This window comes from uncultured Fluviicola sp., assembly GCF_902168135.1.
Classification (GTDB): domain Bacteria; phylum Bacteroidota; class Bacteroidia; order Flavobacteriales_D; family Crocinitomicaceae; genus Fluviicola.
Genome location: NZ_CABHOL010000025.1, coordinates 57,672 through 115,342, shown reverse-complemented (window position 1 = coordinate 115,342; position 57,671 = coordinate 57,672). Strand labels below are relative to the sequence as shown.

The following is a 57,671-nucleotide window of genomic DNA, read 5'->3' as shown; positions in this document are numbered from 1 at the left end:
ATCCAACAGAAGGAACCAGTTTAGCAGGTTTCTTGTCTTCCGATTTTGGTTGAGTGTTCTTTTTACCGCTGTTGTTTTGAGCAACCGTATTGGATGTCCCTTCTTTCGTATGATTACTGTTGTTGAAACCCAATTTTAAAAACAGGAGCAGAATGGCAGCAGCTGCGGCAGATCTGGCGATAAATTTCCAGGAAACCAAAGCCACTTCTTTTTCTTTCAGGTCTTCTTTGTTCGGATAAAGAACCGCTGAAGGCTGTAAACGTGTTTCGCGGTAATCGGCAACCAGTTTTTGAGCCTCCGGATGTTTTGCTAAATACCCGTCAAATAGTTTTTCTTCGTTTGCAGTAAGTACATTTTCCACTTTTCCGATCGCAAAATATTCCAGGTTTTCACCGGTTACGATCGAAAGGTCTTCCTTTTTCAACAAGTATTTTTGAAGCGGGTCCATCTTTTCCGGTGTGTCGTCCAGGAAAACCAATTCCTCGTCGATCTGCAATTCCGGATTGGCAGCTAAGAACTCCTCAAAAGCAATTCGCTCCTCTTCGGAAAGAGTTCCTTCCAGGTAATCCAGGTAAAAGGATTCGTAATTGTCGGTATGAATGAGTTTTTTCATGCTACTAATTCTGTTGATTTTAAGTAGTTCTTCAAGGTCTGACGTGCTCTAAAGATATACACTTTTACCTGTGATTCGTTCAGAGCGGTAATTTCTGCTATTTCATTGTAATTGTATCCTTCATAATCTCTCAGCAAAATGACGGTCTTTTGAATTTCCGGCAATTTGTTGACTGCTTCCTGCAGGGTTTTCTGAACATCGAATAAATGGCTCAGCGTATCATCCTGCTTCACATCCTGTCCTTCAAAGCTGGTCGTGCGTTTTTCTTTTTTCAATACATCTACCATCTGATGGTAAGCTGTGGTAAACAAATACGACTTTGCTTTGGATGCATCAATGCTCTCGTGTTTCTCCCAAACTTTCGCGAAAGTTTCCTGGACCACGTCTTCGGACAACATCCGGTTTTGGGTGTGTTTGACTACGAACCGATAAAGATTATCAGCATACAATTCAACTGCCTCATTGTATTCTTTTCTGGTCATGTAGTCGTTTAACAGTCGTAAGACTATTTCGTCCGCATAAAGTTACAGCAATGAAATCATTTTTTTAAAAAAAGTTCCGAATGCCTTGTTTTATAGTAGTTTGGAAAGTGTAATATTGCAGTAAATAAACAAACCTTATGAAATTAATAGCGATTATCCTTTTCACTTTTTCCGGAATTTCAGTTGGCAGAGCTCAATGTGATGTAGATGTGCGCGAAGCATTCGGGGGAGTTTCTTCCATCACGGTTTACAATACTTATATCACCATCGGTGCCATTGCAGATGCTTACGTGAATGAAGTCTATACTTCCGAAAGGGTGAAAGAATTAATGTCGGAGCAGACGAGCATGCTTCAATCGGTAGTTGGAATGCTTGAAAAATGCAAAGTTGCAAAGAGCAACGGATTGAGTGCAGACGATGTGGAGTATATCAAAGAATTGATTGACTGCCTGGAATCTTTGAAAAAAGAAGCTCAGGGATTGAACGATTATGCAGCAGACGGAAGTGCAGATGCTCAAAACCGGTACAATAAAAACCGTGATAAAGCGTGGGGGCAGATTAAGGAGCTGTTGGGGCTGGAATAACTGCCTTTATCGGTTCGATTATTAAAAATGACGGAGGAGAAGAAACCCTTATTCAAACGTTTTTGGTTCCGGGAAATGGTTTCATTGATCATGAAGCTGCATCCGGTTGTTTTATTCTTGCTTGGATGGCTGGATTCAAAAGAAAGTTTCCTGGTCCTGGTATTGGGTTACCTGATCTATGCTTTGCGTATCCAGGCTGAAATGGGAGTTTCCTTTGTTTATGATTACAAATGGCGTGTTTTAAATGCCATTAATCGATCAGCCGGGTCAAAAGTCGGGTCAGCCGTTTCGTATCTCCTTGGATTCGCTTTTGTTTTAGCAGTCTGGTTGTTCGTTTACCTCATTTTCTTCGGGTTGTATTATGATTCGGTTGCAAGGCAATATCCGTATGGCGGGCCTGGTCCATTCGACGGCGAGGCAGGACGCTTGTTAATCCGAACGCTTTGGATCAACGGCATTTATTTCCTGTTTGTTGAAGCCATGCAATTGAGAAGAACGATCAAGAAAATGACTCCGGAAAGACACGACATGATGCGCGCAATTTTTCTGGGTGTTCCTTTTATTAATATGACTAAATGGTCGGCCTTTCCTATGATCTGGCTCATGATCTGTTCGGCAGTATTTATCTTTTTATGTGCGGCAAGAGCATTCGAAGCCGCTATTATCTTCTATTTTATCTTTGATATAGGTTTTACTTTTTTGAAACGATTGGAAAAGAGAAAGAATGGTTCGTTGATACTTTTCACTAAATAAAAGCGACATTTGCGGTTTTCGTGGAAAAATGAAATGGAGAAATAAGTAGTATTAAAGCATTCTAACAATAAACGATTACAGTATGAAATCAATTTTGACCAAATCAATTTTAACCGGTATGTTTTCTGTTTTTGGTGTTGTGATTTTCGCGCAGGAACCGCCGGCTCCTCCAAAACCTGAAATGCACTACGACCTGGTTGACCAGGAGGCTGAATATCCCGGAGGTATGGCAGCACTGAAGAAATTCATTGCGGATAGTCTCAAATACCCGGAAACTGCTAAAGAAAAAGGAATTATGGGGAAATGTTATTTGCAGTTTATTGTTTCGGAAACCGGAGAAGTGACCAACATAAAGGTCAAGAAAGGTGTTGTAGATTGCAAGGAATGTGATTTGGAAGCCATTCGCGTTGTAAAAGCAATGCCGAAATGGACGCCGGCACAAAAGGATGGTAAAAACGTAAATAGTACTTTTAATTTACCGGTTTCCTTTAAACCGTGATCTTTATCCCCATCACACAAACATCATCCGTTTGCTCGTGGTTTCCTTTCCAGTTTTCAAATTCGGTTTTTAAATCTTGTTTCAGTTCCGGACCGCTCTTTTCTTTGTGTGCCTGGATGAAATCCCGGAAAGTGGCGTATTTGTATTTCTTGTTTTTCGGTCCGCCGAACTGGTCCGCATATCCGTCTGAGAACAAAATGATCCAGTCGTTTGCTTCGAGCTGAATTTCATGGGTTGTGAACGGCTTGGCACCGTCAAATTGACCAACAGGCTGTTTATCAGGACCGGTAACCAAAATTTCTTCTTCCCGGAAAATCCACAAGGGATTATTAGCTCCTGTCCATTGGAGGACTTTGGTTTGGTGGTTGAAACAAGCCAGTGAAATGTCCATTCCGTCTTTTACGGAGCGCGCTTCTTTCGTGAGTGTTTGAACAACCAGTTCGCGTACGTGATCTAATAACTGTCCGGTGGGCTGCTCCGGATTCAATGCCAATGATTGATAGAGGGCGTTGATACACAAAACACTGACCATTGCTCCCGGAACACCGTGTCCGGTGCAGTCTGCAACCGCAAACCAGCTTAAATGACCGCGTTTCTCGAACCAGAAAAAGTCACCGGCAATAATGTCTTTCGGGGCATAATAGACAAATGCGTTTTCGTTGAAGCTTGCCTGGATCTCGCTTTCCAATGGAAGCAGGGCCTGCTGTATGAACCGCGCATATTGGATACTCTCTACGATTTCGTGGTTCTTTGCCTCTACAATGAGTTTTTGTTCCTGCAATTCCTGCGTCCGTTCTACCACTTTTTCCTCCAGGTTTTCATACGAATGACGCAGTTTCTGCATCATCGAATTAAAGTTCTTCGAAAGCAGGTCCAGTTCCAGGCTTCCGGTGATCTCAATGGTTTGGTCGAGGTTGTCCGTAGAAATGGTTTCTGTCTTTAAAGCCAGCTCCTGGATCGGTTTGGTGAGTTTGCGCGAACGGAAATAGACAATGACTGTGAGTATGGCAAGTGTCAGCAGGAAAATAACTCCGAAGCGCCATAACAGGTCAGTTACGAGGTTTTGATAAGGCAAATCGTTTGTACCCAATTCAAGTACATAACCGGAATACAATTTCGACTCTAATACCGGGAGAAAAATGAATTCGGTAAATTCTTCACCCCTTGAAGCCGGATTGTCTGTATCAACCAAAATATGCTTCTTAGATTCCAGGCACTGAAGGTATGCTTTTTGAAGTTTGGGGTTTTTGATATGGACATCTACCACGTTTTTTACGCCCAGGTATAATTCTACCTGGTTGATCGCTTCAAAACGTTTATCCAGGCTCCGGATTTTGGAAAGCAGCAATTGTTTGAACTCATCGGCCGATTTGGAATAAAAGCCCAGTTCGATGATGTGTTTCCCATCTAAAGAAGTTTGGTAGCTGTATTTCTTGATCTTTCCGGTCTTGATTTCCAGCCCGAAACGGTCTTCCTTGAATGTTTTGGATTGGAAGATCTGATTGAAGAAGGGGATGAAGGTTTGGTTCAGTTTTTTGAAATCCAGTCCCAAATCCGGTGCGAAAGTCGTATTGACAATTTTCAGTTCCCGGTTGATCAGGTAAATGTCTTCCCGCTTGGGATCCATTTCAAGAAAAGATCGTAAGGCATTCAAATCAACTGAACGGGCATTTTGTTTTGACAGAACGAGTTGAATTTCGGTGGAAATGTGTTCCATACGCTCAATCAATGACTGCTCGTGCGTGCGCATGGAAAAATCGTAGTATTCGATTAAATTTCGCGTTTCTTCTACGATATTTTTCTTTTGCTGCTGAATATCACTTTCAACCTTATCGAGGTTGTATTGATAGGTGAGGTAGAAAACAATGGAAAAAATAAGCAGTACGGGAACCAAAATGTTCACCAGCAGCTGTCGTAGGATACTTCGTTTCGTTTTCACACAGTGAATGTAGGGAAATTCGTTTAAGTGAAATCATTTTGAGGCAATTGACAGGAAGAAATACGGCAGATGCGGTATGGTTGTTCATTGATTCAGGGCAATTGTTCATTTGTAAAATCGGATTCAGGAACGAATGTTAGTATTGCGAAAAAAATGCATGAAAACCTTTCTAAATCTTACCCTTTTTGCTTTAATTCATTTTACTTCGCAAAGCCAGAATTTGTATGTTAGAGCCTCAACCGGATACAACTTTCCTGCTGCCAGAAGCAATATGGAGAATTACCTGATGAATAAGTGGGTGGCTGTTGTTTATCCATATAACGTGGACAGGTTTCAGTATTCATTGGGAAAAGGTCAGAATATAAATGTTGAATTAGGATATACAACAAAACATAACATTGGGTTCGAACTGAATTTCTCTTATTTGAGGGGTATGAAAAATATACATGAGGGTATATACTTTGAAAACGATATCTTCCGAAGAGAGCTGTGGGGGCAGTTTTATGCTGTAAATCCGGGTGCTCACTTTTTGTGTCCGTTGGGGAAAGCATCTTTAAAGATGCATGTTTCAGGTGTTTTTGGAATGGGAAATATGTATTTCAACCTAATTGGGATATTCAATGGTGAAGAATGGATGCGTTATGAAAATAAATTTTCCGGGGGGTATTACCTGGGATTTAAGGCAGGAGTTGATTTTATATATCCTATTAGTAATCGCTGGAGTTTGTTTCTGAATGTAAATTGGGTAAATGCGAATTATTCGCCTGCCAGGGCGAAAACCAAGTATATGGAAAGCTCAATTGACAAAACACATTTGCTAAGTGTTGGGGAAAGGGAGACCATTTTTACCAATTCAATTGAAAAAGGGCAATATAATCCGGATGTTCCGTCTCAACGACTAAGAGAAAACTTCGCTGCAAGCAGTATTGGATTGCAGGTTGGGATTCAATGGAATTTGTGGACGAAAAAGCAGGAAGAGGACAAAAAGGATTAAACAAGTAGGGTCGGAATATTTTCCGACCCTACAGTATTATTTATGATTTAATCCTTAAAACTCAAACGTTTCCATGAACTTCGTAGTGAAGTTCCCTTCGTTGAATTGTGGATCTTCCATCAGTTTTTGGTGGAAAGGGATCGTTGTTTTGATTCCTTCGATGATGTATTCGTCCAAAGCACGTTTCATTTTCAAAATTGCTTCTTCGCGCGTTTGAGCAACTACGATCAATTTCCCGATCATGGAGTCATAGTTCGGCGGGATCGTGTAACCTGCGTAAGCATGGGTATCGATTCGCACACCGTGTCCTCCCGGAGAATGGTAGCTGGTAATTTTACCCGGAGACGGGCGGAAATCAGCATACGGGTCCTCTGCATTGATACGACACTGGATCGAGTGCATTTGCGGGTAGTAGTTCTTTCCTGAAATCTTTTCTCCGAAAGCAATCTTGATTTGCTCCTTGATTAGATCGTAATTGATTACTTCCTCCGTGATCGTGTGTTCTACCTGGATACGTGTGTTCATTTCCATGAAGTAGAAATCACGGTTTTTGTCAACCAGGAATTCTACTGTCCCAACACCTTCGTAATTTACAGCCTTCGCAGCTTTAATTGCCGCCTGACCCATTCTTTCACGCAATTCGTCAGTCATGAACGGAGAAGGTGTTTCTTCTACCAATTTCTGGTGACGACGCTGGATGGAGCAATCACGCTCAGATAGGTGACAAGCATTTCCGAACTGGTCACCTGCGATTTGGATCTCAATGTGACGTGGTTCTTCGATGTATTTCTCCATGTAGATCCCGTCGTTCCCGAAAGCAGCAGCTGCTTCCTGGCGCGCTGAGTCCCACGCAGCTTCCAAATCTTCTTCTTTCCAAACGATGCGCATTCCTTTTCCACCACCACCGGCAGTAGCTTTCAAAATGATTGGGTAAACCACTTTTTTAGCAGTTTCGCGAGCATCGTCCAAATCTTTTAACAATCCTTCTGATCCCGGAATACAAGGTACTCCTGCAGCGATCATGGTTGCTTTAGCTGTTGCTTTATCCCCCATTCCGGCAATCTGCTCAGGCAATGCCCCGATGAATTTGATATTGTGCTCCTGGCAAACGCGGGAGAATTTCTCATTTTCAGAAAGGAATCCGTATCCCGGGTGAATGGCATCTGCATTGGTGATTTCTGCAGCTGCAATGATGTTTGCTATTGATAAGTAAGATTTGTTACTCGGAGCCGGGCCGATACATACTGCTTCATCAGCAAAACGAACCGGTAAGCTTTCTTTATCGGCAGTAGAATATACTGCAACCGTTTTGATTCCCATCTCTTTACAAGTACGAATGATACGTAAAGCGATCTCACCACGATTGGCAATTAATATTTTTTTGAACATAAAATCTTGTTTAATGAATAACTAGTTGTCGTACAACTTGTCGATTAAGCAGGATCTACCAGGAATAAAGGTTGATCGTATTCTACCGGTGAAGCATCGTCAACTAAAACTTTAACGATCTTACCAGTAAATTCAGCTTCAATTTCATTGAATAATTTCATCGCTTCGATGATACAAACAGTATCTCCTTTGTTGATGGATTGTCCAACGCTTACGAAAGGCTCTTTATCCGGTCCGGAAGAACGGTAGAAAGTGCCGATCATCGGAGATTTAACAGTAATGTATTTTGAATCTTCTGATGCTGCCGGAGCCGCTGGTGCTGGCGCTGCCGGGGCTGGAGCCGCCGCAGCTGCAGGAGCTGCTGCAATTTGAGGAACAACCGGAGCTGCTGCTTGCACGATGATTTGAGACTCTGCTTTCTTTGTCTCTGATTTAATCGTGATTTTAAAGTCTTTTTGCTCAATTTCTACTTCCGTAACACCTGATTTTGCTACAAACTTAATTAAGTCTTGGATTTCGTTCAGATTCATATCAGTATAATTTAATAGTTGTTTTTTCGATTATATTAAGAATTATAAGCCCATTTTATATACACGGCTCCCCATGTAAATCCACCACCAAAAGCGGATAGAATTAAATTGTCGCCTTTTTTCAATTGCTTTTCCCAGTCCCACAAACAAAGTGGCAATGTGCCTGCAGTGGTATTTCCGTAACGTTGAATGTTGATCATTACTTTTTCTTTCGGAACACCCATTCTGTCTGCAGTTGCATCAATGATTCGGAGGTTTGCCTGGTGTGGTACCAACCAATCCACGTCTTCGGCAGTAAGGTTGTTGCGCTGCATGATCTCGGCAGATACTTCAGCCATATTTGTTACCGCAAATTTGAAAACCTGTTTTCCTTCCTGCTTCACAAAATGCAAACGCTGTTCAACAGTTTCATGAGTAGGAGGATTTACTGATCCGCCTGCCGGCTGGTACAGGTATTGTCTTCCCGCTCCGTCAGATCTTAGGATCGCATCCTGGATTCCTAAACCTTCTGTATTCGGTTCCAACAAAACAGCACCGCCACCGTCGCCAAAAATGACGCAAGTCGTGCGGTCTTCATAATCCAAAATAGCGCTCATTTTATCAACGCCGATTACGATTACTTTTTTGTGTTTACCGGATTCGATGAAACTTGCACCTGTTTGCAAACCGTAAATGAAACCTGAACAAGCTGCGATCAAATCATAGCCCCAGGCATTTTTCATTCCGATTTTGTCGCAAACAACATTTGCGGTGGAAGGGAAAGGGTAATCCGGAGTGACAGTTGCCAAAATCACCAGCTCAATGTCTAATGGATCGGTATTTGTCTTTTCCAATAATCCTTTTACGGCTGCTGCGGCAATATCCGAACAGGCGCCTTCACGGAGAATGCGTCGCTCCTTAATCCCGGTTCTTGTTGTAATCCATTCATCAGAAGTATCAACAATTTTAGCTAAGTCGTCATTTGTTACTACTTCCTCAGGAAGATAACCACAAATGCCTGTTATTGCTGCGGTGATTTTACTCATTTTATTGATTAAAAGCTTCGTTAATGTTTTTTGTAAGATCTGATTTTGCCACTTCGTAGGAGTGCAGTAGCATACTTCTTACAGCCTTGTCGTTAGAGATTCCGTGACCGATAATGACATTACCCTTCACTCCAAGAATCGGAGTTCCGCCGTAATTCTCATAATTGAAACGATCAAAGTATTCATCACGCAGGCCTCTTTTACGCATGAGCGTGTAGATTCCTTCGGCTTGTTTTAAAGCAATGTTGCCGGTGAACCCATCACAAACAACAACGTCTGCCACACCGGTGAACAGATCACGGCCTTCGATGTTACCAATGAAATTAATCTCATCCGATTCAGCCATCAATTTGTGGGCTGCGATCGTGAGCAGGTTTCCTTTGGTTTCTTCTTCACCAATGTTTAATAAACCGATACGCGGATTTTCTACACCATAAACAGATTTGGCATAGAGACTTCCCAGAACGGCAAATTGATAAAGAACATCCGGTTTACAATCTGCATTGGCGCCAACATCCAACAGAATGGAGTTTTTACCATCAACTGTGGGCAATACGGATGTAATACACGGGCGAATAATACCGGCAATGGTGTTGACCTTGTAGATCGCACCAACCAGCATTGCACCTGTATTTCCTGTACTGGCAAAGATGTCTATTTCCTTTTTAGCGAGCAGGTCAAAACCCACGGCAATACTGCTGTGAGGTTTTGTCGGGATTGCCCGTGTCGGATGGTCATGCATCGTAATGACGTCAGGGGCATGAACAATATCATACCCTGCCGGATCTTCATTCAACGCGTTAAGGCCACTCAAGATTTGCTCTTGGTCGCCGATCAACACGAGACGCACGTCCTGAGGAAGTTCTTTTCTAGCAAGTACAGCACCGGCTATATTGGCCTCTGGTGCGAAATCACCGCCCAAAATATCTATTCCTATCTTCATCAGGAGGAATGTTTACTACTAAACAGCGCGAATTAAATCGCTACTTCTTTCTCAGCTACTACTCTTCCTTTGTAGTACAATTTGCCTTCATGCCAGTGTGCATGGTGGAACAAATGCGGTTGACCTGTTGTAGGGCAAGTTGCAATGTTCTTAGCAATTGCTTTGTCGTGAGTTCTTCTCTTGTCACGGCGTGTTGTCGAGGTTCTTCTCTTTGGATGTGCCATTTTACTTATTTATTTCAATCGTTAATTCAAATTTTTCAATGCGGACCATCGCGGGTCTATCGGTTTGTCATCGTCCGGATCATCCGAATCATCGTCATCTCCTTCATCATCCCAGTCTTCTCCACTGTCCTCATCATCGTCCCAATCTTCATCTTCATCCCATTCGTCGTCTTCATCCGGCTGATTTGCATTTACAATGTACTTGTTATACAAATCCATTACTTCCTCGTTACATTCCCCTTCCGGATGAATTCTTCGGGCCGGTAATGAAATGACCAACAACTCATAGATCGGTGCCGAAACATTTAGTTCATAAGACTCCGGGTGAAGAATAACTAAATTCTCGTCTTCGGAAACTTCTGTTCCAAACTTGTAAACAATGCGGTAATCACCGTGGATCTGTACTTCCATCGGATCATTGCAGCGATCACATGGAGTGGTAACAGTTCCTGAAAGCGAAAATTCGGCAATCATCATTGTTTCCTTCTTTTCAAATGCAAGTTCTACCAGAACATTAGCATCATCAATCAGCGTGTTTTCAACACCTTCAAAGAACGTTTTGTCTATGTTGAACTCATAGCGATGCGTCCCTGTTTTTAATCCTGCAAATTGGATTATGAACTCATTCGTAGATTTCTTCACTACACAAAAATTGGAGGGCAAAGGTAGAAAAAAATAAACGAAATGATACTTATTCTCAATTTTATTCGTCTAAATTTTATTTTCTTACTCAATTTCATGTTGTCTGTCTCCTCTTTTTCGGTGAGGTGCCGACTCCTGAACCTGCAATGGATTCGCCGCGATCTCTTTCAAAAATTTGCGGGTATTGAAAATATCAATTGCCAGGTAAATAGCGCTTCTCATGGATTGCGGATTCGCTTCATTTTTCCCGGCAATGTCAAACGCTGTCCCGTGATCCGGTGATGTTCTTACGATCGGTAATCCTGCAGTGTAGTTTACACCGTCCTCAAAAGCCAATGCTTTGAAAGCTGCCAATCCCTGGTCGTGGTACATGGCCAGCACGGCATCGTATTGACTGCGATTCGGGCTTCCAAAGAATCCGTCGGCAGGAAATGGTCCGAGTGCAAAAATGTCTTCATTTCTGGCCATATTGATTGCCGGAGTAATGATTTCTGCTTCTTCAGCCCCCATTTTTCCGTTTTCCCCGGCGTGCGGATTTACTCCAAAAACGGCAATTTTCGGACGCTGGATCCCGAAGTCTTTTTTCAGACTATTGTCCAGTGCTTTGATCTTTGCCAGGATCTTTTCGCGCGTCAAAGTGCCTGAAACGTCTTTTAAAGGAACGTGTGTTGTAACCAGAGCTACACGAAGTGAGCCACTGACCATCATCATCAATGCTTCGTCCATTCCTGCCAAGTGTGCCAGGTACTCCGTATGTCCCGGGAATTGAAATCCTGCTTTCCCGATTGCTTCTTTGGAAATCGGGGCTGTCACCAATACATCAATTTTTCCGGCAGCTAAATCTTCTGTTGCTTTTTCCAGGGAAAGAAAGGCATATTTCCCGCTTGCTTCGGTTCCTTTTCCTAATTCGAACTGAACTTCTTCATTCCAGACATTAATGATATTGATTTTGCGGTTAACAGCTTCATTAGCCGTCTTGCAGGTCTGGTAATTGAATTCAGGTTCGTTCAACGCTTTTTTATGAAAGGAAATGGTTTTGGACGATGCGTAAATGATCGGTGTACAATCCAGCAACATGCGGTTGTCTGCTAATGATTTGATCACTACTTCCGGCCCGATCCCGTTGATATCTCCGATTGAAATTCCTACACGAATAGGAACTGCACGGCCTTCTTCTTTGATTTTTTCTTTCTCTTTTTCCATCTTATGCCAGGCGTTTTAAAAAGTTGATCATTAAGCGAATTCCTGTTCCTGTTCCTCCAACACCACGGTAATCCTGAGGTCTGTCCAGGAAAGCCGGTCCTGCGATATCCATATGGATATAGGGCGCTTTTACGAAATGCTCCAGGAATTTTCCTGCTGTGATCATTCCTGCATATCCGTTCCCGATGTTGTTCAAATCGGCAATTTTGGATTTCATATCGTCGTAGTAGTCGTCCCAGAATGGAAATTCAACCATGCGTTCGTAGGTTTCCATTCCTGCATCATTCAGCATGGTGAAGTATTTTCTATCGGCATTCCCCATCATAATGGAAGCACGTGTTCCGATTGCGCGCGCAGCTGCTCCTGTTAAGGTTGCTGCATCGATCACCAATTCCGGTTTGAATTTCTCGGAGTAAGCCAATGCATCTGCAAGGATCATGCGCCCTTCGGCATCTGTATTTAATACCTCTACGGTTGTTCCGTCATACATGGTAATGATGTCACCCGGGGTATAAGCATTTAATCCCGGACGGTTGTCTGTAGCCGGGATGAGCCCGATCAAATGGATAGGAAGCTCCATCATAGCTGCAGCATAGATGGTTCCGGCCATCATCGCGGCTCCTGCCATGTCTGATTTCATGGCATCCATGGAACCGGCAGTTGGTTTCAGGCTCAAACCTCCGGTATCGTAAACAACTCCTTTTCCGACCAAAACAATCGGTTTTTTGTTGCTGGCTTTTTTCGGTTTGTATTCGATAATAGTAAATGTCGGGGGATCAACAGAACCTTTATTAACGGCCAATAATCCACCCATTTTCAATGCTTCAATCTTGGATTTTTCCAGGATCGTTACCGAAAATTTGGCTTCTTTTCCCTTTTCTTCGATGGCTTCTGCCAATTGGGTGGCATTTAAGCCGGAAACCGGTTCATTAACCAGGTCGCGCGCCCAGAATACGGCTTTCAAAGTTGCACTTAGTTCTTCAATAGCTGAAGCAGTGATCTTTGCTGAAAAATCGATCGTTTCCAATGCATATTTTTCTTTTTTCGCTTCTTTCCGGTATCTCAGGTATTGGTAATTGGAAAGTGCAAAACCTTCTGCGAGCAAAAGACTGTTTGATTTTCCTCCGTCGATGAAAATACTTTGCACTTCTTTGGGTAAAACCCCGCGGAGTTTGTGTCCCATAATACGTTGTTTTTCATCGGTTTCCTGGTCTTTAATAAACACAAAGTGCTTTCCTTTTAAAGGCAGATGCAGGAATTGCTGGTCGGCATTTTTGTGGAACAATTCCAGTTCTTCAGCTACCACTTTTGGTAGTTTTGTTTGCGTTTCCATTTTTTTTCCAACAAGGACAACGAGGCCTTCTTGCTGGTCGAACGCAGCGGATGTATTCAAATTCATCATCTTCGAAATTACGTGAATCGTAAAGATACTATTCGAATTACGAATTACGAATTACCAATGGCGAATTAATTTGATTTCTTTGGATTTTTTAGTTTCCTGTAGCCATAGATTCCGGCCGGAACAAGAATCAGCAGAAGCGGCCAGATGGAAAGAAGTCCCAGGAAAAGAACAACTACCCCGGACCATCCGTTTGCAATGGATTTTTTCGCGTTTTCCCAGAAACCCGGTTCTTCTGTTGTACTATCCGGACGGCTGATGGTTTTGTATAATTCGATGTCTAATGTACTGTAACCGACCTGGTCGTCCAGGAATTGAAGTCTGCCTTCCTGGCTTTCAATTTCTTCGATCAAGGCCCTGATTTTCTCCTGGATCTGTAAAAGCTCGTCCATGCTTTTTGCCCTGGAAAGGAAGTCTTCATAACGCTGCAGATAAGCTCTTTTACTTTTTAAACGCGTTTCTATGTCCACATATTCCGTACTAACATCGCGGGTTTTGATGTTTTTGGAAATAATCTCATCGTCTCCGTGATGGATTACCTGCAATATCCGGTCGAAGTTTTTTGCCGGTACACGTACTGTGAGTGAATAACGAAACTCGTAATCCGATTTACTGAATTGCTCGTTGTCGTAATACCCGTCGAGTGATTTGAGTGCTACATCCAGGTTTGACTTGCTCTTTTCGATGTGTTTGGATTCGATGGTGAGGTTTCCCGTTTTAATCAATTTCTTTTTGGATTGAGTAGTGTGGTCTTTTTCTTCTTTATACGCAGCAGAAGATCTCAGTCCGGCACTTTGCTCCGAATCCTTGCCTGAATAGGAGCTTTCCAGGTTAACCGGACTTTTGGATTCCCCGTTTTGGGAACAGGAAAAAACAAGCACCGGAATACTGAACAGTCCGATGAAGAGATAGGGATTGATGGTTCTTTTCATGCTTTAGGTTTTTAGTAAACTATTTGCAGTACAAACGTTTACTAATAAGGTTCAGGTTGGGAGAATAGAATTTTTTGCTACTTTAATCCAATAATTGTGTCTTTCATATGAGCTGTGTTAAGTATATCAATAGGTGAAAAATAGACACATCTTTTTCCCTCAAAGACCAGAATGCTTCCATTGGCATTTAATAGACCGTGCTGATCTAATTCCTTTCTATCCAAAGAAATAGTTTTGGACTTTTTAATGATCGAAGAAATTTTAATGTCCTTTGGAATAACCGTAATTGATTTAAAATTCGGATAAATTGAGTTAACAAAACTAGTTACTTCTGCTTCACAGGATCCACATTCTGAAGGATTTAAAACTACAACTAATGTTTTTTCGGATCCTTCCTTCATTAAATGGTCTAAATGGTTCTCGCTAAACTTTAAAACCAAGTCAGGAACATTTTTAGTTTCATTATTATTACATGAAGCCAAAAAAAGAATGGATATTAAAGGTAATAGTTTCATCGAGGGGAGTGAGTTATTTTAAGAAAGGCAAATTTGCTGTTTTTACTTGTTTGAATGTTTAAGTCCGGGAGACAAACTTCTATTCCTGATTTTATAGGTCGGAGCTGAAATGCCTGAGCTGCTTTTAGAGGTAAAATTACTTCGTCGATTAATGAGAAGTTCTGATCAAGAATCATTAGAACGCAGGGTTTATCATAGCTTGTATTCAATAGACCGTTTGAATTATACTTGTCAATTGCAGGGTGGAAAATACGGTAATAGTATTTGGTGTATGGGTTGTAATAAATGGCTTCGTATAACGGCGACTCGAGGAAATGCTGCAATTTTAATGTTTTTGCATTTTCCCTGCTTTTTGGAATTACGAATTCTTTAATTGGGGTAGTATCGTATCTACTTTTAACAGTTATAGTTTTTGTCTTGTTTTGCAGCGTGTTGATTATTTTTATTTGGGCATTAGCTCCTTCGCTGACAATGATAGAGTCTCCTATATACAAATCATAAATTTCACTGCAGAGTCCATACCAGCTTCTTTCAACTGAGAGGGGCTTTTTTCCGAAAAAACGTTTTTCTCCGGTGACTAAATTGTATCTGCAAAAAATGGGAAAATCTGAATTTTCTTTTGAATAAACTCCTTTATCAGTATCAAAACTTTTCATGACTCTGAAATAGAATATACTGTCAGGGATATTGTACAGCATTCCTGATCCGGGTTTATACTGTTCAATATCTAATCCCAATTTCCATAGTAAAGAATCAGATTTTAGATTCGTAAGCACTTTACCCTGAATTCCTGAAGTGTTCAATTTCAGTGCATTTGGGATCTTGCTTTCATCTGACTGATCAAATGTTAGTAGTTCTCCATCACGCTTTAACACGTAATAACCGGTTTTTGTTTGTTTCGTAAAAACTTTCAGGCATCCGCTTTCCAGGTTTAAAACGGAGTAATCATCGTTTAATGGATTTAAGCAAACGATTTGATTGTTTCCACAATAATTATATGTTAGAATTAGGGATGTATCTGAAACATGAAGGTCAGTTCCTCCAGTAATTTGCTTTGTCAGGTCAATGGAGTAGTCATGATAAATTGTATCAAAATTAAAGCTCAATTTGCCTTCATAGGATCCTATATCCTTATTACTCGCACAACCTTGAATGATTATAGCACTAACTATACTGAGATAGAATAAAACCTTCATGTTTGGTGTTTGGGATTAAATTAACAGCAATTAATACAAGGTGCACATGCGCTTTCTTTAATGCAATCGTCCGGATCACTAACCTGAACACATTCTAAGCTGCATCTTGAGTTTTCAAGAACACATGACTTACTTCCATAGTATTTAATGGGAGCGAACTTATCCTGTTCCAAATTCTGTTTTAAATAATCTTTCCAATTGTTCTTTTCAGAGTATGGAATCAGATATCCATTGGGTGTTCTCCAATACGCTTCCTGCGCAGTTTCGGATCGTTGTGTTTTAATAACATCTTGCTTGTTGCATGAATTCATCGCACCAATAGAAATTGCTATCCCACAAATCAAAAATAATTTTTTCATGATTAAATAGTGTTAAGTGTTTATTCGGGCCTTTCCCAACAAGGTTAAATAATTAGTGGTTACAAAAATGTGAATTATTTGATTCTATCCTGCATTTTCATTTGTACTTTATAAGCGGTATTTGTGACTTTGGTTACATGAAAATATCCGGATTATAAGAGAAAACCGGATATACAGCCGGAATTATGCTACCTCCGGGACCGGAAGTTACATAACAAGCTTATTCAAATACAACTCAAATGAAGGTAGTAACAGACAAATCGGAGAATGAGATTTACGAAAGATTGATTTCCGAATTGAAGGACGAAATTATTTTTCTGAGAGGATTAACAAAAACGAAAAATTAGTCCAGGCTAATTAATCTATACTGGAAACCTGCTGCCCGATTTTGCGGAGCATACTAATGGTTTTATCCAGGTTTTGGATGTCTACATCATTTAGAAAACCGGCATAGAATTCTTCGAACATGGCGTCGTAAGTGGTGCACAGCTTTTTGCCTTTCTCGGTTAAAGAAATGATGTTGTTCCTTCTGTCTTTGGGATCTTCTTTTCGAAGCAGCAAGCCTTTCAGGGAAAGTTTGTGAATGATGGGAGTGAGGTTGGCTTTATTCTTTCGAACGCGGTCTGCAATTTCTTTCTGATTGATTTTATTTCCCCGCGATAATACCATTAATACTTCCAGCATTTCAACGGTAATTCCCAGGTCATTGTTTTTCAAACGTTTCTTAAAATAGGCCTGGATAATATAACGCATGTCCTTGATCGAATCAATTAGTTCAATCAATTTTGCCATGTTAGTATTTTCTATTTCAATCATACTTTTTTGATTTCAGGTTTTCAGCTAAATTCAAAGTTACGACCAAAACAGTTATTCAAAGTAACTAATAATGTGGGATTTATGTAAAGTGTATGACTTGTTTAGCGAACGGTTCCAAAAGGTCGGAGAAAACCCCTTTGAAATCCGGTTACACCTGTAAACGAAGCTATTCCCCGTAATTCATGTACATGTCTTCTTCTCCATAATAACCTTCCGGGGCATCCCCGTTGTTCATGTTAATTCCGTAATATTTTCGCTTCAGTTCCTTCCCGAGCTGATAGGTGATGACGCTCACATCCAGTAGTTTCTCCTGGTAGCTCAAAATAGCATCCAGGTTTTCCAGGTTCGGGTTCAGACAGATTTCGCTCATGTTCTTCACACTTCCCAAATCACCTTTAAGCCATCTTCCGTTGCGTTTACCCATGACGTATTCACCCACCTGGTTCAGATTCCCGTTAACGTCGTAAAGTTTCCAGATTCCGGTCGGCAATCCGTCTTTCACCCAGCCTTCGTTTTGAATGGAGCCATTGTCGTAATAGTTTTTAACGTAGCCGTTCTTCCGGTGCTGGGTACTGTCTTTTTCCCAGAAGCAATACAGCATACGTTCTTCATTATGATCTGTATGGGAACAATCGTACTTCTCGAATTTTTCAATGATCCAGTTTTTGCTCAAAGGATTATCGTGTTCATCCAGGTAGTAAACAATACCTTTTGATTTGAATTTAATGCTGTCGTTTACGGTAATAATACTGTCAAAGTATTCCACTTCCATCAATTTTTTTCCGAAGTAATTGAAATACTTCCAGCAGCCTGTTTTTACTCCTTTTGAAATCATACCGGTCCGTGCAACGGTGTCATTCGGATAGTATTTGGTAATGTGGTAGTCAATTCCCGATTTATTGACCAAACTAGGTCTTCCGTAGTAAGGTTCGTATAACCCGTAATCCGAATATCCCGCCTGGTAAATCAGCTGATCGATACTGGAACTGTTGGTGATATCCGCGAAATTGAACGGAATGGAATCTCTCCAGTCAAATTCGTAACGCACACTCAATTCATTCTCTTCCCAGATCTTTTCCTCAACCGGCTGGTTGTATTGGAATTTGACGTACTGGTATTTGAAACCAAGGGTATCGAAAGCTTCGTAATCATCGATGGGCTGACCGCTCAGGAAAAAACCTTTTTTAGCCAGTTTGCCATTTGAATGGTAGGCAACAGATTCACCTTGCAGTGCTCCGTTCTTGAATCCCAGGTCAAAGATCAGTACGGAATCTTTTTCCGGGTTGGTAAAATAAGTTTTTACATTCCCATCGAGATAACCGTTTCTATAATAAGATTGACTGAAGAATAGTTTGTTTCTTTTGAATTCCAGTCCTTCTTTGGCGCCGTCCACAAAATTTGAATAGGTCAGTGTGTCGCCTTTCCAGTTCATAGTGGTATACGGACCTTGTAAGTTGCCGTTTCTATAGGTGCTTTTCGATTCCAGGTAATAGGTCTTTTTCAGCGGGTATTCTTCGTATTTTTCAATGGGATCCTCGTAACCGTAGTATTCCTCTTCCAGTTCTTTTTGAGGTTTTGGTTTCGGGAATGCTACTCCATAATCGAAACTGTCGCCGTGTGGTTCGCCGTTTTTGTAGCCGATGGTAGATCTTACTTTTCCGGCTTGGTCTTTGTAAATCCAGACACCTTCTGCTTTTCCGTTCAGGTATTTTCCTGCTGCCTGAGTAAGGCGGGATGATTGTTCGGAGGTGACGCTTCTGCTGTAAAGTTCTTCTTCGGAGTGAGATTGTCCGTCAAGTTTATAGGCAGGCCGTTCATAAAGTGCAGAAAAAGTTCCGTAAAGTTCAGGGAAAAAGCCTGCAATTACATGTGAAAGCTGTCCGGAACCGCCAAACTCAGAAACATACCCCAAAAGCAGGTCATTTCTCTTTTTGGATTTCAAATACGATTTTACGGCTGATTGATAAAGTTTCAGGTCCGTTTTCATAGTTGGAAGGGATAGCTGGATCGATTTGTCAGTAGCTTTTACACTAAAGCCGCCCGTTTTGTCCGTCAATTTGAATGTTCCCGTGAATGGTTTGCCATTCACCAATAACTCGTTGTCTTTCTCGACAGCATATTTGTATTCCCAATAGAAGGCCAGTTTTTCGATTGGAACGGTGTCTGACAGACTCGCTTTCCAATACTCATCCAGTGTTCCGTTTTGAATGGTTCTCAGGGTCAGATTTTTGTACTGGCGGGTTTTGATCGCATTTACATTCATGTAATCTTCTGAGAAAACAACTTCCTGTGTTGAAACGGTATCACCCATCAGGTTCATTTCGAATACGTTGAGCGTTCGGATTTTCGGATAGAAATAAACGGCTTTTGCAACCGAGGAATCGACTTTGAACAATTCTTCGATCAGCAACATCTTTTCAGGCATTGCATCCTTTTTAATTTCTTTGTCTTCCGAGTAAATGATCGTCGGATTGCCGTAGTTGCGGTCGTAATCTTTGTTGTCGATAGTCATTATATCCGGTTTCAGGCCGGATGGGTTATTCAGGATATTTCCCTTCGAATCATGCCATGTCTCGTGATATTTCACTCCGTTGTAATCGTAGAAGCGCTGCACATATTGATTGGAATCGGCAATGAAAATCACTTCGTTTGCTATCGTGCCGTTGTCCCAGTAAACCGGTTCTTCTTTCAGCAGTTTTCCGTCCTTTACTTCGAATCGGTATTGCAGTTGTCCGTTTTCATAATAATGCTCTACTATTCCTTCATAAGCATATAAATAACCCATGGAATCAATCAGGTCATTGAGTTTGTAGCGTTTTTTGTTGACAAACTCATAGAACTCGTTTGGATTATAGTTTGGATCTGCATCCGGGTCATATTCCAATTCCGGGGCATAATCGTAATATTCATCTTCGTAAGCTTCTTCGCCTTCGTAACTGGTAAGCTCTTCTTCCGGCAATTCCAGGTTCTCTTCTTCTTTTTCGTTTATGCTCAGGAAATTGATAAAATCCGGGAAGTCGGTTTCATATCCGGGATCATAATCGTCAAATGTCGGTGATGCCTGGGAACTGTTTACCAGGACTAACGAGTCTCCCCGGTTAGAACCCATAAATTCATATGGGATAATGCCATGGCGGATAATCGGTGATTTTCCTCTTTTCTTATCACTTCGAAGCGTATAGCGATCAATCAGGATTTTGTCCTTTCCCCGGGTAATGATTAATTTTCCTTTTTTGTCAAAGCTTACTGTTGTTTTGTAAGTGTAAACTTCCCAGGCTCCGGAGGCCTGATCAGCCAGGAAATTGCCCGAGGTCATTAATTCCTGGTTTCGGTGCATGGTATAAGGACCGTTTTTCAATCCGTCCAGGAAGGTGATGGTTGTTTTTGTGGTATCGTAAACTAATTTTTGAAAACGGCTTTCTAAGGATTCCTTCGGGTTGTAAGTATAAGTCTCATCCATTTTTTGAGTATACTCAAACCATTTCCAGGTTCCTGTTTTTTCACTACTCAGGTAATTACCGATTTTCACCACTTTCCCATCGGGGGTATACCAGGTACTGTTTCCTTCAATCAGATTGTTTTTGATAGAAAAATAAGCTGCAACGATGTCGTTTTTGTAGCGCAGAACTCGTTTTGAAATGTAAGGTATATCGCGGTAAAACATCACATAATCGCCATCCGGCAGACTAACAAGCGACGGTGTAGGATCAATGGTGATGCTATAGTCTGTCGAAACCATAAAGTATGGGTATTTCTCCAGGATTTCTTCGAACTCTTTGATATATTTTTTATAGGATTTCGGGAATTTGATCGCCTTTTTTTTCTCCGTTTCCGTAATAGGTTCTTCGGTCACCGAAATTATTTTTTCATTGCGGTCGTCTCTTTGAATGACTTCTTTCCTGTCAGCGAAGTTCAGATAATAATCCTGTATTCCGACAACTGCCTGCTGATGCGGATAGACATAATAGCTTTTACCTTCGATAGTTACCTTGTCTGTTTGCGAATGAACGAACAGGGAAGAAAGGGAAAGAACAATCATCGAAATGAAATTTCTTTCTAAGGCGTTGTTGATCATGGAATTAATTTTATGCGAAATTACGGGAATTTATGGATAGTAAGTATATGTAAATAATTCGTGTGTTTGGTAATTATTTACTCCTTCTAAATGTTCTTTTTGATGAATAATTTTTGTAGGCAATCGTTTATTGTCATAATAAATCAACGATCTTACAGAAGTTACAAATGTTTCATCGATAAATGTTGAATCGATGTAACCGTTGAAATGGCCTTTTTGATAATTGAAACAACGTTTTCGAAAGAACGGATAATCTTCGCTGGTAATCATTTTCGGGAAGTTCGATTGGTAATACTCGTAGTTTGAGATCGAAGTTTCCTTGACTTTATTTCTCACTTTGTAGCGTTTGACCGGTTTGTCCGGGTATCCAAGAACGATCCAGTCATTTGGGAGCGGGCTTGCAAGCGAATCCACTGAAAGCGGTCCAAAGAACTTTTTATTCAGCACAAAATGGAGCAGGTCCAGGTCATTGGATGCCACAAAAGAAGCATAATCGGGAGAAAGCTTGTTGGGATCATAGGTGAAGGTATTGTTCTCAACACCATAAAGATTATCCTTTTGAACGGCCTCACAGTAATTCAGCGGACCGGATTTACTGAATCGGAACGATTGATTTGAAATGACGATTCCCTCGGAAAAATCGGTGATTTGAAGCTGAACCAGCCTTCCGGATTGATTGAAAGTGTAGATGAGTGTCCGCTTTGGGAAGGTCTCATCTTCGGACTCCGGATTGTAGACACTCGTATCGGAAATAACTCCTTTGAAAGATGTCACCGTCAACTGCTGGATTTTATGTTGAGCAATAAGACTGTCATTGAACCAGAATGGGAAATTGATCAGGGACGAAATTTCTTCCTGGAAATACAGCGGGTGAATTAAATCGGCAACAATTGCTGTTTTCCGGACTGGAACTTTCTTTTTTTGCGTGCAATTCGAAAGTGAAAATCCGGTTAAAATCAACAGGTAAACAAGGGCTCGTTTCATCGGATTAAAGATAATGTGTTTTGTTTCGTGCTAAAACAAAGTCGGTTTGAAGTTTTTAGTTCTTAATTGTTCAAATGTTCAAATGTTCAAATGTTCAAATGTTCAAATTTCTCGTAAACAACATTTCATTTTGAACCTTTTCGAACTTTTCAACCTGCTTCAGTTCCGTTAATGTAATACAAAACCTTCATTTATAGGGCTTAGACAGCTCTTTTTCCGTAACTTTGCATCATGGAAATCGAAAGGCCGATAACAGACTGGTTGCCACTGACAAAGAAGGAGGTTGAAAAAAGGGGATGGGATGAACTGGATGTGATCCTGGTATCCGGTGATGCGTATGTAGATCACCCGGCTTTCGGGACGGCGGTTATCGGGCGGATTATCGAAAGTGAAGGATTTAAAATCGGTGTCATAGCACAGCCAAACTGGAGAGATGACTTGCGGGATTTCAAAAAGCTTGGAAAACCAAAGTATTTCTTCGGGGTGACTGCGGGATGTATGGATTCGATGGTGAACCATTACACTGCCGGAAAGCGTCTCCGTTCTACGGATGCTTACACTCCGGGCGGGGTTTCCGGCTTCAGACCGGATTATGCCACGACGGTCTACACCAAAATCCTCAAAGAATTGTATCCCGATGTTCCGGTCCTGATCGGTGGAATTGAAGCTTCTTTGCGAAGGGTAACCCATTACGATTACTGGAAAAATGAATTGATGCCTTCCATTTTGGTAGATTCCGGAGCGGACCTGCTGGTTTACGGAATGGGAGAACAACCCCTGAGGGATGTACTTCGACTGCTGAAAAAAGGTGTTCCGTTCGGTTCACTTACGACGGTGAACCAGGTTGCATTTCTCCAGGATGCTTCCAAAGAACTTCCCAAGAATAAACAATGGGAAACGGTTGAGCTGGCGAGCCATGAGGTTTGTAAAAAAGACAAATTGGCTTATGCGGCTAATTTCAAAATTGTGGAGGTCGAATCCAATAAATTGAAAGCCAATCGAATCATACAGCAAGTCGGTTCTAAAACCCTGGTGATCAATCCACCTTACCGAACTATGACAGAAGTGGAAATGGACCAGTCGTTCGACATGCCTTATACACGTTTACCGCATCCGAAATACAAGAAGCGGGGAACGATTCCTGCTTATGAAATGATCAAGTTCTCGATCAATATGCACCGCGGCTGTTTTGGAGGCTGCAGTTTTTGTACGATTTCGGCGCACCAGGGAAAATTCATTGCTTCGCGCTCTGAAAAAAGCATCCTTAACGAGATCGATGAGGTGGTAAAACACCCCGAGTTCAAAGGTTATTTGTCGGATATCGGCGGGCCTTCTGCGAATATGTACCGCATGAAAGGAAAGGTCGAAGCGATTTGCGAGCGCTGTTCAAGCCCAAGCTGCATCCACCCGGTTATTTGCAATAACCTGGATACGTCACACAAGGCAATGACGGATTTGTACCGCAAAATAGATGCGCATCCGAAAATTAAAAAGGCATTTGTGGGTTCAGGAGTGCGCTACGATTTGCTGGTGGATGATTTCAATAAGAACAACGAAGACGGAAACCACGACGAATATATTGAACAGTTGATCACGCGCCATGTGAGTGGTCGCTTGAAAGTAGCGCCGGAGCACACTTCAGATGCGACTTTGCGGGTGATGCGAAAACCATCGTTCAAGTATTTCCATAAATTCAAAGAGAAGTACGACCGCATTTCGGAGAAAAACAAGCTGAATCAGCCCTTGATCCCTTACTTTATATCCTCTCATCCGGGCTGTGAAGAGGCCGATATGGCCAACCTGGCTGCAGAAACCAAAGACATGGGGTTCCAATTGGAACAGGTACAGGATTTCACTCCAACACCCATGACGGTTTCGGAAGTAATCTATTATACCGGAGTTCATCCCTATACCCTGAAACCGATTTACACGGCAAAAGGTACGGATGAGAAGAAAAACCAAAATCGTTTCTTCTTTTGGTACAAGCGGGAAAACAGGGATTGGATCAAGGATCGGTTGACGAAAGCAAAAAGACCTGAGCTAATCTCCCGGCTTTTGGGAGATCAACACGGTCAAGCTATGAATAGTGGTAAAAGAAATAGCAGCGGTAATTCGGCTAAATCCAACGCTAACGTACCAAATTGGCTGAGTGAGCGCAGGAAGAAAAAATAAGCAACAGGTCGCGAAAATTCAGTGAAAGTGGAAGTGGTAATTTCTTAACGACCTGTTGCTGTAATATGTTGCTTATCAGCCTGCCATGTTGCGCGATGACCAAACCTGAAGCAATGACTTGTTCATGTGTAAGTAACTTTCGATAGCATTGATCGAAGAACCAACCTTCGATATACAATAAAGCAACTCTTCTTCGGAACACTTCAATTCACCGCTCCAATAGGCAATATTCACTTTGCTGTGAACATCTACTCTCGGTTTATTTATTAGTTCGTGTAACATCTTAAACAGTGATTAATTTCATTTTGTTGAAACAAATGTAGGTGCTCATTTTGTACCAAACAACCGTATTTTTACGGAAAATGCATTGCGGAAAACCACATTTTTTTGATTTTGTGAAAATTTTAAAGTCATTAAAATCAGGGGACTGGTTGATTTCGCCGTTTTGGCGGTTTGGAAGTTCAATTTATTCCAGTTATAATTGACCTCGTATAACTTAAACTATATTATTATGGCATTTAACGGAAATGAAGGGGCACCAATTACACCAGAGGAGGCTGCTGTATTAACTAAAAGATATCGCGATGCGAACGCACCTGGAGCAATCACTGGTGAATTCGTGGGGAAAGAAAATCTTTTAAAATTGTTGGAACAGCCTGGTTGCATGGGTATAAGGTTTTATTATGGTTTGGATGCAGAAGGAAATCCAGAGATGGTATTGGTTGGCGCTGATGCAAACCAAAATGATATGCTATCTATTATTATGGAGAACACCTATAGATGTCCCCCTTTCTGTTCACAATCAAATGTTTTGAATTCAAACAGATAAATGTTAGAAAAAGGGATTGTTTATGGCATTGCTTTATCATGTTTAATTCCTTTTTTAATAGGAGGCGTTCTTTGGTTTCAAGGACGCCTCTTGTTTGTGGCCAAAATTTTAGTGGTTCACACCTTTGTTGCTTTTTTGTTTGAACTGATTGGGATTATTCTTGCAAGTAAAGGAATTCATAATTTATGGCTCTATCGAATTTACCTTTACATTGAAGTTGTTTTTCCGGCTCTCTTTTTTGGTTTATACTATAAGAGTAATTTGCGCAAGATGCTTGCTTTTTTTGGTTGCATAATAGTTATTATATTAACTACTGTCCTTAATTCTTATGATGACTGGGGGTATCACGCCTCTTTCCAAACAGGGATAACTTTTATTTACATTCTATTCTTAATACTGAACTATTTTATTGAAATGTTTCAGGAAGAGAAAGTTATTAATCCATTTAAGGAACTTGCTTTTTTAGTAGGATCAATTATTTTATTATCCCAATCAAGTAGTTTTTTTTATAATTTGCTCTATAATCAGTTGTTAGATGGGTATTTTGGCACTTCATTACATATGACTATGGAGTATGTAAGTATCTTCCTGACAATATTGTACAATCTGTTATATTCTTACGCAATATGGGTGAGCAGGGCACGTCTAACTTAGGTCTTTTACTGGTAATTGCATCTTTAGTCATGTTTATTCTGGCCTTGAGTATCATCGTGTTTGCGGTACTCTACCAGCAGAAAATGCGCCGCAAAAAACAGGAAATGATCCAAATGGAACTCAATTACAAGCATGAAATGGTTCAGGCCACTTTGGATGCCAAGGAACTGGAGCAGCGCCGGATCGCCATTGAACTGCATGACGATATCGGGTCTTCGCTTACGGCACTGAAGCTTTCGTTTGCAAGTTTGCCCATCGATGAAGAAGAACGAAGGTTATTGAATGAAGGTGTCCAGAATACCATCAACAAAGTGCGAAGCTTATCCAATCGGTTATTGCCTACGATCCTGGAAGAACTGGGGTTGATACCGGCTGCCAAAAGCCTGGTAAATACATTGTCTAACCAGATTCCGAACGTACAATTTTCCATTATCGCGGTAAATGACCCCAGTCACGATTCTCAAACAAGAGAGGTTAGCTTGGCTGTTTATCGTATCTTGCAGGAATTATTAAACAATATCCTGAAGTATGCAGAGGCGACAATCATAGAAATTGTGCTGGAACAAAACGAAGAAGGGATTCAACTGAGCGTAGTAGATAACGGAAAAGGCTTTGTTCCTACTAAAGAAGATAAACGCAAATCACAAAGTTTGGGGTTGAAGAATATTGAAAGCAGGAGCCAGCAGATCGGTGCGGAAATAACGTACCACTTACTGGAACCCGGAACTAAAGTTATTTTGTTATGGGAGGCGAAGGAACTATAAAAATTGCAATTGCAGAAGACCAGTCCATTTTTAGAAACGGATTGGCGAAATTATTGAATGACATAGAAGGTTTTGAAGTGGTATTGGCTGTTGAGAACGGTCAGTTACTGGTAGATGCAATCGAAACAACACCTGTTGACCTGGCACTGATTGATTTCAGGATGCCGGTAAAGAATGGTATTGAAGCTACCAAGGAAATCCGGGAGAAATTTCCGGAAGTAAAGGTTTTGCTGCTTTCCATGTATGACGATGTCGAATTTGTGGAATTGGCTATCGAGAACGGAGCAAACGGTTATTTGTCGAAAGACGATGATGCGGAGGAAATCCAGTTGGCGATCCGTTCGGCAGTAGAAACGGGTTATTACCTGAACGACCGGACCTCCAAGATGTTTATTGCCAAAATGGTACATGCAGGGAAGATATTACCGGTTTTTCAGGCGACTTCGGGAATTTTTAATGAAAATGAAATGGTGATCCTGGAATTGATCTGCAACGAAATGACAACCCAGGAAATCGCGGATAAATTGTTCAAAAGCCGCCGCACCATTGAAAGTGCCCGAACCATGATGATGAACAAAGTAGGCGCAAGAAATGTGGTGGGATTGGTCATGTATGCGATCCAAAATGGAATTGTGAAACAGAAGTGATTATCAATTATGAATTATCAAGAGTTCTGAATAAAAAGCTCCTTGATAATTAACTCATTAATAATTGATAATTCTTGTTACAATCCCATAATAAAGCTCTTTCCCGCTGGTAGTTTTGAACCACAGTTCGGAATTGCTTACCTGCTGATTTGGAATCTTAAGTTCCCGGGTGATTTTTTGAATAAAAGCAACATCAACCTTGGGAGAATACGTATTTAAGATCAATACTCCTGATTGTGTTAACAGCTGTAAAGCTTCACCGATCAGTGTCCCCAACAATTCTTCCAGTTTCCACTTTTCGCCTTTTGCTCCCAATCCCCAGGCTGGCGGGTCCAGTTGCACGATATCGTATTTGTTTCCGCGCTTTACTTCCCGCCGGATAAATTTCAAAGCATCCTCATGCACCCATTTAATCCCTTCCAGGTTTGATTCTACCTGGTTTTGGTATCCCCAATCCAGCATGGGTTTAATGCTGTCACAATGGATTACTTCAGCACCGGTTCTCCTTCCGAAAACGGAAGCTGCTCCTGTGTAAGCAAAAGCATTTAGAAATCGTTTGGAAGAATCCAGTTTTTCCGAAAGGAATGTCCAGTTGACCTGTTGTTCAGGGAAAATCCCAATATGTTTGTTGGTTGTAATGCGTAAATGGAATGTAAGTCCGGAAGTCGTAAACAGCCACGAATCCGGAGCTTTCGGATTTAATTTTTTCCAGGTTCCCTGCAAAGATCCCTCTGATTTCGGGATAAATTCCCAGTCGGCCAAATGATTCCATTCTTTCCTGGAAAGAACAGCTCCGAAATAAGCCTGGTGCTCCGGACGAATAGTTGTTACGGTTCCCCAGCGTTCTAATTTCCTTCCGCCTCCGGCATCGATGAGTTCGTAGTTTTCCGGAAAATCAGCCATTAATTTCATCCGTTGGATTAACGCATTTTAGGCATTTTCTTACGACCGCCCATCATTTGCGCCATACGCATTTGATTTTTGGAAGGAGCGTTCTGTAGTTGGCCCTGCATCATTTTGATCTGGTCCTTCAACATGCCGCTGTCGTCCATTTTCTTAGCTTCAGCCAATAAGGTAACAGCTTCTTGTCTGCGGCCCGTTTGAACACAGATTCCTGCCAGGTGCATGCGCGCCATAGCCTTGTCATGACCTCTTTTCAGTCCTAACTGGATAGCCTGGCGAAGCATTCCCTCTACTTTTGCGTGAGGAAGCGACTGTGCATTCAAAAGTGCCTGCATATAGATTACGTAAGCTCTCTGGCGTTTTGAAAGAATGTATTGTGGTGCGGCGATGCGATTGATAGCGCGTTGTGCTTTATCCTGGTTTCCGGTACGCATGTGGTTTAGCGTAAAAGCCAGGTTTTCATTGTAAATGAAAGAAAGAATAACCAGTGCCAGCGGAATGATCAGGGAAATTCCCCATCCCCAGTAACCGGTGTAAAAAGAGTAAACAGTTAAGAATAACATTCCTGCAGCGATGATACTGCGAATAACAAATCCGATCATAATTATTTAGTCAATTGTTGCGATACATTTTAATTCGATAGCGATAGGAGTGGGAAGCGAGTTGATTTCAACGGTTGTTCTACAAGGTAGATTGTCTTTGAAATACTCCGCATAAACACGGTTGTAGACGTGGAAGTCGCGTTTCATGTTTACTAAGAAAACAGTTACGTCAACCAACTGGTCCCAGCTTGACCCCGATTCTTCCAGGATGATGCGCACGTTATCAAATACACTGCGGCATTGTGCCTCAAAATCAAACTCGATGAAATTCCCGTTCTTATCCAGCTTCAATCCCGGAACAGCTGAGTCAATATCATCAGATCCCGCAACTCTTGGCCCAACTCCCGATAAAAAAAGAAGGTTGCCAACTTTGCGTGCATGAGGATACAATCCAACCGGTTTCGGTGCTTTGTTTGTGGAAATACGTGAAACTTCTGCCATAAAATTTTTTAGCAAAGATAGTGCTTATTTTCCAATTCCGAATTCACAATATCGAGTGGCGAAAATGATGAATGTGAGAAAGATTTATGGGATTGTCCTTCGAAGAGAAGTTCTGTAAATTTACTTACTCGATCAAGCATTAAGGAAGCAAGTTGCACACCCAACAATTCGTAATTCAGCATTCGGCATGTGCCGTCGCTGGAGCTTTAGCGCAAGCGTTTCGGAATTATGTGTACATTTGTCGAGACTATGAATAAGCGCATGAAAACCGTTGGTGTCATTGGAGGAGGTAGCTGGGCTACCGCTTTGGTGAAGATATTGTGCAATAATTTTGCGCAGGTAAATTGGTTTGTTCGACGGGAAGACCAGGTGGCTCATATCATGAGGTATAAGCACAATCCTACTTATTTACAGTCAGTTGAATTTGATCTGAACCAGATCCACGTTTCCAATGACCTGGAAGAAATTATCAAGCGCTGTGATGTATTGATCGTTGCAACACCTTCGGCTTTTTTGGTGGAATTGTTCAAAGACACAACTCCGGAACTTTTCAAAGGGAAAATTGTTTTTTCTGCTGTAAAAGGGATTGTTCCGGAATACAATGCAATTCCAGCTCGTTTTTTTCACAAGACTTTCGGAACACCTTACAAAGATATCGGGATCATTTGCGGACCTTGTCATGCAGAAGAAGTAGCCCTGGAGCGCCTGTCCTACCTGACTGTTGCTTGTCAGCATGAAGGAATTGCTGCAGAAATGGCTCGTATGCTGGCTTGCCGTTATATCAAAACCACTACTTCGGACGATTTATTCGGAACGGAGCTTTCAGCGGTTTTGAAGAACGTTTATGCCCTTGCTTCCGGGATTTGTTCCGGTTTGGGTTATGGCGATAATTTCCAGGCCGTTTTGATTGCAAACGCTATCCAGGAGATCGAGAATTTTATTGATGAAGTAAGTCCGATCCACCGGGATGTGAAATCATCTGCTTACCTGGGAGACTTATTGGTTACGGCTTATTCCAAATTCTCGCGCAACCGGACTTTCGGTTTCATGATCGGGAAAGGATATTCTGTAAAAACAGCACAGCTGGAAATGGATATGATCGCTGAAGGCTATTACGCAACCAAATGCGTGAAAGAGATCAACAAGAAATTCCAGGTTGAAATGCCTATTCTGGAGGCTGTTTACAATATTCTGTACGAGAAGATCTCGCCGGTTATTGAGATGAAGATTCTTACTGATAAACTTACGTGATAATTATCAATTATGAATGATTGAATTATCAAGAATCAACTTTGATAATTCATTATTTAATCATTCAAAATTCAATTTCGTTCCCTAAACTGCTTTGGTGTTTCTCCGGCATGTTTCTTAAAGAACAAATGAAAGTACGGGTAATTATCAAACCCCAGTTCATCGGCAATTTCCTGGATACTTTTTGAATCACTGACTAATTTTCGTTTGATCTCCAGGATTAATCTTTCGGCAATTAACTGCGAGGTACTTTTTCCGGTACAGGACAAACAGATCCGGTGCAGATGCTTGGTTGTCATTGCCAGTTCCGAAGCATAGAAAGAAGCATTTTTCTGCTCGATATAATGTTCGTCCAGCAGCTTTACGAAGCGGTGGAAATGATCCTGGTACAGGCTGTTTTTTGAATTGTCGGAGGGAGTTTGTTCCCCATAAATCCGGGCAAGGTCTGCATAGATCAATTGGCTCAGGCCGGCGATCTTTAAAAAAGAATGCCTGGTGTTTTCTTTGTATTCCGACATGATCTCTTCGAAGCGCTGTTTTAATACCAACGCTGTCTCTTCGGTGATTTCTAATTTCGGATTGGAATCCCGCGACTGGAAGAAGGGCCATCTGTAAAGCTCAAAGTGCGTCACATACAATTTGTAAAAATCTTCCGAATGGAAAAAGATCCAGCCTTCGGCTTCTTCCTCAAACTCCCAATGATGAATTTGTTCCGGCTGCAAAAAAAATACACTGTTCGGATGAATGGAATAGGAGTTGAAATCAATATCGTGTCTTCCATTACCTTTTTCAAAAAAGACTGTTAAGTAAAAATCATGCTTGTGCGGATGATTAATGTCCGAATGATATTTGTGTAGGTGTTCCGAGAAGCGATTCACATAAAAAGCTTGTAGCAGACCGTTTTCATCAAATTTTTCTATGGGAAGTCTTGGTAAATCCATTCTTAAAGATATTAAAAATGTCTGAATAGTGTAATTCTTTGAGATAAAGAATTAAGAACAAAACGGATCGTTACCGGTAACTTTGTAAAAAAAAGCCATGTCAGATTTTAAATGGGTGCTCAATGGAACTTGTCCGATCTGCGGAAAAGGGAAAGTTTTCGAAACAAAAGGGTCTTTACTGCATTTGAAGGCTCCGAAGATGTACGAGCGCTGTTCGGAATGTAATTATAAGTTTGATAAAGAACCGGGTTACTTCTTCGGGGCGATGTATATCAGTTACGGAATGGCCATTGCAGAATTAATTGCCGTTTTCTTACTGATTACCTGGTTTGTTCCACTTGGAGTACTTTTCGGAATTATGTTCGCGGTACTGATGTTGACCATGTTTTTCAACTACCGGGTATCGCGGATCCTTTGGATCCATATTTTTCATGAGTAAAGTCCATGCGATTTAACAAGGTTTTTGATAGATTGGTTTCGGTAAATAGAATCGGAGTCTTATTGAATAGTCTTAGAACAGCGATCTGAAACCCAATCGCCAAGCCAGATCTTAAGTTAGAAGTAAAAAATGGTTATTTAATTCACAATTTTCTTGTCGAAGATGAAGGCCTTTCATTTCGGAAACCAATTCCGAAAAGTGCTTGTCATTTGGGATCCTGATCCCCCCTTTTCGTGAATTGGTCCGAAATGGAGGGCTGGTTAAACGAATGCAATTGGGAAAGGCTACCTCGTGTTACGTTTCAATGAAACTACACTTCGTCTTCAATCCACTTTGTGGCTTTCTTTTGCTTACTTTTTTTGCCTTGGAAGAAGCTGCGCAGCAGGTGAAGACGCACAGCGACAAACGTTGCGCCTTCGCTGACCGCATGTCGCCAAAGCTTTAGCGGCGGCACAAGCTACTGCGTAAGCGTTAGTGCGAAAGCTGTAGGTAAAGTAAGAGAACGAACCAATAATAGTAAGTTGAAAACGCATAAGTATTAAATTTAGACTACTAAATCCATTTTCGTTCATATTGATTTTCAGTTGTATATAGAATTAGATATATTAGTTCCACGCTACAAAATGAAAACAAATGAAAAGAATCCTACTATTCACAAGTTGTTTATTCAGCTTGGGGTCAATGGCCCAAACCAGCCAGGCAGACTTTGAAAATTATTGTCAGCAGGCTTATGCCGCTTATCCCGCGGTTCCGAAAGGAATCCTGGAGGCTGTTTCTTTTACCCAAACCAGGATCTCTTATTTGACGGCTTCGGAATTGGAATCTTGTTCCGGACTTCCCAAGTCTTATGGGTTTTTGGGAATGGTTACCAAAGGGAAGGGCTATTTCAAAGAAAATATGAAACTGGTTTCCCAACTTTCGGGGGTTCCATTGGTTCAGATAAAGCAGGATCCGGCCGCGGAGATTCACGCTTTTGCAAATGTCGTGAATGAGTACATGTCTGAATTGAAAGGCAATTCGCTGCAAAATACCCTGAAGGAAATTTTCGGAAGATTGTCTTATTTATCGGATTCAGGCAGGGTCAATAGTTATGCCAGAGATGCCGAACTGTATGAACTATTCCGATTCCTGAACAAGGACGAAAATTCCGCTCAGTATCATTTTCCAAACTACAATTTTGATTTGGTAAGCCTGTTCGGTGCAGAGAATTTTGCGGTATTAAGTGCTCCAAAAGTCATTTTTTCCGAAACCGGTATCCAAACTCCTTCAGGTCAGAAGTACATGGTGAAGAAGACGGGAAATAGCTTAAAGTCCACGGAATACGGACCGGCAATCTGGAACCCTGCACCAAGTTGTAATTTCAGTTCCAGGAGCGGAACGGCAATTTCAGCTATTACCATCCACACCATTCAGGGGACATATGCCGGGGCAATTTCCTGGTCGCAGAATTGTTCTTCCAGTGTTTCATATCATTACGTAGTTCGTTCATCAGACGGACAGGTAACCCAAATGGTCCTGGAGGCGAATAAAGCCTGGCATGTTGGATCTGAGAATCCCTATACCATCGGGTATGAACATGAAGGTTATGTGAGCCAGGCGCAATGGTATACCAGTGCTTTATACAATGCTTCTGCCGGAATCACAAGAGACATCTGCCAAAGCGGATATGGGATTAATCCGCTCAGGACCTTCTCCGGCGCGGCAACAACCGGCACAAATGTATTGGGAGGCTGCACCAAGATCAAAGGCCACCAGCATTTCCCGAATCAAACTCACACCGATCCCGGCATTTACTGGGATTGGGCACTTTACTATCGATTAGTGAATAACAATCCGACACAAAATACTTTGAGTGCGGGAAGCGGAACATTTACCGATACCGGCGGAAGCGGAGCCAATTACAGCAATGATCAACGTTATTTTACCTTGATCCAGCCGGCAAATGCAAGTTCCGTAACTTTGAATTTCTCCGGCTTTTCCCTGGAAGCTAATTGGGATTACCTCTACATTTACGATGGAGCGACCAACAGTGCTCCTTTGATCGGAATTTATACCGGAACAACGTCTCCCGGAACCATTACTTCATCCAGTGGAGCTTTGCTGATAGAATTTAGAAGTGATTGCGCAACAACTGCTGCAGGCTGGGTTGCAAACTGGAGCAGTGTAATTACCAATCCGGCTTTGGGTGACGCAGTTCCGCCCATGACAACTATAAGCGTTCCTGTAACATGGATCACACAGAATTTCACTGCAAGCTATACCGATACGGATAATTCCGGTGGAAGCGGAATCGATAAGTCGTTCTACCAGGTTACGGATCTGAATGGCAGTGACTGGCGCTCAAACGGAACAAAAGGATTTTTCAATGATAACTTTGATCAGGCTGCGATCCATTCAAGCTGGACATCTCAATCCGGGGTATGGGGATTGAACGCAGGTAACCTTGTTCACAGTGATGAGTCCAATGGAAATTCGAATCTTTGGGCCGGTGTTACCAGTAATCTGAGTAACCGCTACCTGTATCATTGGTCCGGAGCCATGTCGGGGACCGGAACGAACCGCAGGGCGGGATTGCATTATTTCTGCAGCGACCCTACTTTGCCGAACAGGGGAAATTCCTATTTTGTATTTTTCCGCCTGGACAGTGATAAGATCCAGATTTACGAGGTTACCAATGACGTTTACAGTTTGGTAGATGAGACAACTTATGACTTTAACGTAGATCAATGGTATGATTACAAAGTGGCTTATGACCGGATTACCGGAAAGCACCAGGTATATATCAATAATGTATTGTCCAGGACCTGGACAGATCCGACACCTTTGACAACGGGGAACTATATTTCCTTCCGTACCGGGAATTGTGTTTACAAAGTAAATGATCTGAGGGTTTACCGTTCCCGGAGTTCAAGCACTGCAATTACCGTCGGTGCATCAGGTGATATGCGTTATGAAAGCCCGAATTCATCTACAGCGGCCGGTCGTATAAAATCAATTGTTCAGGACGTTGCAGGAAATTTATCGGCAGTTGCAGCCCAGGATGTAAAAATCGACTGGACGAGTCCTTCTGCAATCCAGGTAGTCAATGACGGTTTGTTTGCCGATGCCTCAACTACGACCAGTAATTCGATGCTGGAAGCGAATTGGACGGCTTCTTCCGATACAAATTCGGATATTGCAAACTATTGGGTATCGATCGGCACGTCTCCCGGAGCTGAGGATATTGTTCAGTGGACCAATAACTATTGGAATACCACTGTCAGTATCGGTGGGCTGAATCTTACAGCGGGAACTACTTATTATGTTTCTGTCAAGGCTGAAAACGGTGCAGGTGCATTCTCTCCAACCGTTTCTTCAAACGGGCAAACGGTTGTTCCGCCGACAAACCCTCCTTCCGCTTCATTCCAGCTTCAGAATACCTATGTTTGTTCAACAGATTCGCTCATGTTCCAGAATACTTCTGTAGACGGGACCAGTTATTCCTGGTTCTTCCAGGGTGGGTCTCCGGCAACAAGTAATCAGGTAAATCCATGGGTACATTTTCCGGTATCCGGATCTTACCAGGTGCAATTGATTGCTTTCGGGCCAATTACTTCTGATACTGTTCAGCAAGTGGTCGATGTGGTGGTGAATTTACCTTCAAGCGCTCAATTCAGTATCAATGCGGATACGCTTTATCTGCCGAATGCGGTGTTGAATTGTACGAATGCATCGGTGAATGCAAACGGGTACAATTGGGATTTTGGCGATGGAACACAAAGTCAGGACGAAAATCCATGGCACAGTTATCAAAGTGCCGGAATCTATGAATTGAAACTAACTGCTGTGAATGATGCCTGTCCGGATGATGTTATGAGCCGTTTTATTCAGGTGATAGACGTAGCTGGTATTACAGACCAGGATGAATTTAAATTGATGGTATATCCGAATCCTGCTTCAGACCATTTGATCATTGAATCGGAGAAAGCGGAAGGTACCGTTTATTTAACCGATTATTTGGGAAGAATAGTTCTAAGGAGACAAATCAATTCAAACATGACTGAGTTGCAGGTAGCAGATCTGTCAGGCGGAATGTACCAATTGATCTACCAGGTTGAAGGGAAGACCCGTGTTAGATCCGTTGTTAAACGCTAAAATCCGGAGATTAAAAAAACGATTTTGTTTAAAATAGACGTTTAAAAAACCGAAAACTGCTTTAGAGAAAAACGGGAAGGTGAAAACCGAAGTTGCATAGTAAATTTGGTTTAGCCTAAGTAGGTAACGATATTAGAACCTACTCCTAAATCTAATAGTTAGTTATTGCCATCTTGCATAAAAGTTAAGATGGCTTTTTTATAGCGTATAATGTTGAAAATAAAAAAACCCTGACGTTCTTATCGAAGTCAGGGTTTTTTGATATCAGAAATTTTTATTCCTCATCCTCATCATCAGCCTCAGCAGCTTTAGAAGCTCCACGAGCCATTTTAACCGCTACTACAACTGCATTTTTCGCTTCGGAAATAGCTAAACCATCGTTTTCTAAATCTTTCACACGAATAGATTGTCCGATACGTAATTTAGTAATGTCAATTACGATAGCCTCTGGCAAATCTGCCGGAAGACCAACTACACGTAAACGACGGAAAACCTGCATCAAACGACCTCCCGCTAATACACCGCGAGATGCTCCTGTCAAACGAACCGGCAATGCCACTTTAACTGGTTTCTTAGGATCAAGTTCCAGAAAATCAATGTGCATTACTTTATCCGTGATAGGATTTTGTTGGATCTCCTGGATAATCGCATCAGTCTTTTTACCATCGATATCCAATTCGATTTTAAAAACATCAGGGTTAAAAACCAATTTCTCAACTTTAATGTCCGGAAGAGAAAAATGTGTTTGAGTTCCTTGTCCGTAAAGAACACATGGAACCTGCCCTGAGTCTCTCAAAGCTTTAGCATCTTTCTTCCCTACGTTCGCGCGTGGCGAACCGCTCAATTGTGCTACTTTCATGTTTGTTTTTATTTACTATTTATATTATCCGCTGTGGCGGATGGCTATCAGAAGCAGTGCTTCTTCTTGTTTACGAAATTATAAAATGTGTGCTGATAGATTCGTTCTTCACCAGGCGATCGATGACATCTGCAAACAGATCAGCCACTGTAATTACACGGATCTTATCACTTTTTTCTTTCAACGGAATCGTATCTGTTACGATCAGCTCCGTTAATTTTGAATTATTGATGCGCTCGTAAGCGGGTCCCGACAACACAGCGTGTGTACAGAATGCGCGAACACTATTTGCTCCTTTCTCTATGAATAATTCAGCAGCTTTTGTCAAAGTTCCTGCTGTATCACACATGTCATCTACCAAAATCACGTCTTTTCCTGCAACGTCACCGATTACAGTCATTTCCGCAACTTCATTTGCTTTTTTACGGTGCTTGTGGCAGATTGCAAGTCCGGTATCCAATTTCTTAGCATAAGCATTGGCACGTTTTGCTCCACCGGCATCGGGAGCAGCCATAATCAGGTTCCCGTTGTCCAAAGCCTTCATTTCATTGAAGAACAAAGTGGATGCGAATAAGTGGTCAACCGGAACTTCAAAGAATCCCTGAATCTGGTCTGCGTGTAAATCCATGGTCATCACACGATCAACACCTGCAGCCATCAACATGTTTGCGATCAATTTCGCACCGATAGCTACTCTTGGTTTGTCCTTGCGGTCCTGGCGTGCAAATCCGAAGTAAGGAATTACCGCAATGATCTTGCGCGCAGAAGCACGTTTTGCCGCATCAACCATCAACAGCATTTCGAATAAATTCTCTGTCGGAGGCATGGTAGACTGAACGATAAATACATCCTGGCCACGAACGGTCTCTTCAAATGAAGGCTGAAATTCACCATCACTGAATTCAGTAACTTTTACATCACCCAAACTAGCACCGAACTTGGTTGCTATTTGTTCTGCAAGCGATTTGGACGCTCTTCCCGCAAAAATTTTGACGCCGTAAGACATGGTTTTTACCGTTTTAAGAGCGCAAAGATAGGAATAATATCCGAAACGGCATTATTTTTTTGTACCGGTTCAAAACGATTTAGTCCCTGCTTTTTTTCTGCCGGGATAACCACCTCGGAAGGATGATCGAACCGATGATCAAATAGGGGAAATAAGAGATCAAACGCCACAACACAGCCATGGTTCCCAAAAGCACAATACTCGTACTGAACTCGGACAGCAATTCACCGAATGCCCACTCTGCAACCCCGCTTCCACCCGGAGTAGGGGAAATGCGAAGGAACATCCACAAAACAAACTGCTTGGTGAAGATTTGTGCCTGCTGCAGGAATCCCAGATTCAGAAAAGCCTGCATGATGAAATTGATTACCAGGAACCTGGACGACCAGGAGAACACAGTGGCCCCAAATGCTTTCAGCCAAAAGGAGAAAGGTTCTTTCTTCATTTCCGCAGCTGTTGCAATGACGTCGTTACCTGTTTTTGCCGCTCCTTCCCGGAATCGTTTTAAAAACGGAATGCGTGTAATGAATGTGAGCAGATGGAACACCAGTTTCGGGTAAAGTACAATGCTTGAAAAAAGGACCACGCAAAGAAGTGCAAAAACGGAAAAACCGGCCCAGAATACAGCCATCATCGATTCATTTCCGGTGCTTGGAAATAATTTTCCGGCAGGGATGAAGAGGAATAAAAGTGGTATGATGACCACGTAGAACAAGTTGTCCAGGAAAGCCGTCAATATGACAATTGCGGTTGCTCTTCCCAAGGCAATTTTTTCCCGGTTCAGGATGAACATGGCAACGGTTGCTCCGCTCATAACACCAGGGGCAAGAGCTGAAGCAAATTCCCAAATCATAATTACATGAAAAGATTGAGTCCAGGTCAATTGGTTTTTGGTCAGGATCCGTATACGCAGCATGTATCCCAGATCACGTCCGACCATTCCGAGAAGCGCTAAAAAGAGCCAGAAAAACGTACTGCTGTCCCAGGAAATATCGGAAAGGACATCATAAGCTGATTTTTTTTGGAAATCTCCCCTGGGAACGGCTATGAATTCTTCCGGGGTTGAATAATCGATCTTTTTATTGCCGTTAGTGTCTTTCCAGGTGTAATCGCCTTTTCCTTTTTCTACCCGGTGAAATTCTGAGCGTGTAAAACTGTAAATGAGTATCCCTCCCGAAATTGAAATCCCAATCAGCAAAGCGAGATAGATTCTCCATTTACTAAAGGTTTTTTCGAAAGAATCACTCATTCGGTTTCAGTTCAAGCGTTTCTTCGATATCCCAGTTTGGTCTGAGTTTGGATTTGATATCAAAACGAACCACCTCTTCAGGCTGTGTTTTTTGTTCCCAATTACCGGCATCCCATTTTCCGTTGCCATTCACGTCGCGGATACATCGGATCTGGTAAACGGCAGGGATCAGGTTCACCCAGTCGATTATGGTATCCGAGTCTGTTTTTTGGAAAGTCCGGATTGCAGTTGCTCCGTCCATTAACTGGACAACCCAGCGGCCTTTCAGACTTTCAACATTCAATTTTAGGTTCGACAGATCGGAAGTCCGGAACGTTTTCAATTCCACTTTAACGGAATCATTCTGATTGGTCAATCCTTTTAAGGCTCCCATTTTAAAATTTACAAGCAGTTCGAAAGCAGTCGCTGTTTTGGGAATAATTCGTACCTGGTTCCCGGAAAATGCATAATCGTAGGCAATTTTGATCTTTGTTTTGTCTTCTACAACAATGAGGGAAGTATCTACTTCGTTAATGGATTCATTGGTTTCAAAAAGAAGCGTATCTCCGAGCAACCAGGAATTTTTATAAATTTTAGCGGCAATAGAAAAATTCTTGCTGCGATCCTTTAACGGGATGATCTTGGTAATGGTGTCCGTGCCGGCAATAAAGGTGTAGATATCATTCTGAACACTTGGCAGTTCTGCCAGTACCGAATCCGGTGCATAGCGATTTATAATTCGGATCGGCTGCGAATTAATGGTCGGGTTTGACTCATCAATCTCTTTTCCATAAGCGTAAAAAGTTCCCGGATTGAGAATTTTAACCTGTAGTTGTTTCAGCGGACTTTTCGGTTTGTATGCCAGGATGTGCGCAAATGTGCTGTCGCCGCTGGAAATAAGCTTGGAGGTATACGCAATTTCTTCCCCGATAGAAGGAAGTCGGTCTTTGTTGGAGTCGAGAAAAGCAAATAACTGGTATTCGCCTTCTTTCAGGTAAGTGAATTCAAATTCTCCCTTGGTATTGCTTTTACAAATGTAGCTTGGGGCCTCTTTGTAAGGATCTTTCACCGAATCATACAGACCGATCGTAAAAGCATTGGATGGTTTATTGGAAAAACCGTCCGTAATGATTCCGTTGATCTTCAAGGAATCGATTTGGTCACCGGTCGAAAATACGAATTGGTGAATGGTATCGTTCTTTTCATTCAGGTCTTTGATAGTTCCATTCAACTGGATAATGTAGGTTGTATTCGGTTTAAGAGCTCCGTCCCATTTGATGGTCAAATCTCTTTTGCTTGAAGTAATATCCAGTTTTCCGGCATTTGGGTTCATCACTGCCGTGTTTGCCGGATCGTTTAAAGTGAAAAACTCGTTGAATTTTACCGTTAGCTCATTTTGGTTCACATGCAGTGCACCCTGTTCGGGGTTTTGAGTTCCTTCTACCGGAACCGCAGCACGTTCATCAGCAGGACCACCCGTTAATGGAATGACTTCAGCACAACCGGCCAAAAAAAATAAAAGCCCTAGAAACAGTGAGTACCTACCCATTCGCAAAGTTCATTTAAATAGCGTGCATCAATAGTGTCAAAATCATTGAGCACATTACTGTCGACGTCCAGGATAGCAATAACCTGACCGTTTTTTCGAATCGGAACAACGATCTCGCTTTTACTTTCGCTCGAGCATGCGATGTGTCCCGGAAAAGCTTCCACATCCGGAACAAGCAGTGTCTCATTTTGTTTCCAGGAAGCCCCGCAAACTCCTTTTCCGTATGCAATGCGCGTGCAGGCAATTGGTCCCTGGAAGGGCCCGAGCACTAATTGGTCATTTTCAACCAGGTAAAAGCCTACCCAAAAAAAGTCAAAAGTCATTTTAAGAGCAGAAGCAATATTGGCCAAATTAGCAACCAAATTTGGTTCACCTGCACAAAGTGCTTTGGCCTGAGGAAGCAATGTCTGGTATTTTTCCTCTTTGGAAGTTTGAGCTATGATTAATTCTTCTGCCATAATGCACAAAAATAAAGAATACTATTCTTTAAGTCGAAAAAATGGATTTATTTGGGAAAAAAATTGAAAAAACGCGTTCTCGTAAATGATATTTTTACATAACTTAAATGGAAAACGAAAATTAGTATGCTTGATTTGAGCCAATTAGACAAAATTCTATTCTTAGACATTGAGACAGTACCGGAAGTTTATAACTACGCAGACTTAGACTTAGAAACAACCAAATTATTTGATGCGAAAAACGCCCGATACCTGACCGAAGACAAAACCAAAGCAGATGTTTACAACGAGAAGGCGGGTATTTATGCAGAATTCGGTAAGATTGTCTGTATTTCTGTCGGGTTTGTACATCACTCCGCAACCGGGAGATCTATCCGGATGACCTCTTTTGCACATGAAGACGAAGAAACACTCCTGAAGCAGTTTGTGCGCCTGTTGGAAAATAATTACAACACACCGAAACACGTTTTGTGCGGACACAATTCTAAGGAGTTTGACATCCCTTTTATTTGCCGCCGCTTATTAATTCACGGGATCGGTTTGCCGAATGTATTGAACCTCGCGGGTAAGAAACCGTGGGAGATTCAGCACCTGGATACCATGGAGCTTTGGAAGTTTGGTGATTATAAAGCTTATACAAGTTTGGCGCTGCTTTGTCACATTTTCAAGATCCCTACTCCGAAAGATGATATTTCGGGAGCTGATGTAGCTCGTGTTTATTATGAAGAAAATGACCTCAACCGCATACGTATTTATTGCGAAAAGGATGTGGTTGCATTAATTCAATTATTTTTGAGAATGAATGGAGAACCTTTAGTAGATGAAGGGGAAATTTATATTAAGTAATTACTACAACAAACAACTACATTTATGATTCTTACCAAAAAAGTGATGCTTGCCGGCATCTTTCTAATGAGCCTGAGCTGTCTGAATGCCCAGGAGGTGATCAAGTACAACAACAAATCCATTACAATCCAGGGACCGAAGTGCTTCATGATGGATATCAACGGAACAGTCCTGGAATACCATCAAAAAGTGGTAGGTGATGATCTCTATGCTACGGTTTTGACAAAAAGCGCAGCAGGAACTATCCGTGAGCTGACGGTACGTAAAGTTTCCGTGAAGGTGATTATGGACAATGCATTTAAAATTGAGCATTTTGATAAATACGGAGAGATGTATACGTGTAATATTCTGACAGATTTAGATAAAGTAGAAGCCAGTGTTTATGAAAAGGCAGGATCGAAAATTTTTCACGAAACAAATGTGGCGGTTTATTTTGCAGATAAAAAACAGCTCACAGATTTCATTGCGGAGATCAAAAAACAACGAGGTTTTTAATCCCTGAAAATTTGGATATAAAGTAAAACCCCGACATCAGTCAGTTGACTGATCGTCGGGGTTTTTTATTTGGTTTCAGTTTAAAGCGACAGCCTTAAAAGCCTGTTCTCTTATTTCTTAACAAAGTTCAAAGTTCTCTGACCGTTTGCATCAATCATTTGGATTAAATAAGTTCCTGCAGAAAGATTTTCAGTTGCTATCATAACCAGGTTGTTTCCTTCATTAGCATTAATTGTATGCTGCTGAAGACGCTTTCCTGTTAAATCAGTTACGAAGAACTTGATCTGGTTGTTTCCTGTTTGAGAGTTGAATGAGATTTGAACCTCATTATCAGCAGGGTTCGGGAACAAGTTGATATTCGCAACAGTTCCAAGATCAGCTAAACCTGCAGTAACAGGGGTTTCTGAAGGAGCTCCCGAATAGATATTGATATCATCGATGTAGAAGTTATTTCCACCTCCTGAAGTTGTTTGGAATTTACAACGGAAATTATCATTCCAGTATACAGAAGTAATATTCGTTACGTGAACAGTTAACCAATCAGCTGTTCCCGGAGTCCATGCCGAAGCAACAGTAGTTGATCCGGACATTGTTGCTGCAGTTAGTGTTCTTTTAAGATCCCAAACCTCACCGCAATTCGAAGTAGCGAATACTTTCAGGATATCCGTATTTGAAGCAGTTTTCTTTCTGTATGCACACTTGAAAGTCAAAGTAACTCCTGTTCCTGCATTAATACTTGAAAGATCGATCGGTCCTGAGATCAATTCATCAATTTGTCCTGTGCTTGACTGACTGAAGTTATCCAGTTTTACTGAATTTGTGCCGGTTTTAGCAGCAGTATTAGTCACAGCCCATGCACTTCCGCTTGAATTGTAAAGAAACCAGTTTGGACTGTTTAAGTTCATAGAACCTTCGAAGCTTTCATAGAACGGAAGGCCTCCGCCTGCAGGTAACACGGTAATGTAAGAAGCAACATTTGCCGTATTGCTGTTTGTTCCGTCTGTAGCTTGCAGCTGAACTGCGTAAGTTCCCGGAGTATTGTAAGTAACGGAAGGGTTTTGCTGCGTTGAAGTTGCCGGAGATCCTCCGGTGAAAGACCAGTTCCAGCCAGTTGCAATGTTAAAGGATTCATCGTTAAATGTAATCGTTTCACCTGCGCAGATTACTCTTCTTTCAGTGCTGAACTTAGCCGTACAAAGTGTCAGAGGCGTACCGGCTCCTACTGCAGCCAGGTTGGAAGCGGAAACCACATTAGCTCTTCCTGTAGAACTTATTGTAAGAGCAGTTCTCATGCGGTTAACTTGTCCTGTCGTAAACATTTTTGAACAGTAGGAATAATCCATATAGTTCTCTACGTTGTCAATTTGGTCGAAGCCCCAATAAGCGTTGTCAGTTGAACACGTATTTGCGGTAAGGTTACAAGTGGTGGAACCCTGGGTAGCCGGAGTATCCTGAACGTTATCCGTACCTCCGCAGCCAGCAGATCCCGGGTTGTTATTTCCGCCCCAAACATGATCCAGGTTTAACCAGTGGCCCACTTCGTGTGTTAAAGCACGGCTGGAGTATTCGGATGAAGTTCCGATGTTCCCGAAAAAATTGTGAAGGATGAAGATCCCGTTTTGCATGCTGTTTGCAGACCATCCTGCCGGCAGCATCGTGTAACCTGCAGCACCACCGATGTCTTCACAAACATAAATATTCAGGTATTTATTTCCCGGCCATTGACCATTGTAAACATCATTTCCTGCAACAATTGCATTGATTTGTGCACTACCATTTGATCCGTCATTTGTAATGGCGTTCTGGGTGCGGGTAATTCCCGTGAAGCAAGCTCCGTTTGGTGCTTTCGTAGCAAGAACGAACTGGACGTCGACTTTACTTCTCAAGGATTGGAAAGGAGCCTGTACAGATGCGGTATCCGGATTCAACATCGCGTAATCGCGATTCAAAATGTTTAAAGCAGACATAATCTGGTCTTTGGAAACATTTTCAGGTCCGTTATTATGTAAGATGTGGAAAACTACCGGAATCGTATAAACAGTAGCCTTTGTAGTACTGTTATCTCCTTTTTTAGCCAGCATCAGACTTTCAAATGCTGCCTGTTCCTTGGCATATTCTTTAGCAAATTGAGGATTTGCTTTTAGTTCATTCATTTTTTTGTGCGTGATGCAGTATTCTACATCTTCGCCGTCGCGCATGTTGCTTTTATCTAAAATGCGCCCTTGCTGTTGAGCAAAACTCCATGTGGTAAAAAGCAGAGAGATACCTAGGAGCGAGTAAAATTGTTTTTTCATTTTTATCTAGCTAGTTTATTACTTCAATGATTTAAATGATGGGAAGAAGTTGGAAACAGAATACAGTTCAGAACACGAAATTTAAGAACTTTTTGAATCGCGTGTAGGGATTTTTGTTTTAAGTGTCCGAATTGTTGATTAAACAGAAAAAGATAAGGTTGGGAATAAATCCCAACCTTATTGTTCTGAGTTACTTTTTATTACTTCTTTACGAAGGTCAATGTTTTTTCTTCCGAGGAACTGATCATCTTTATCAAATAAGTTCCTGCTGAAAGATCCGTTGTTTCGATAAATACCAGGTTGGACCCTTCGTGTGCATTTACAGGGATCGTTCGGATGGTTTTTCCAGCCAAATCAGTAATCGCAAATTCCAACGGATTATTTCCGATCGGGGAACTGAAGCTGATCTGTACTTCATGATCTGCAGGGTTCGGATAAAGATTGATGTCCTGGAACGATCCAAGGTCATTTACTCCTAAAACAATGTTGTCAGAAGGATCTCCCGAGTAAATATTAATATCGTCAATATAGAGGTTGTTTCCTCCACCTGCAGTGAACTGGAATTTGAAACGGAAGTTTTCATTCCAGTAGGCACTTGTAATATTTGTTACGTGAGCTGTAATCCAGTCTGCTGGTGCAGGTGTCCATGCAGCCGCAGCCAGGTTGGACCCGGACATGGTTGAAGCCGTGAAAGTTCTGCGGATGTCCCAAACCTCACCACAATCTTTTGAAGCTAGTAATTTTAGAACATCATTGCTTGTAGAAGTTCTTTTACGGTAAGCATATCTAAAGGAAAGGGTTACGTTTGTTGCAGAGGTAATCCCTGAAAGGTCTATGGAACGTGATTCCAGCTCATCCACTTGATGCTGGGTCTGGTCGAAGTTTTCCAGTTTCGCGGAATGTGTGCCCGTTTTACCTACGGTTGTTGAAACGGTCCATGGATTTTCACCGGTGTTTAAGACAAACCAGTCGGGGCTTGTGAAATTTGAGAATGTTTCAAAGCTTTCGTAATAAGGGATTCCGGTTGCAGCAGGTAATACGGTAATGTAACCTGCGATAGTTGCTGTGTTTGAAGCAGATCCGTCTGTAGCTTCAAGCTGTACGGCATAAGTTCCCGGCGTATTGTAGGTAATTGTAGGATTTTGAGCTGTTGAAGTTGCAGGTGAACCACCGGCAAATGACCAGTTCCATCCGTTCGCAGCATTGAAAGACTCGTCAATAAACTGAAGGGATTCTCCGGCGCAAATGACACGTCTCGGTGTGCTGAATTTTGCGGCACAAAGGGTTGGGGCACCTGTTGCTCCTACAGCTGCCAAATTAGCTGCGGAAACTACATTTGCTCTTCCGGTCGAACTAATTGTGAGAGCAGTTCGCATGCGGCTGACCTGACCCTCTGTGAACATTTTGGAACAATAAGAATAATCCATGTAATTTTCTACGTTGTCTACCTGGTCAAATCCCCAATATGCGTTATCACTGCTGCATGTATTGGAATTTAAGGAACAAGAAGTTGAGCCTATACAAGCAGGAGTGTCTGCTACAGCGTCATTTCCACAGCTTACTCCGGGATTGTTGGTTCCTCCCCACACGTGGGACAGGTTCAACCAGTGTCCTACTTCGTGCGTCAATGTGCGGCTGGTGTTTAGGGATGAAGTTCCCATGTCTCCGACATAAGTGCTCAAAACCCAGATTCCGTTCCCCATGGAGGAAGCGGACCATCCGCCCGGGTTGAATGTGTAACCTGCTGCTCCGCCGATATCCTTGCAGATAAAAATATTCAGGTATTTGTTCCCGGGCCATGTACCGTTGTAAACATCATTCCCGGAAACGATTGCGCTGACTTGTGCACTTCCGTCTTCACCATTAAATGTTTCGACGCTCTGTGTTCTGGTGATTCCGGAAAAACAAGCTCCGTTCGGAGCCTTGGTAGCCAAAACAAATTTAATATCAGCCTTGCTGCGGATACTCTGAAATTGAGGCTGTATAGAAAGGGTGTCCTGATTCAGCATGGCGAAATCCCGGTTCAGGATATTCAAAGCTGATAGAATCTGTTCTTTCGAAATATTTTCAGGTCCACCATTATGCAGAACGTGGAAAACTACCGGAATAGTATATTCCGTAGCTTTGGTAGTACTGTTGTCTCCTTTTTTGAGCAAGAGAGCATTGTTGAATTCCTGCTGCTCCTTATCAAATTGTTTTGCTCGTGCCGGATCTGACAAAAGCTGGTTCATTTTTTTATGAGTGATACAGTATTCGACCTGTTCTCCGGGGCGCATGTTCTCCTTGTCCAGAGTCCTTTTATGTGTTTGCGAAAAGGCAGAAAAGGAGAGGCATAGGGTTAGTGTTAAGAGTGTAGAGAGTTCTTTTTTCATTATCTAAAATTCTAGCTAGTTTTACTAAAGTATCCTAATTTGAGTGCAACAAGTTACAACATTTGTTTAAGAAATGATTCGAACTTCAACAACTTTATAAAGATTTGAATAACAATGATTTAATTTTTTCTTTACAAATCGATATCGCGAAGTGAATAAATCATTGGTTTCGACAGATAATAGGGCATTGTAAAAGACTCCTGATAACTAGTCGTTCAGGGAGTTGCTTTTTAGAGGTCACTAATCGTTTCTCGCTCAAAAATTTTAGGATAGATTCAAATCCCAATTACCCGACAGCTAAAGGCGTAACTTTGAAAACAGATCATCATCCGTTCTTATAATCTCTCGGTTGTAAATGAAGGCCTCTCTTTTCGGTAAACTGCTCCGAAAAGTGATAAATCTAAAGCGTTTGTAAAACGACTTTAGATTTTCATTTTGGATCCTGATCCCTCCTTTTCGTTCAGCAGTCCGGAAAGAGAGGATTTCTGAAGGTTGTAATTGGGAAGGGCATTTTTGCCTACTTTTTATGCCCTGGCAAAAAGTAGGAGGAAAGAGAGTTTTTTAGTTTGGACTATAATTCTACCTCACGAAGTGAATAAACAACCTGTTCCAAAGGCATTTCATGAACCAGTTTAAAAAGCTTTCCGGCAACGAGTTCGGGTGAGTAAAGCTGGTTCGAATTCTTGTATTCTTTGAAACGGTCCACTTCCGAAAAGGAAGTTTGCTGCGTGTTCCGTATGTTAGCCTGCATATCTGTATCCACCACTCCGGGTGCAACCGAAAGACAGTGAAAATTTGTTCTTCCTAATTGCTGTTCTTCCAATTGAATGGTTTGGCAGAACAAATCGACCGCAGCCTTGGACGCACAATACGATGCCCAGGATGCAATGGGAGTTTTTCCGGCACCCGAACTGATGAAAATACATTTAAAAGAAGTTGTTTTGGGAAGCTGCCGCAATAATTTCTGCAAAATAGCTGCTCCGGCAAAAAGGTTTACCTGCATCACTTTTGCGATTTCCTGTGGATCCAGTTTCTCGAAATAATCTACTTTCCCAAGTATTCCGGCGTTATGTATAAAAATTACTTTTTCATTATCCATATCCGGAAAAGAAATCTGTTCTACTGACCCGGGATCACTCAGGTCGCAATGGATAGATGAATAACCCGGGTGTGAGATCGTGTGGTTCCGGCCGATTCCAATTACCTTTTCTCCAAGGCTTAAATAGTTTTCGGCAATTGCTTTTCCGATTCCCCTGGAAGTTCCTGTTATGATTACCATGTCATTAAATTCAAAATGATGAATACAAAATTCAAAAACTAATTGAAAAGAAAAAGCGCCTCTTCAATTATTCAAAGAAACGCTTTATTATGTAATGAATTTAAATTCTTGATAATCGTAGAATTTTAGAATGGATATTCCTTTTCAATTACCCCAGTGCCTGTTTCAAATCTGCAATCAGATCATCTACGTGCTCAACACCTACGCTCAAGCGAAGCAAGTTGTCTACAACACCTGCTTTTTCTCTTTCTTCTTTCGGAATAGAGGCGTGTGTCATGGTTGCCGGGTGATTGATCAATGATTCAACTCCTCCTAATGATTCTGCTAAAGAGAATACCTGGAATGAAGAAGCAACACGGTAGGTGTTCTCAATACTTTTGTCTTTCAAAACGATGGAAATCATTCCGCCGAAATCGCGCATCTGCTTTTTTGCAATTTCGTGGTTCGGATGCTCCGGGAAGCCTGGCCAGTAAACTTTTTCAATTGCCGGATGGTCTTTCAGGAAATGTGCGATTTGTTTTCCGTTCTCACAATGACGCTGCATGCGCAGGTGAAGGGTTTTGATTCCTCTCAATACCAAAAATGAGTCCATCGGTCCGGGATTTGCCCCCGAACTGTTCAGGATAAAGTACAATTGTTCATGGATAGCAGTATCGTTAGTGATCAAAGCTCCCATAACCACATCCGAATGGCCGCCCAAATATTTTGTTACGGAGTGCATGACGATGGTCGCTCCCAAATCCAGCGGATTTTGCAAATAAGGAGAAGCGAAGGTATTATCGGCAACCAAAATGATGTTGTTGGCCTTTGCGATTTTTGCCACCGCTTCAATATCAATGATCTGCATGGTTGGATTGGTCGGTGTTTCTGCCCAGATCAATTTGGTGTTTGCGTTGATGTAGTTGTTTACATTTTCCGCATTGGTCAAATCGATGAAATGGAACTTAATACCGAATTTCTCATAGATCTTTGTAAACAAGCGGTATGTTCCGCCATACAAATCATCACCTGTAATCACTTCGTCGCCCGGCTGCAATAATTTCAGAACAGCATCCGTTGCCGCAACACCACTACTAAAACAAACACAATGCTTTCCATTTTCCAACGCAGCGATATTCGCCTGAAGTGCTTCACGTGTCGGGTTTTTTCCTCTTGCATATCCGTAACCTTTATTTACTCCCGGTGATTCCTGGACGTAAGTGGAAGTTTGAAAAATCGGAGTCATGATTGCCCCGGTAGTCGGATCAGGCTGTACACCCGCATGAATTGCTTTGGTACCGAATTTCATATCTTGTTCTTTCATAGAAAATGGATTCAATTTTATCGAAAGACAAATTTAATAATTCTGTAGTAGGGGCGAAAAATTTTTCGCCCCTACTACTTTTCATTATTTTCGCTTTTCAAATTCAATGAGTTATTCAACAGGAAATATCAGCGATTTTATGCATGCCTTATCGGACATGCCGAAAACGGACATGCTGGTAAACCTGGGAGAATCGGTCCATTCGCTGATAAAACTAGAGAAACTGCCGACAGCTAAATTCCAGGTTCCGTTAGACAGTAAGTGGAAATCCCTTTGGCAGACAGCGAATAAGTTCCGCCTGGAATCCGATGTAAACTCGCTGTGCCTGGTTTTTGGTACAGTTTCTTCAAACATCCAATCCGGAAGTATTCAGTCTCCTTTGTTAATCATTCCGTTGAATTGGGAATATACACGCTTAACCAATACGCTTCAACTGGAATTACTGGAAGAGGCTGCGGAAATCAATCCGTATATCCGGTTCCTTTATGCTGAGCTGAATAAAACAGCATTGAATGATTTGCCGGAGGAATTAAACTTGTCGGAAAAACTGGAATGGATGATTGATCAGTTTAAGGATTTGCATTTGGAAGTGGAAATCTCAAACGATATTTATGCCGGCAATTTCCATTACCACCGGTTTCATCTTTTGCGCGAATTGGAAGGTATCGAACGATCAGAAACCAAAAGTGCACTTGTGGAGCAATTGTTGGGCAATGATTTTGAACCTGCGGAGGAATTGGACTTACCGGCAGATCTGATCTATCCGGCGGATGTAGACCAAAAGCGGGTTTTTACCACTTTGAACACAAACAATGTGTTGCTGCAAGGGCCTCCGGGAACAGGTAAATCGCAGGTTTTAATCAATATTCTCGGAAAGTCACTCAAAAGCAAGTTGAGGACTTTGGTTGTTTCGGAAAAGAAAGCTGCCCTGGATGTACTGGTAAAAAAGCTTTCCGAACTCGAATTGCACCGGCATGCATTTGTGGTGCACAGCCAAACCAAATCGAAGGATTTATTGGCACAATTGAAAGAAACCTGGAATTTGCTGGAGAGCAAGGAAATAAAGCCTGTTCAAAATTTGAGACTTTCGGAACAGCTCCATGCAAACCTGCAACTGCTGCTCGACCGTTTAAACACACCGGATTATTTTGCCGGAGTTTCCTATAAAGAATTACAGGAGCTGCTTTGTGAAACCCCCATTCAAACGGAAAAATTTTCCAGTTTGGTTCCTGCCATCGACGAATGGTTGAAGTACAAACCCATCATTCAACAGGTAGATCAGCACTTGAACGGTTTCTCCAGGCTACAGGGGCTCAAACCGGTATTTTTTGAGAAGTGGAATGGCGATCAACTGGTCAAAGATTCCCTGATCCGATTAAATGCACTACAGGCCAAATTGGATTCACTGACCACATTCGGTGACCTGGAAAAGATAATTGCTGTTTTGGGAAGGTGTCAATTGGTAGAAAACGAACAATACACCCCATACAGCCGGCTTATTTCGAAGCCTAAAGAGTGGAAAAAATTCCAAAAGCAGGTCCGGCTGCTGAAAGATCTGACTGAACATCTTGCTTCGATCGAATCAGAAAACCGGATTTGGAAACAGGAACCTTCGAAAAGTCAGCTGGAATCCTGGGAACAGGCCCGAACATGGCTGCAGCTTCGAAAACGAAAGAAAGCAATCGCCAGATTATTGAACGATCCGTCGGTTTTACCGGAAATTGCGCTTCAAAACCGGAAGACCTACCAGGCAGAAGTACAGAAATTGAAAGAACTGGAATCGTATTTTCATGAATTGGGTCTTGATGCAAGTTTGCATGCCCTCGAAATGGGGATCTTGTATGCTTCCGGCCTGGAGAAAGAAAGCGGTTCGTTATTGAGTGAAATTGCTTCCTGGAGCAGGGAAAAACGCCTTGCTATCCTCGAATCTGCTTCGGATCTTACTCAATTGAGATCGGACCTGGTGCGTTATTTCGAACTAAAAGATGAGGTCGTTTTGTCTGACTTTTTAAACCGGAAACAAACAGACTTTGTTGCTTTGAGCGCCATATATGAAAGCCTCAAACTACTTCCGCGCTTTTTCTTTCAGTTGGTGGACGATGTCGGTTCATGGGAAGCTCTTCAGTCCTTGATCCTGTTTAGTTCTCTTCGAAAAATAGAATCTTTGAACCCGGAGATTGTCAGGTTTTCCGGAGAAGCATTAAAGGAACGGTTGGATACACTGATCGAAACCGAAAACAAAGAATTTGCAGACTTTGCCCATTCATTGCGGGTTCAGGTACAAAAACAATTTGCGGATTACGAAGAACTATTGAGAACTCCGGGACAGAAGCTTTCTGCCGGTCAGAAGGAACTCAAGGCGCGTTTAAAAAAAGGAAAATCACTACTGGTCAAAGAATTCGGAAAAACCAGGAATACGATCACCATCCGGAAATTACTTGCCAGTGACGCCAAAGAGTGGGTGCAGTTGCTGATTCCGGTCTGGCTGGCAACTCCCAACCAGGTGGCGGACCATTTTCCGCTTGAAACAGAGTTGTTTGACCTCGTCCTTTTTGATGAAGCCAGTCAGCTTCCTTTGCCGGGAGCACTGGGTTCTTTATTCCGCTCAAAACGGGCACTGGTTGCCGGTGATGAACAGCAGATGGCGCCTTCGTCCTATTTCGGGAAGAATTTTGGCTTCCACGATTTGTTGCACCAGGCCTCTTACTATTTTGAACGCGTGCCGCTGAGACATCATTACCGCTCGGAATACCCGGAGCTGATCCGTTTTTCAAACACCCATTTTTACAGGGATGAGTTGATCGCTTATCCGTCACCGGAACAAAAACAGGTGCTTTTTCACCACTACGTTGAAAACGGGATTTTTGAAGAGCGCAGGAACCTGCAGGAAGCAGAAGAAGTAGCCGGCTACCTGGAAACATTCGGTAACTGGGACAAACAATCCGTCGGAATTGTGGCTTTTTCGGAAGAACAGCTGAAAACGATTTGGAGAGCTTGTTCGGCACGTGTGCAGGAACAGATTACCCTCAAACAGGAAGAAAACACCGGTTTTTTCAAAGCTTTGGAAAATGTGCAGGGAGATGAAGCCGACTGCCTGATCATCAGTTTGGGTTATGCCCGAAACCCGGATCGCATGTCGCCAACAGCTTCAGCGATGGTACAAGGTTCCTTCCAAATGCGTTTTGGTCCGCTGAACCAGACCAACGGCCACAAACGTCTGAATGTACTTTTGACCCGTGCCAAACAGGAAATGCACTTTTTTTCCTCGGTGAAAGCAGCAGATTTCGAACTATCCGAAAACGAATCGGTAAACCTGCTCAGAAGATTTTTGCAGGAACTGGAAGAAATGCAGGTTTCCCGGCAGGAATTTATTTTCCCCCACAATCTGGAAACGGAAACCATTGAGGGCCCGAATGTGCATTTCAGGAACAGCTATTCCCAAATCCCTGATGGACAAGACCTGGTGACTTTTCACCGGGTGATGCAGCAAAGAGGCTGGAAGTTGGGGTATTAGAAACTGATGGTTATGATTTCACTCACTCAATAACAAAAGCAGTTCACTCAATAAACAAGAATTATTTCCCTGATTTTAGCTGCTTACCGTTCGTCTTTTTTTCAAAGCTTCGTTTTTCTGGTCATTTTTTGTACATTGGGCTACTTAAAAAACTGAAAATGAAAAAGCTACTCTCCTCTTTTTTGTTCCTGGCAATCCTGAATGTTGGTCTCGGACAAAATGAAACAGCCTCTATTCAGCGTTATTTGCAGGAACATGCAGACAGCTGGAACTTAAAATCTACGGACCTTGCTAACCTGGAAATTGTTTCCAGCGCTTCTTCAAAAGCTTCGAATACCAAACACGTAAAAGTGCGCCAAACGAAAAATGGTGTTTCCATTATCGACGGATTTGGGATCGTTACGATGCGCAACAATGAAGTGATCCACGTCACATCTGATTTTGTTGCTGTTTCGGATCCTGTTAATCATACTGCATTGAGTGCGGCAGAAGCAGTAACAGCAGCTATGAAACATCTGGACCTGCCGAAAAATGACCTAAAACAGCTTCAGAGTACCGGTAACAGTTTCCTTTTCGCAAAAGCCGGGATTTCGAAGGTGGACATCCCTGTGAAATTGTTTCTCGGAAATTACAACGGACAATTGCTTTACATTTGGGACCTGAGTATTTCTCCCTTGAATTCGCAGCATTGGTGGTCAATGAGAATCAATGCGGAAACAGGTGAAGTACTTTTCCAAAATGACTGGGTTACACATTGCTCGGTAGAACATTGTTCTGCTGAAAATCACCACGCGGCTCCATCCATGATGGTTCCGCCCCCGCCTCCGGGTGCAGATCAGTACCAGGTATATGCTTTACCGAATATCAGTCCGGCACACGGGGATCGCGTAATCGTTACCAATCCTTCGGATGCGACTTATTCTCCGTTCGGATGGCACGATACAGACGGAATAGCAGGTGATGAGTATACGATCACAAGAGGGAACAACGTATATGCTTACGATGATGTTGATAACGACGATATGCCGGGTTATTCACCGGATGGCGGATCTGCGCTGGATTTCGTTTTCCCGTATGATTCACTGGTAGGTGTTCAGGGGAACCTGGATGCGGCGATCACAAACCTGTTCTACATGAACAACATGATGCACGATATTTGGGCGCATTATGGTTTTGACGAAGAAAGCGGGAATTTCCAGGAAACAAACTATTCCGGTTCTGGGCTTGGATTAGACCCGGTCATGGGGGAAGCCCAGGATGGAAGCGGAACGAATAATGCGAATTTCGCAACACCACCGGAAGGCTCAAGTCCCTGGATGCAAATGTATTTGTGGACGGAAAGCAATGTTCCGGATCTGCTGACAATCAATGCACCGGCAGGAATTTCAGGATCTTATACCTGTTCAACAGCCGGATTTGGTCCACCGGTTCCAATGACTCCGATTACGGAAGATATTGTTTTGGTGGAAGATGGCGGAACCGATACTACAGACGGATGTGATGTGATCACAAACGGAGCAGCTCTTGCAGGAAAGATTGCCCTGGTGCGCAGGGGAAATTGTAATTTCGCTGATAAAGTAGTTGCCTGCCAGGACTTTGGAGCAGTTGCAGTAATTGTGATGAACAATACCGGAACAGGTACCCAGGCAATGGGTGGCGGTACGGGAATTGAAACAATTCCTGCTATCATGGTTTCCAAACCGAACGGAGATGCATTTGTGAACCAGATTAACCTGGGCAATACATTGAACGGAACAATTGTAAATCCGGGCGACCTGACAGCAACAGATTCTGATTTTGACAATATGATCATTGCCCACGAATACGGACATGGAATTTCTACCCGTTTGGTCGGAGGAGCAGATATGACGGATTGTTTGTGGAATGATGAGCAAATGGGAGAGGGCTGGTCCGATTGGTTCGGATTGATGATTACTCAGACCGCTTCTGATCTGGGAACAGATGGAAGAGGAGTGGGAACTTATGTAACAAACGAACCGAATAACGGTGGCGGAATTCGTCCGGCACGCTATTCAACTGATTTCGCGATTAACGATTATACTTACGGGAATACAAACAGCAACTCTTTATCCATGCCTCATGGAATCGGGTTTGTTTGGGCGAGCATTCTTTGGGATTTGAACTGGGCATTGATCGATGAGTATGGTTTTGACCCGAATCTAAAAACAGGAACGGGAGGAAATAACAGAGCGATGCATTTGGTCATCGAAGGACTGAAAATGACGAATTGCGGACCAGGCTTTGTGGATGGCCGTGACGGAATTCTTGCGGCAGACCAGGTGCTTTATGGCGGTGCGAACAAATGCCTGATCTGGGAAGTGTTTGCCAGAAGAGGAGTAGGGCTTTCTGCAGACCAGGGAGATCCGAATGATCGTAATGATCAGGTGGAAGCATTCAATATTCCTTTTGAGTGTACACTCGGATTGGCTGAAAATAAAGCCGGAGTTCACGTGCAGGTTTACCCGAATCCAAGTAAAGGAGCATTGACGGTTAAGCATGCAAATTCAGGAATTCAGCGCATCGAACTAGTTGATTTAAGCGGCAAGGTGGTTTACACGAAATCATTGGAAAACAAGAACGAGGTCGATTTGGATATCAGCAGTCTGAATAAAGGATTGTATGTGATGAAAGTCCAAACTCAAAACGGAACTGAAACTGTTCGGGTGGAGAAATTCTGATCTTAGCACGATAATTGTTAAAGGAGCTGACAAACTGTTTCCTATGAAAAACGTTCTTGTCAGCTCCTTTTTTGGTTTTAATCCCTTTTAAACCGAACGTTTTGCAAGAATCTTACATGGTAAGATTGAACTTCTGCATCGGATTTTTCTTTGGTGCCTGAGGTTACTTCAAAGTACAATTCGTCTTTGTTCCGTTCATAGACCGAAGTCAACAGGATTCCTTCTGTTTCGAAGACTGAAACGAGCCGGTTACCGAATAGATATGAGTCGAGTTTAATTCCATAACCCTCATCAATTTGGTAATAGTTTCCTCCTTTATAAACCAAATGATAGTCCTTTACCATTGGATTTTTTTTCGATACATATTCCATTTTCCAGCGGAACACGGAATCATCCTGTTGCCTGACTTCTAAAATAACAGGAACACTATCTGTCAAAAGACCTTCACTGTAAATATGCATGGTTCCTTTCCAGTTCCCCGCACAGCTGAGACCGAAATTTTGCTGTGAGAAGGCATTTCCGGATACCAGGATCATGCAAAAGATGACCTCAAGAAAAAGAATGTTTTTAATGCGCATCCAGCCAATTGTTTGCTAATTCCATTTCTACTTCCATCGGGACTGCTAATGAAACTGCTGTTTCCATGGCTTCTTTTACCAGTGCTTTAATGAGTTCCTGCTCGTCTTTATGTACATCAAAAACCAATTCATCGTGTACCTGCAGAATCATTTTGGATTGAACGTTTGCTTTGGTCATGGCTTTGTCAACCGCAACCATTGCCAATTTCACGATATCAGCTGCAGATCCCTGTATCGGCGCGTTAACGGCATTTCGTTCTGCAAAACCTCTTACAACCGCATTTGCCGAATTGATATCCGGTAAATAACGGCGGCGCTGCATGATCGTTTCCACATATCCGTTCTCCCGGGCATCTTTTACCGCTTTGTCCATGTACGTTTTGATCGTTGAATATTGCGCAAAGTACGAATCAATGATCTGTTTTGCTTCTGTTCGGCTGATTCCAAGATTTTGGGAAAGACCAAATGCCGACTGTCCGTAAATGATTCCGAAGTTCACTGCTTTTGCCGCGCTGCGCTGGTCTTTTGTCACTTCATCCAGCTCCACATGGAATACTTTTGCAGCTGTTGCCCGGTGAATGTCCACTTTGTCCTTAAATGCCCGGATCATGTTCTCATCGTTTGCCAAAGCTGCGATGATGCGCAATTCGATCTGGGAATAATCGGCCGACATTAACTGGTAATCTTCCGAACGGGCAATAAATGCTTTGCGGATCTCTTTTCCACGTTCACTGCGGATCGGAATGTTCTGTAAGTTCGGATTGTTGGAACTTAAACGCCCCGTTGCAGTAACTGTCTGCATGTAGCTGGTGTGAACTCTTCCGTCAACCGGATCTTTCATAGTCGGAAGCGGATCCACGTAGGTAGATTTCAGTTTTTTCATCTGGCGATAATCCAAAATGCATGGAATGATCTCATGGTCGTTCTTATGCTGCTGCAAAATATCTTCGGATGTGGCATATTGACCGGTTTTCGTCTTTTTAGCTTTCGAGGAAATCTTCATGTGTTCGAACAAAACGTCTCCCAATTGTTTCGGGGAATCCACATTGAAATCCATTCCGGCCAATTCCTTGATACGGATTTCCAAAGCTGCGGTTTCATCTGCCAGTTGTTTGGAATATGCTTCCAGGTGAGGAATGTCTATGGCAACTCCTTCTTCTTCCATTTTTGCAAGGACAGAAACCAGCGGCATCTCCATTTCGTAGAACAATTTTTTCAAATGTTCCTTTTCGATCTGCGGCCCGAATAATTGTTTTAACTGGAAGGTTATATCCGCATCTTCGCACGCATAATCACAGATTGCCTCCGGAGGAAGATC

The 57,671-nt window shown here is 42.2% G+C and carries 49 protein-coding genes (2 of these 49 cut by a window edge); 16 read left to right on the top strand and 33 right to left on the bottom strand.

Features of this window, described 5'->3' with window-relative positions; all coding sequences use genetic code 11:
* Together QZT69_RS10960 and QZT69_RS10955 are read right to left on the bottom strand one after the other, a co-directional pair.
* Positions 1–613, bottom strand: the 5' portion of a protein-coding gene (locus tag QZT69_RS10960; protein ID WP_294674023.1) for a hypothetical protein. Its footprint begins 455 nt before the window's first position; only the first 613 of its 1,068 coding nucleotides appear in the window; its start codon is at positions 611–613; its stop codon lies off the left edge, out of view.
* Complete coding sequence (locus QZT69_RS10955) at positions 610–1,095, bottom strand: RNA polymerase sigma factor (RefSeq protein WP_294674021.1); 486 nt, start codon at positions 1,093–1,095, stop codon at positions 610–612. The genes QZT69_RS10960 and QZT69_RS10955 overlap by 4 nt, the downstream gene beginning before the upstream one ends.
* A 137-nt stretch (positions 1,096–1,232) precedes the next feature.
* Between QZT69_RS10955 and QZT69_RS10950 the strand changes: the two genes are divergently transcribed.
* The 3 genes from QZT69_RS10950 (at position 1,233) to QZT69_RS10940 (ending at position 2,931) form a co-directional block, all read left to right on the top strand.
* Positions 1,233–1,679: a hypothetical protein gene (locus tag QZT69_RS10950; protein WP_294674018.1), complete on the top strand. Its 447-nt coding sequence runs from the start codon at positions 1,233–1,235 to the stop codon at positions 1,677–1,679.
* A gap of 27 nt (positions 1,680–1,706) precedes the next feature.
* Positions 1,707–2,432, top strand: coding sequence for a hypothetical protein (locus QZT69_RS10945; protein WP_294674015.1), 726 nt, complete (start codon positions 1,707–1,709; stop codon positions 2,430–2,432).
* An 82-nt stretch (positions 2,433–2,514) separates the two neighbouring features.
* Positions 2,515–2,931 carry an energy transducer TonB gene (locus QZT69_RS10940; RefSeq protein WP_294674013.1) on the top strand — a complete coding sequence of 139 codons (417 nt, stop codon included), beginning with the start codon at positions 2,515–2,517 and terminating at the stop codon, positions 2,929–2,931.
* Here the strand turns inward: QZT69_RS10940 and QZT69_RS10935 are convergent.
* A complete protein-coding gene (locus QZT69_RS10935; RefSeq protein ID WP_294674011.1) occupies positions 2,921–4,870 on the bottom strand; it encodes a SpoIIE family protein phosphatase in 1,950 nt (649 codons plus the stop codon). The two genes, QZT69_RS10940 and QZT69_RS10935, sit on opposite strands and share 11 nt — an antisense overlap.
* A gap of 157 nt (positions 4,871–5,027) precedes the next feature.
* Between QZT69_RS10935 and QZT69_RS10930 the strand changes: the two genes are divergently transcribed.
* The gene (locus tag QZT69_RS10930; RefSeq protein ID WP_294674009.1) at positions 5,028–5,864 is read left to right on the top strand and encodes a hypothetical protein; all 837 of its coding nucleotides are present in this window, start codon (positions 5,028–5,030) and stop codon (positions 5,862–5,864) included.
* Between the two features lie 54 nt (positions 5,865–5,918).
* Here QZT69_RS10930 and accC read toward each other — a convergent pair whose 3' ends face one another.
* The 14 genes from accC to QZT69_RS10860 form a co-directional block, all read right to left on the bottom strand.
* Positions 5,919–7,253, bottom strand: coding sequence for an acetyl-CoA carboxylase biotin carboxylase subunit (gene accC / locus QZT69_RS10925; protein ID WP_294674006.1), 1,335 nt, complete (start codon positions 7,251–7,253; stop codon positions 5,919–5,921).
* 44 nt (positions 7,254–7,297) lie between these two features.
* Complete coding sequence (accB, locus tag QZT69_RS10920) at positions 7,298–7,783, bottom strand: acetyl-CoA carboxylase biotin carboxyl carrier protein (RefSeq protein WP_294674004.1); 486 nt, start codon at positions 7,781–7,783, stop codon at positions 7,298–7,300.
* A gap of 35 nt (positions 7,784–7,818) precedes the next feature.
* A complete protein-coding gene (locus QZT69_RS10915) occupies positions 7,819–8,808 on the bottom strand; it encodes a beta-ketoacyl-ACP synthase III (protein WP_294674003.1) in 990 nt (329 codons plus the stop codon).
* Position 8,809: 1 nt separating this feature from the next.
* A complete protein-coding gene (gene plsX, locus QZT69_RS10910) occupies positions 8,810–9,751 on the bottom strand; it encodes a phosphate acyltransferase PlsX (RefSeq protein ID WP_294674000.1) in 942 nt (313 codons plus the stop codon).
* A 32-nt stretch (positions 9,752–9,783) separates the two neighbouring features.
* On the bottom strand, positions 9,784–9,975 hold the full coding sequence (rpmF, locus tag QZT69_RS10905; protein WP_144332201.1) for a 50S ribosomal protein L32: 192 nt from the start codon (positions 9,973–9,975) through the stop codon (positions 9,784–9,786).
* 21 nt (positions 9,976–9,996) lie between these two features.
* Complete coding sequence (locus QZT69_RS10900) at positions 9,997–10,617, bottom strand: DUF177 domain-containing protein (protein WP_294673995.1); 621 nt, start codon at positions 10,615–10,617, stop codon at positions 9,997–9,999.
* 84 nt (positions 10,618–10,701) lie between these two features.
* Positions 10,702–11,820, bottom strand: a complete 1,119-nt coding sequence (gene pdxA / locus QZT69_RS10895; RefSeq protein WP_294673992.1) for a 4-hydroxythreonine-4-phosphate dehydrogenase PdxA — start codon at positions 11,818–11,820, stop codon at positions 10,702–10,704.
* Between the two features lies 1 nt (position 11,821).
* Positions 11,822–13,222 carry a M17 family metallopeptidase gene (locus QZT69_RS10890; RefSeq protein ID WP_294673989.1) on the bottom strand — a complete coding sequence of 467 codons (1,401 nt, stop codon included), beginning with the start codon at positions 13,220–13,222 and terminating at the stop codon, positions 11,822–11,824.
* 65 nt (positions 13,223–13,287) lie between these two features.
* The gene (locus QZT69_RS10885) at positions 13,288–14,151 is read right to left on the bottom strand and encodes a DUF4349 domain-containing protein (RefSeq protein ID WP_294673986.1); all 864 of its coding nucleotides are present in this window, start codon (positions 14,149–14,151) and stop codon (positions 13,288–13,290) included.
* Between the two features lie 77 nt (positions 14,152–14,228).
* On the bottom strand, positions 14,229–14,666 hold the full coding sequence (locus QZT69_RS10880; protein WP_294673982.1) for a hypothetical protein: 438 nt from the start codon (positions 14,664–14,666) through the stop codon (positions 14,229–14,231).
* Positions 14,663–15,862, bottom strand: coding sequence for a DUF4221 family protein (locus tag QZT69_RS10875; protein ID WP_294673979.1), 1,200 nt, complete (start codon positions 15,860–15,862; stop codon positions 14,663–14,665). The genes QZT69_RS10880 and QZT69_RS10875 overlap by 4 nt, the downstream gene beginning before the upstream one ends.
* A gap of 716 nt (positions 15,863–16,578) precedes the next feature.
* The gene (locus tag QZT69_RS10870) at positions 16,579–17,013 is read right to left on the bottom strand and encodes a MarR family transcriptional regulator (RefSeq protein ID WP_294673976.1); all 435 of its coding nucleotides are present in this window, start codon (positions 17,011–17,013) and stop codon (positions 16,579–16,581) included.
* Between the two features lie 190 nt (positions 17,014–17,203).
* The gene (locus QZT69_RS10865; RefSeq protein WP_294673975.1) at positions 17,204–21,112 is read right to left on the bottom strand and encodes a hypothetical protein; all 3,909 of its coding nucleotides are present in this window, start codon (positions 21,110–21,112) and stop codon (positions 17,204–17,206) included.
* Positions 21,113–21,142: 30 nt separating this feature from the next.
* Complete coding sequence (locus QZT69_RS10860) at positions 21,143–22,096, bottom strand: hypothetical protein (protein WP_294673973.1); 954 nt, start codon at positions 22,094–22,096, stop codon at positions 21,143–21,145.
* A gap of 231 nt (positions 22,097–22,327) precedes the next feature.
* Between QZT69_RS10860 and QZT69_RS10855 the strand changes: the two genes are divergently transcribed.
* Entirely contained in the window at positions 22,328–24,268 is a 1,941-nt protein-coding gene (locus QZT69_RS10855; RefSeq protein WP_294673970.1) for a YgiQ family radical SAM protein, read from the top strand.
* A gap of 75 nt (positions 24,269–24,343) precedes the next feature.
* On the opposite strand, the gene QZT69_RS10850 is transcribed toward QZT69_RS10855, so the two are convergent.
* Positions 24,344–24,550, bottom strand: coding sequence for a DUF3606 domain-containing protein (locus tag QZT69_RS10850; protein WP_294673968.1), 207 nt, complete (start codon positions 24,548–24,550; stop codon positions 24,344–24,346).
* A 229-nt stretch (positions 24,551–24,779) separates the two neighbouring features.
* Between QZT69_RS10850 and QZT69_RS10845 the strand changes: the two genes are divergently transcribed.
* From QZT69_RS10845 to QZT69_RS10830, 4 genes are read left to right on the top strand one after another with little or no spacing between them, the layout of a single operon-like run.
* Entirely contained in the window at positions 24,780–25,097 is a 318-nt protein-coding gene (locus QZT69_RS10845; RefSeq protein ID WP_294673965.1) for a hypothetical protein, read from the top strand.
* On the top strand, positions 25,098–25,751 hold the full coding sequence (locus QZT69_RS10840) for a hypothetical protein (protein ID WP_294673963.1): 654 nt from the start codon (positions 25,098–25,100) through the stop codon (positions 25,749–25,751).
* The gene (locus QZT69_RS10835; protein WP_294673960.1) at positions 25,724–26,515 is read left to right on the top strand and encodes an ATP-binding protein; all 792 of its coding nucleotides are present in this window, start codon (positions 25,724–25,726) and stop codon (positions 26,513–26,515) included. The genes QZT69_RS10840 and QZT69_RS10835 overlap by 28 nt, the downstream gene beginning before the upstream one ends.
* A complete protein-coding gene (locus QZT69_RS10830; protein WP_294673958.1) occupies positions 26,494–27,162 on the top strand; it encodes a response regulator transcription factor in 669 nt (222 codons plus the stop codon). The genes QZT69_RS10835 and QZT69_RS10830 overlap by 22 nt, the downstream gene beginning before the upstream one ends.
* Positions 27,163–27,219: 57 nt before the next feature.
* Here the strand turns inward: QZT69_RS10830 and QZT69_RS10825 are convergent, their stop codons facing one another.
* From QZT69_RS10825 to QZT69_RS10815, 3 genes are read right to left on the bottom strand one after another with little or no spacing between them, the layout of a single operon-like run.
* Positions 27,220–28,074 carry a class I SAM-dependent methyltransferase gene (locus tag QZT69_RS10825; protein WP_294673956.1) on the bottom strand — a complete coding sequence of 285 codons (855 nt, stop codon included), beginning with the start codon at positions 28,072–28,074 and terminating at the stop codon, positions 27,220–27,222.
* 8 nt (positions 28,075–28,082) lie between these two features.
* Entirely contained in the window at positions 28,083–28,667 is a 585-nt protein-coding gene (locus QZT69_RS10820) for a hypothetical protein (protein ID WP_294673954.1), read from the bottom strand.
* Between the two features lie 6 nt (positions 28,668–28,673).
* Positions 28,674–29,108, bottom strand: a complete 435-nt coding sequence (locus QZT69_RS10815) for a Rid family hydrolase (protein WP_124747704.1) — start codon at positions 29,106–29,108, stop codon at positions 28,674–28,676.
* A gap of 249 nt (positions 29,109–29,357) precedes the next feature.
* Between QZT69_RS10815 and QZT69_RS10810 the strand changes: the two genes are divergently transcribed.
* Complete coding sequence (locus QZT69_RS10810; RefSeq protein ID WP_294673951.1) at positions 29,358–30,359, top strand: NAD(P)H-dependent glycerol-3-phosphate dehydrogenase; 1,002 nt, start codon at positions 29,358–29,360, stop codon at positions 30,357–30,359.
* A 71-nt stretch (positions 30,360–30,430) separates the two neighbouring features.
* On the opposite strand, the gene QZT69_RS10805 is transcribed toward QZT69_RS10810, so the two are convergent.
* The gene (locus tag QZT69_RS10805; RefSeq protein ID WP_294673950.1) at positions 30,431–31,300 is read right to left on the bottom strand and encodes a helix-turn-helix transcriptional regulator; all 870 of its coding nucleotides are present in this window, start codon (positions 31,298–31,300) and stop codon (positions 30,431–30,433) included.
* Positions 31,301–31,397: 97 nt separating this feature from the next.
* Here QZT69_RS10805 and QZT69_RS10800 point away from each other — a divergent pair, with 97 nt between their 5' ends.
* Positions 31,398–31,739, top strand: a complete 342-nt coding sequence (locus tag QZT69_RS10800) for a DUF983 domain-containing protein (protein WP_294673947.1) — start codon at positions 31,398–31,400, stop codon at positions 31,737–31,739.
* A gap of 633 nt (positions 31,740–32,372) precedes the next feature.
* Positions 32,373–35,873 carry an N-acetylmuramoyl-L-alanine amidase gene (locus tag QZT69_RS10795; protein ID WP_294673945.1) on the top strand — a complete coding sequence of 1,167 codons (3,501 nt, stop codon included), beginning with the start codon at positions 32,373–32,375 and terminating at the stop codon, positions 35,871–35,873.
* Positions 35,874–36,147: 274 nt separating this feature from the next.
* Here the strand turns inward: QZT69_RS10795 and QZT69_RS10790 are convergent, their stop codons facing one another.
* From QZT69_RS10790 to QZT69_RS10770, 5 genes are all read right to left on the bottom strand, one after another.
* The gene (locus QZT69_RS10790; RefSeq protein ID WP_294673942.1) at positions 36,148–36,732 is read right to left on the bottom strand and encodes a 50S ribosomal protein L25/general stress protein Ctc; all 585 of its coding nucleotides are present in this window, start codon (positions 36,730–36,732) and stop codon (positions 36,148–36,150) included.
* 70 nt (positions 36,733–36,802) lie between these two features.
* Complete coding sequence (locus QZT69_RS10785; RefSeq protein WP_294673940.1) at positions 36,803–37,738, bottom strand: ribose-phosphate pyrophosphokinase; 936 nt, start codon at positions 37,736–37,738, stop codon at positions 36,803–36,805.
* 79 nt (positions 37,739–37,817) lie between these two features.
* Positions 37,818–38,987: a lysylphosphatidylglycerol synthase transmembrane domain-containing protein gene (locus tag QZT69_RS10780; protein WP_294673938.1), complete on the bottom strand. Its 1,170-nt coding sequence runs from the start codon at positions 38,985–38,987 to the stop codon at positions 37,818–37,820.
* Positions 38,980–40,515, bottom strand: coding sequence for an Ig-like domain-containing protein (locus QZT69_RS10775; protein WP_294673936.1), 1,536 nt, complete (start codon positions 40,513–40,515; stop codon positions 38,980–38,982). The genes QZT69_RS10780 and QZT69_RS10775 overlap by 8 nt, the downstream gene beginning before the upstream one ends.
* Entirely contained in the window at positions 40,491–40,973 is a 483-nt protein-coding gene (locus tag QZT69_RS10770; RefSeq protein WP_294673935.1) for a GAF domain-containing protein, read from the bottom strand. The genes QZT69_RS10775 and QZT69_RS10770 overlap by 25 nt, the downstream gene beginning before the upstream one ends.
* Before the next feature lie 126 nt (positions 40,974–41,099).
* Here QZT69_RS10770 and QZT69_RS10765 point away from each other — a divergent pair, with 126 nt between their 5' ends.
* The gene (locus QZT69_RS10765) at positions 41,100–41,819 is read left to right on the top strand and encodes a 3'-5' exonuclease (protein WP_294673932.1); all 720 of its coding nucleotides are present in this window, start codon (positions 41,100–41,102) and stop codon (positions 41,817–41,819) included.
* Positions 41,820–41,843: 24 nt separating this feature from the next.
* The gene (locus QZT69_RS10760) at positions 41,844–42,314 is read left to right on the top strand and encodes a hypothetical protein (RefSeq protein WP_294673930.1); all 471 of its coding nucleotides are present in this window, start codon (positions 41,844–41,846) and stop codon (positions 42,312–42,314) included.
* Positions 42,315–42,424: 110 nt separating this feature from the next.
* Here the strand turns inward: QZT69_RS10760 and QZT69_RS10755 are convergent, their stop codons facing one another.
* From QZT69_RS10755 to QZT69_RS10740, 4 genes are all read right to left on the bottom strand, one after another.
* Positions 42,425–44,608, bottom strand: coding sequence for a M43 family zinc metalloprotease (locus QZT69_RS10755; RefSeq protein WP_294673928.1), 2,184 nt, complete (start codon positions 44,606–44,608; stop codon positions 42,425–42,427).
* 200 nt (positions 44,609–44,808) lie between these two features.
* Entirely contained in the window at positions 44,809–46,980 is a 2,172-nt protein-coding gene (locus QZT69_RS10750) for a M43 family zinc metalloprotease (protein ID WP_294673926.1), read from the bottom strand.
* A 571-nt stretch (positions 46,981–47,551) separates the two neighbouring features.
* Complete coding sequence (locus QZT69_RS10745) at positions 47,552–48,259, bottom strand: SDR family NAD(P)-dependent oxidoreductase (RefSeq protein ID WP_294673924.1); 708 nt, start codon at positions 48,257–48,259, stop codon at positions 47,552–47,554.
* 148 nt (positions 48,260–48,407) lie between these two features.
* Positions 48,408–49,562 (bottom strand): cystathionine gamma-synthase, encoded by a 1,155-nt coding sequence (locus QZT69_RS10740; protein ID WP_294673921.1) that lies wholly within the window; start codon positions 49,560–49,562, stop codon positions 48,408–48,410.
* Between the two features lie 106 nt (positions 49,563–49,668).
* Here QZT69_RS10740 and QZT69_RS10735 point away from each other — a divergent pair, with 106 nt between their 5' ends.
* Both QZT69_RS10735 and QZT69_RS10730 read left to right on the top strand, forming a co-directional pair.
* The gene (locus QZT69_RS10735) at positions 49,669–53,076 is read left to right on the top strand and encodes an ATP-binding protein (RefSeq protein ID WP_294673919.1); all 3,408 of its coding nucleotides are present in this window, start codon (positions 49,669–49,671) and stop codon (positions 53,074–53,076) included.
* Between the two features lie 158 nt (positions 53,077–53,234).
* Positions 53,235–55,775 carry a T9SS-dependent M36 family metallopeptidase gene (locus QZT69_RS10730; protein WP_294673917.1) on the top strand — a complete coding sequence of 847 codons (2,541 nt, stop codon included), beginning with the start codon at positions 53,235–53,237 and terminating at the stop codon, positions 55,773–55,775.
* A 77-nt stretch (positions 55,776–55,852) separates the two neighbouring features.
* On the opposite strand, the gene QZT69_RS10725 is transcribed toward QZT69_RS10730, so the two are convergent.
* Positions 55,853–56,353, bottom strand: a complete 501-nt coding sequence (locus QZT69_RS10725; protein WP_294673916.1) for a hypothetical protein — start codon at positions 56,351–56,353, stop codon at positions 55,853–55,855.
* Positions 56,343–57,671 carry the final stretch of a DNA polymerase I gene (polA, locus tag QZT69_RS10720; protein ID WP_294673914.1) on the bottom strand. The gene runs 1,476 nt beyond the window's last position, so the window shows 1,329 of its 2,805 coding nt (coding positions 1,477–2,805); the start codon falls outside the window, past its right edge; its stop codon occupies positions 56,343–56,345. The genes QZT69_RS10725 and polA overlap by 11 nt, the downstream gene beginning before the upstream one ends.

What these genes read in the sequence shown, in the direction of transcription:
- QZT69_RS10955 (WP_294674021.1), bottom strand. Translation starts at nt 1,095, where the DNA reads ATGACCAGAAAAGAATACAATGAGGCAGTTGAATTGTATGCTGATAAT.
- QZT69_RS10950 (WP_294674018.1), top strand. Translation starts at nt 1,233, where the DNA reads ATGAAATTAATAGCGATTATCCTTTTCACTTTTTCCGGAATTTCAGTT.
- QZT69_RS10945 (WP_294674015.1), top strand. Translation starts at nt 1,707, where the DNA reads ATGACGGAGGAGAAGAAACCCTTATTCAAACGTTTTTGGTTCCGGGAA.
- QZT69_RS10940 (WP_294674013.1), top strand. Translation starts at nt 2,515, where the DNA reads ATGAAATCAATTTTGACCAAATCAATTTTAACCGGTATGTTTTCTGTT.
- QZT69_RS10930 (WP_294674009.1), top strand. Translation starts at nt 5,028, where the DNA reads ATGAAAACCTTTCTAAATCTTACCCTTTTTGCTTTAATTCATTTTACT.
- accC (WP_294674006.1), bottom strand. Translation starts at nt 7,253, where the DNA reads ATGTTCAAAAAAATATTAATTGCCAATCGTGGTGAGATCGCTTTACGT.
- accB (WP_294674004.1), bottom strand. Translation starts at nt 7,783, where the DNA reads ATGAATCTGAACGAAATCCAAGACTTAATTAAGTTTGTAGCAAAATCA.
- QZT69_RS10915 (WP_294674003.1), bottom strand. Translation starts at nt 8,808, where the DNA reads ATGAGTAAAATCACCGCAGCAATAACAGGCATTTGTGGTTATCTTCCT.
- plsX (WP_294674000.1), bottom strand. Translation starts at nt 9,751, where the DNA reads ATGAAGATAGGAATAGATATTTTGGGCGGTGATTTCGCACCAGAGGCC.
- rpmF (WP_144332201.1), bottom strand. Translation starts at nt 9,975, where the DNA reads ATGGCACATCCAAAGAGAAGAACCTCGACAACACGCCGTGACAAGAGA.
- pdxA (WP_294673992.1), bottom strand. Translation starts at nt 11,820, where the DNA reads ATGGAAAAAGAGAAAGAAAAAATCAAAGAAGAAGGCCGTGCAGTTCCT.
- QZT69_RS10890 (WP_294673989.1), bottom strand. Translation starts at nt 13,222, where the DNA reads ATGATGAATTTGAATACATCCGCTGCGTTCGACCAGCAAGAAGGCCTC.
- QZT69_RS10885 (WP_294673986.1), bottom strand. Translation starts at nt 14,151, where the DNA reads ATGAAAAGAACCATCAATCCCTATCTCTTCATCGGACTGTTCAGTATT.
- QZT69_RS10880 (WP_294673982.1), bottom strand. Translation starts at nt 14,666, where the DNA reads ATGAAACTATTACCTTTAATATCCATTCTTTTTTTGGCTTCATGTAAT.
- QZT69_RS10875 (WP_294673979.1), bottom strand. Translation starts at nt 15,862, where the DNA reads ATGAAGGTTTTATTCTATCTCAGTATAGTTAGTGCTATAATCATTCAA.
- QZT69_RS10870 (WP_294673976.1), bottom strand. Translation starts at nt 17,013, where the DNA reads ATGGCAAAATTGATTGAACTAATTGATTCGATCAAGGACATGCGTTAT.
- QZT69_RS10865 (WP_294673975.1), bottom strand. Translation starts at nt 21,112, where the DNA reads ATGATCAACAACGCCTTAGAAAGAAATTTCATTTCGATGATTGTTCTT.
- QZT69_RS10860 (WP_294673973.1), bottom strand. Translation starts at nt 22,096, where the DNA reads ATGAAACGAGCCCTTGTTTACCTGTTGATTTTAACCGGATTTTCACTT.
- QZT69_RS10855 (WP_294673970.1), top strand. Translation starts at nt 22,328, where the DNA reads ATGGAAATCGAAAGGCCGATAACAGACTGGTTGCCACTGACAAAGAAG.
- QZT69_RS10850 (WP_294673968.1), bottom strand. Translation starts at nt 24,550, where the DNA reads ATGTTACACGAACTAATAAATAAACCGAGAGTAGATGTTCACAGCAAA.
- QZT69_RS10845 (WP_294673965.1), top strand. Translation starts at nt 24,780, where the DNA reads ATGGCATTTAACGGAAATGAAGGGGCACCAATTACACCAGAGGAGGCT.
- QZT69_RS10840 (WP_294673963.1), top strand. Translation starts at nt 25,098, where the DNA reads ATGTTAGAAAAAGGGATTGTTTATGGCATTGCTTTATCATGTTTAATT.
- QZT69_RS10835 (WP_294673960.1), top strand. Translation starts at nt 25,724, where the DNA reads ATGGGTGAGCAGGGCACGTCTAACTTAGGTCTTTTACTGGTAATTGCA.
- QZT69_RS10830 (WP_294673958.1), top strand. Translation starts at nt 26,494, where the DNA reads ATGGGAGGCGAAGGAACTATAAAAATTGCAATTGCAGAAGACCAGTCC.
- QZT69_RS10825 (WP_294673956.1), bottom strand. Translation starts at nt 28,074, where the DNA reads ATGAAATTAATGGCTGATTTTCCGGAAAACTACGAACTCATCGATGCC.
- QZT69_RS10820 (WP_294673954.1), bottom strand. Translation starts at nt 28,667, where the DNA reads ATGATCGGATTTGTTATTCGCAGTATCATCGCTGCAGGAATGTTATTC.
- QZT69_RS10815 (WP_124747704.1), bottom strand. Translation starts at nt 29,108, where the DNA reads ATGGCAGAAGTTTCACGTATTTCCACAAACAAAGCACCGAAACCGGTT.
- QZT69_RS10810 (WP_294673951.1), top strand. Translation starts at nt 29,358, where the DNA reads ATGAATAAGCGCATGAAAACCGTTGGTGTCATTGGAGGAGGTAGCTGG.
- QZT69_RS10805 (WP_294673950.1), bottom strand. Translation starts at nt 31,300, where the DNA reads ATGGATTTACCAAGACTTCCCATAGAAAAATTTGATGAAAACGGTCTG.
- QZT69_RS10800 (WP_294673947.1), top strand. Translation starts at nt 31,398, where the DNA reads ATGTCAGATTTTAAATGGGTGCTCAATGGAACTTGTCCGATCTGCGGA.
- QZT69_RS10795 (WP_294673945.1), top strand. Translation starts at nt 32,373, where the DNA reads ATGAAAAGAATCCTACTATTCACAAGTTGTTTATTCAGCTTGGGGTCA.
- QZT69_RS10790 (WP_294673942.1), bottom strand. Translation starts at nt 36,732, where the DNA reads ATGAAAGTAGCACAATTGAGCGGTTCGCCACGCGCGAACGTAGGGAAG.
- QZT69_RS10785 (WP_294673940.1), bottom strand. Translation starts at nt 37,738, where the DNA reads ATGTCTTACGGCGTCAAAATTTTTGCGGGAAGAGCGTCCAAATCGCTT.
- QZT69_RS10780 (WP_294673938.1), bottom strand. Translation starts at nt 38,987, where the DNA reads ATGAGTGATTCTTTCGAAAAAACCTTTAGTAAATGGAGAATCTATCTC.
- QZT69_RS10775 (WP_294673936.1), bottom strand. Translation starts at nt 40,515, where the DNA reads ATGGGTAGGTACTCACTGTTTCTAGGGCTTTTATTTTTTTTGGCCGGT.
- QZT69_RS10770 (WP_294673935.1), bottom strand. Translation starts at nt 40,973, where the DNA reads ATGGCAGAAGAATTAATCATAGCTCAAACTTCCAAAGAGGAAAAATAC.
- QZT69_RS10765 (WP_294673932.1), top strand. Translation starts at nt 41,100, where the DNA reads ATGCTTGATTTGAGCCAATTAGACAAAATTCTATTCTTAGACATTGAG.
- QZT69_RS10760 (WP_294673930.1), top strand. Translation starts at nt 41,844, where the DNA reads ATGATTCTTACCAAAAAAGTGATGCTTGCCGGCATCTTTCTAATGAGC.
- QZT69_RS10755 (WP_294673928.1), bottom strand. Translation starts at nt 44,608, where the DNA reads ATGAAAAAACAATTTTACTCGCTCCTAGGTATCTCTCTGCTTTTTACC.
- QZT69_RS10750 (WP_294673926.1), bottom strand. Translation starts at nt 46,980, where the DNA reads ATGAAAAAAGAACTCTCTACACTCTTAACACTAACCCTATGCCTCTCC.
- QZT69_RS10745 (WP_294673924.1), bottom strand. Translation starts at nt 48,259, where the DNA reads ATGGTAATCATAACAGGAACTTCCAGGGGAATCGGAAAAGCAATTGCC.
- QZT69_RS10740 (WP_294673921.1), bottom strand. Translation starts at nt 49,562, where the DNA reads ATGAAAGAACAAGATATGAAATTCGGTACCAAAGCAATTCATGCGGGT.
- QZT69_RS10735 (WP_294673919.1), top strand. Translation starts at nt 49,669, where the DNA reads ATGAGTTATTCAACAGGAAATATCAGCGATTTTATGCATGCCTTATCG.
- QZT69_RS10730 (WP_294673917.1), top strand. Translation starts at nt 53,235, where the DNA reads ATGAAAAAGCTACTCTCCTCTTTTTTGTTCCTGGCAATCCTGAATGTT.
- QZT69_RS10725 (WP_294673916.1), bottom strand. Translation starts at nt 56,353, where the DNA reads ATGCGCATTAAAAACATTCTTTTTCTTGAGGTCATCTTTTGCATGATC.